The 54,854-nt window shown below is 58.9% G+C and carries 46 protein-coding genes and 9 tRNA genes; 34 read left to right on the top strand and 21 right to left on the bottom strand.

Annotation, left to right across the window (positions count from 1 at the left end):
- The first annotated feature begins 573 nt into the window (after positions 1–573).
- Positions 574–648: transfer RNA gene (locus ABD827_RS01895), tRNA-Arg, on the top strand.
- A gap of 243 nt (positions 649–891) precedes the next feature.
- Positions 892–1,722 (top strand): SDR family oxidoreductase, encoded by an 831-nt coding sequence (locus ABD827_RS01890; RefSeq protein ID WP_344961825.1) that lies wholly within the window; start codon positions 892–894, stop codon positions 1,720–1,722.
- Positions 1,723–1,726: 4 nt separating this feature from the next.
- Here the strand turns inward: ABD827_RS01890 and ABD827_RS01885 are convergent, their stop codons facing one another.
- Entirely contained in the window at positions 1,727–2,062 is a 336-nt protein-coding gene (locus tag ABD827_RS01885; protein ID WP_344961823.1) for a DUF1904 family protein, read from the bottom strand.
- 76 nt (positions 2,063–2,138) lie between these two features.
- Here ABD827_RS01885 and ABD827_RS01880 point away from each other — a divergent pair, with 76 nt between their 5' ends.
- From ABD827_RS01880 to ABD827_RS01860, 5 genes are all read left to right on the top strand, one after another.
- On the top strand, positions 2,139–2,984 hold the full coding sequence (locus ABD827_RS01880; RefSeq protein ID WP_344961821.1) for a TraB/GumN family protein: 846 nt from the start codon (positions 2,139–2,141) through the stop codon (positions 2,982–2,984).
- Between the two features lie 121 nt (positions 2,985–3,105).
- Positions 3,106–3,246, top strand: coding sequence for a DUF3149 domain-containing protein (locus ABD827_RS01875; RefSeq protein ID WP_298722914.1), 141 nt, complete (start codon positions 3,106–3,108; stop codon positions 3,244–3,246).
- 239 nt (positions 3,247–3,485) lie between these two features.
- Entirely contained in the window at positions 3,486–4,961 is a 1,476-nt protein-coding gene (locus ABD827_RS01870) for a carboxypeptidase M32 (protein ID WP_344961817.1), read from the top strand.
- Between the two features lie 62 nt (positions 4,962–5,023).
- Positions 5,024–5,401, top strand: coding sequence for a thiol-disulfide oxidoreductase DCC family protein (locus ABD827_RS01865; RefSeq protein ID WP_344961815.1), 378 nt, complete (start codon positions 5,024–5,026; stop codon positions 5,399–5,401).
- Between the two features lie 121 nt (positions 5,402–5,522).
- Positions 5,523–6,605, top strand: coding sequence for a ketoacyl-ACP synthase III (locus ABD827_RS01860; RefSeq protein WP_344961813.1), 1,083 nt, complete (start codon positions 5,523–5,525; stop codon positions 6,603–6,605).
- Between the two features lie 397 nt (positions 6,606–7,002).
- Here ABD827_RS01860 and ABD827_RS01855 read toward each other — a convergent pair whose 3' ends face one another.
- Complete coding sequence (locus ABD827_RS01855) at positions 7,003–7,479, bottom strand: VC2046/SO_2500 family protein (protein ID WP_344961811.1); 477 nt, start codon at positions 7,477–7,479, stop codon at positions 7,003–7,005.
- Positions 7,480–7,602: 123 nt separating this feature from the next.
- Here ABD827_RS01855 and ABD827_RS01850 point away from each other — a divergent pair.
- Both ABD827_RS01850 and ABD827_RS01845 read left to right on the top strand, forming a co-directional pair.
- Positions 7,603–7,687 (top strand) — tRNA-Tyr (locus tag ABD827_RS01850).
- A 92-nt stretch (positions 7,688–7,779) separates the two neighbouring features.
- Positions 7,780–7,864, top strand: a tRNA-Tyr gene (locus ABD827_RS01845).
- A gap of 178 nt (positions 7,865–8,042) precedes the next feature.
- On the opposite strand, the gene ABD827_RS01840 is transcribed toward ABD827_RS01845, so the two are convergent.
- Together ABD827_RS01840 and ABD827_RS01835 are read right to left on the bottom strand one after the other, a co-directional pair.
- On the bottom strand, positions 8,043–11,138 hold the full coding sequence (locus tag ABD827_RS01840; protein WP_344961809.1) for an efflux RND transporter permease subunit: 3,096 nt from the start codon (positions 11,136–11,138) through the stop codon (positions 8,043–8,045).
- Positions 11,125–12,159, bottom strand: coding sequence for an efflux RND transporter periplasmic adaptor subunit (locus ABD827_RS01835; RefSeq protein ID WP_344961807.1), 1,035 nt, complete (start codon positions 12,157–12,159; stop codon positions 11,125–11,127). Before ABD827_RS01835 ends, ABD827_RS01840 begins: the two co-directional genes overlap by 14 nt.
- A gap of 177 nt (positions 12,160–12,336) precedes the next feature.
- Between ABD827_RS01835 and ABD827_RS01830 the strand changes: the two genes are divergently transcribed.
- On the top strand, positions 12,337–13,098 hold the full coding sequence (locus ABD827_RS01830; protein ID WP_344961805.1) for an SDR family oxidoreductase: 762 nt from the start codon (positions 12,337–12,339) through the stop codon (positions 13,096–13,098).
- Between the two features lie 49 nt (positions 13,099–13,147).
- Positions 13,148–13,954: an exodeoxyribonuclease III gene (gene xthA / locus ABD827_RS01825; RefSeq protein ID WP_344961803.1), complete on the top strand. Its 807-nt coding sequence runs from the start codon at positions 13,148–13,150 to the stop codon at positions 13,952–13,954.
- A 245-nt stretch (positions 13,955–14,199) separates the two neighbouring features.
- Here the strand turns inward: xthA and hda are convergent, their stop codons facing one another.
- The 4 genes from hda to upp form a co-directional block, all read right to left on the bottom strand.
- Positions 14,200–14,922 (bottom strand): DnaA inactivator Hda, encoded by a 723-nt coding sequence (gene hda, locus ABD827_RS01820; protein ID WP_425567952.1) that lies wholly within the window; start codon positions 14,920–14,922, stop codon positions 14,200–14,202.
- A complete protein-coding gene (locus ABD827_RS01815) occupies positions 14,915–15,901 on the bottom strand; it encodes a DUF2066 domain-containing protein (protein ID WP_344961801.1) in 987 nt (328 codons plus the stop codon). The genes hda and ABD827_RS01815 overlap by 8 nt, the downstream gene beginning before the upstream one ends.
- Before the next feature lie 63 nt (positions 15,902–15,964).
- Entirely contained in the window at positions 15,965–17,233 is a 1,269-nt protein-coding gene (locus ABD827_RS01810; RefSeq protein ID WP_298722884.1) for a uracil-xanthine permease family protein, read from the bottom strand.
- 52 nt (positions 17,234–17,285) lie between these two features.
- On the bottom strand, positions 17,286–17,912 hold the full coding sequence (gene upp / locus ABD827_RS01805; protein ID WP_298722881.1) for a uracil phosphoribosyltransferase: 627 nt from the start codon (positions 17,910–17,912) through the stop codon (positions 17,286–17,288).
- A 428-nt stretch (positions 17,913–18,340) separates the two neighbouring features.
- Here upp and purM point away from each other — a divergent pair, with 428 nt between their 5' ends.
- Together purM and purN are read left to right on the top strand one after the other, a co-directional pair.
- Complete coding sequence (gene purM, locus ABD827_RS01800; protein WP_344961796.1) at positions 18,341–19,378, top strand: phosphoribosylformylglycinamidine cyclo-ligase; 1,038 nt, start codon at positions 18,341–18,343, stop codon at positions 19,376–19,378.
- Positions 19,375–20,013, top strand: coding sequence for a phosphoribosylglycinamide formyltransferase (gene purN, locus ABD827_RS01795; protein WP_344961794.1), 639 nt, complete (start codon positions 19,375–19,377; stop codon positions 20,011–20,013). The genes purM and purN overlap by 4 nt, the downstream gene beginning before the upstream one ends.
- A gap of 491 nt (positions 20,014–20,504) precedes the next feature.
- On the opposite strand, the gene ABD827_RS01790 is transcribed toward purN, so the two are convergent.
- Together ABD827_RS01790 and lpcA are read right to left on the bottom strand one after the other, a co-directional pair.
- Positions 20,505–21,293 (bottom strand): class II glutamine amidotransferase, encoded by a 789-nt coding sequence (locus tag ABD827_RS01790; protein ID WP_344961792.1) that lies wholly within the window; start codon positions 21,291–21,293, stop codon positions 20,505–20,507.
- 5 nt (positions 21,294–21,298) lie between these two features.
- A complete protein-coding gene (gene lpcA / locus ABD827_RS01785; RefSeq protein ID WP_344961790.1) occupies positions 21,299–21,880 on the bottom strand; it encodes a D-sedoheptulose 7-phosphate isomerase in 582 nt (193 codons plus the stop codon).
- 236 nt (positions 21,881–22,116) lie between these two features.
- On the opposite strand from lpcA, the gene fadE reads away from it, so the two are divergent.
- The 3 genes from fadE to ABD827_RS01770 all read left to right on the top strand — a co-directional run bounded on the left by fadE (position 22,117) and on the right by ABD827_RS01770 (position 27,523).
- Positions 22,117–24,561 (top strand): acyl-CoA dehydrogenase FadE, encoded by a 2,445-nt coding sequence (gene fadE / locus ABD827_RS01780; protein WP_344961788.1) that lies wholly within the window; start codon positions 22,117–22,119, stop codon positions 24,559–24,561.
- Between the two features lie 76 nt (positions 24,562–24,637).
- A complete protein-coding gene (locus ABD827_RS01775; RefSeq protein ID WP_344961786.1) occupies positions 24,638–26,092 on the top strand; it encodes an AAA family ATPase in 1,455 nt (484 codons plus the stop codon).
- Between the two features lie 3 nt (positions 26,093–26,095).
- Entirely contained in the window at positions 26,096–27,523 is a 1,428-nt protein-coding gene (locus ABD827_RS01770; protein WP_344961784.1) for a vWA domain-containing protein, read from the top strand.
- A gap of 7 nt (positions 27,524–27,530) precedes the next feature.
- Here the strand turns inward: ABD827_RS01770 and ABD827_RS01765 are convergent, their stop codons facing one another.
- Positions 27,531–27,968 carry a GNAT family N-acetyltransferase gene (locus ABD827_RS01765; protein ID WP_344961782.1) on the bottom strand — a complete coding sequence of 146 codons (438 nt, stop codon included), beginning with the start codon at positions 27,966–27,968 and terminating at the stop codon, positions 27,531–27,533.
- Between the two features lie 360 nt (positions 27,969–28,328).
- Between ABD827_RS01765 and ABD827_RS01760 the strand changes: the two genes are divergently transcribed.
- On the top strand, positions 28,329–29,705 hold the full coding sequence (locus ABD827_RS01760) for an NfeD family protein (protein WP_344961780.1): 1,377 nt from the start codon (positions 28,329–28,331) through the stop codon (positions 29,703–29,705).
- Positions 29,702–30,505, top strand: coding sequence for a slipin family protein (locus tag ABD827_RS01755; RefSeq protein ID WP_344961778.1), 804 nt, complete (start codon positions 29,702–29,704; stop codon positions 30,503–30,505). Before ABD827_RS01760 ends, ABD827_RS01755 begins: the two co-directional genes overlap by 4 nt.
- A gap of 589 nt (positions 30,506–31,094) precedes the next feature.
- Here ABD827_RS01755 and kdsA read toward each other — a convergent pair.
- From kdsA to hemA, 5 genes are read right to left on the bottom strand one after another with little or no spacing between them, the layout of a single operon-like run.
- Positions 31,095–31,943, bottom strand: a complete 849-nt coding sequence (kdsA, locus tag ABD827_RS01750; protein WP_344961776.1) for a 3-deoxy-8-phosphooctulonate synthase — start codon at positions 31,941–31,943, stop codon at positions 31,095–31,097.
- 11 nt (positions 31,944–31,954) lie between these two features.
- A complete protein-coding gene (locus ABD827_RS01745; protein WP_344961775.1) occupies positions 31,955–32,767 on the bottom strand; it encodes a SirB1 family protein in 813 nt (270 codons plus the stop codon).
- Positions 32,745–33,602: a peptide chain release factor N(5)-glutamine methyltransferase gene (prmC, locus tag ABD827_RS01740; protein ID WP_344961773.1), complete on the bottom strand. Its 858-nt coding sequence runs from the start codon at positions 33,600–33,602 to the stop codon at positions 32,745–32,747. Before prmC ends, ABD827_RS01745 begins: the two co-directional genes overlap by 23 nt.
- Positions 33,602–34,687: a peptide chain release factor 1 gene (gene prfA, locus ABD827_RS01735; protein ID WP_298722836.1), complete on the bottom strand. Its 1,086-nt coding sequence runs from the start codon at positions 34,685–34,687 to the stop codon at positions 33,602–33,604. Before prfA ends, prmC begins: the two co-directional genes overlap by 1 nt.
- 23 nt (positions 34,688–34,710) lie before the next feature.
- Positions 34,711–35,970, bottom strand: a complete 1,260-nt coding sequence (gene hemA, locus ABD827_RS01730; protein WP_344961771.1) for a glutamyl-tRNA reductase — start codon at positions 35,968–35,970, stop codon at positions 34,711–34,713.
- Between the two features lie 122 nt (positions 35,971–36,092).
- On the opposite strand from hemA, the gene lolB reads away from it, so the two are divergent.
- The 3 genes from lolB (at position 36,093) to ABD827_RS01715 (ending at position 38,745) form a co-directional block, all read left to right on the top strand.
- The gene (lolB, locus tag ABD827_RS01725) at positions 36,093–36,668 is read left to right on the top strand and encodes a lipoprotein insertase outer membrane protein LolB (RefSeq protein WP_344961769.1); all 576 of its coding nucleotides are present in this window, start codon (positions 36,093–36,095) and stop codon (positions 36,666–36,668) included.
- A complete protein-coding gene (gene ispE / locus ABD827_RS01720) occupies positions 36,668–37,537 on the top strand; it encodes a 4-(cytidine 5'-diphospho)-2-C-methyl-D-erythritol kinase (protein WP_344961829.1) in 870 nt (289 codons plus the stop codon). Before lolB ends, ispE begins: the two co-directional genes overlap by 1 nt.
- A gap of 260 nt (positions 37,538–37,797) precedes the next feature.
- A complete protein-coding gene (locus ABD827_RS01715; RefSeq protein WP_298722827.1) occupies positions 37,798–38,745 on the top strand; it encodes a ribose-phosphate pyrophosphokinase in 948 nt (315 codons plus the stop codon).
- Positions 38,746–38,931: 186 nt separating this feature from the next.
- On the opposite strand, the gene ABD827_RS01710 is transcribed toward ABD827_RS01715, so the two are convergent.
- Positions 38,932–39,660: a TSUP family transporter gene (locus ABD827_RS01710; RefSeq protein WP_344961768.1), complete on the bottom strand. Its 729-nt coding sequence runs from the start codon at positions 39,658–39,660 to the stop codon at positions 38,932–38,934.
- Positions 39,661–39,854: 194 nt separating this feature from the next.
- On the opposite strand from ABD827_RS01710, the gene pth reads away from it, so the two are divergent.
- The 8 genes from pth to ABD827_RS01670 all read left to right on the top strand — a co-directional run bounded on the left by pth (position 39,855) and on the right by ABD827_RS01670 (position 42,406).
- Positions 39,855–40,451 carry an aminoacyl-tRNA hydrolase gene (gene pth / locus ABD827_RS01705; protein ID WP_344961766.1) on the top strand — a complete coding sequence of 199 codons (597 nt, stop codon included), beginning with the start codon at positions 39,855–39,857 and terminating at the stop codon, positions 40,449–40,451.
- A gap of 32 nt (positions 40,452–40,483) precedes the next feature.
- The gene (ychF, locus tag ABD827_RS01700; protein ID WP_298722818.1) at positions 40,484–41,575 is read left to right on the top strand and encodes a redox-regulated ATPase YchF; all 1,092 of its coding nucleotides are present in this window, start codon (positions 40,484–40,486) and stop codon (positions 41,573–41,575) included.
- 237 nt (positions 41,576–41,812) lie between these two features.
- Positions 41,813–41,889: transfer RNA gene (locus tag ABD827_RS01695), tRNA-Met, on the top strand.
- A gap of 4 nt (positions 41,890–41,893) precedes the next feature.
- Positions 41,894–41,968, top strand: a tRNA-Gln gene (locus tag ABD827_RS01690).
- Between the two features lie 46 nt (positions 41,969–42,014).
- A tRNA-Gln gene (locus ABD827_RS01685) sits at positions 42,015–42,089 on the top strand.
- A gap of 63 nt (positions 42,090–42,152) precedes the next feature.
- Positions 42,153–42,229: transfer RNA gene (locus tag ABD827_RS01680), tRNA-Met, on the top strand.
- 6 nt (positions 42,230–42,235) lie between these two features.
- Positions 42,236–42,320 (top strand) — tRNA-Leu (locus ABD827_RS01675).
- A gap of 11 nt (positions 42,321–42,331) precedes the next feature.
- Positions 42,332–42,406, top strand: a tRNA-Gln gene (locus ABD827_RS01670).
- Positions 42,407–42,675: 269 nt separating this feature from the next.
- Here ABD827_RS01670 and ABD827_RS01665 read toward each other — a convergent pair.
- Positions 42,676–43,845, bottom strand: coding sequence for an FAD-dependent monooxygenase (locus ABD827_RS01665; protein ID WP_344961760.1), 1,170 nt, complete (start codon positions 43,843–43,845; stop codon positions 42,676–42,678).
- A gap of 183 nt (positions 43,846–44,028) precedes the next feature.
- Here ABD827_RS01665 and miaB point away from each other — a divergent pair, with 183 nt between their 5' ends.
- The 5 genes from miaB to lnt all read left to right on the top strand — a co-directional run bounded on the left by miaB (position 44,029) and on the right by lnt (position 49,483).
- On the top strand, positions 44,029–45,459 hold the full coding sequence (gene miaB, locus ABD827_RS01660) for a tRNA (N6-isopentenyl adenosine(37)-C2)-methylthiotransferase MiaB (RefSeq protein WP_298719107.1): 1,431 nt from the start codon (positions 44,029–44,031) through the stop codon (positions 45,457–45,459).
- A gap of 87 nt (positions 45,460–45,546) precedes the next feature.
- Complete coding sequence (locus ABD827_RS01655; RefSeq protein ID WP_344961757.1) at positions 45,547–46,578, top strand: PhoH family protein; 1,032 nt, start codon at positions 45,547–45,549, stop codon at positions 46,576–46,578.
- Complete coding sequence (gene ybeY, locus ABD827_RS01650) at positions 46,575–47,039, top strand: rRNA maturation RNase YbeY (protein WP_344961754.1); 465 nt, start codon at positions 46,575–46,577, stop codon at positions 47,037–47,039. The genes ABD827_RS01655 and ybeY overlap by 4 nt, the downstream gene beginning before the upstream one ends.
- Before the next feature lie 9 nt (positions 47,040–47,048).
- Complete coding sequence (corC, locus tag ABD827_RS01645) at positions 47,049–47,930, top strand: CNNM family magnesium/cobalt transport protein CorC (protein WP_298719102.1); 882 nt, start codon at positions 47,049–47,051, stop codon at positions 47,928–47,930.
- Positions 47,931–47,932: 2 nt separating this feature from the next.
- Entirely contained in the window at positions 47,933–49,483 is a 1,551-nt protein-coding gene (lnt, locus tag ABD827_RS01640; RefSeq protein ID WP_344961750.1) for an apolipoprotein N-acyltransferase, read from the top strand.
- Between the two features lie 425 nt (positions 49,484–49,908).
- Here the strand turns inward: lnt and ABD827_RS01635 are convergent, their stop codons facing one another.
- From ABD827_RS01635 to ABD827_RS01625, 3 genes are all read right to left on the bottom strand, one after another.
- On the bottom strand, positions 49,909–52,026 hold the full coding sequence (locus ABD827_RS01635) for a site-2 protease family protein (protein ID WP_344961748.1): 2,118 nt from the start codon (positions 52,024–52,026) through the stop codon (positions 49,909–49,911).
- Between the two features lie 4 nt (positions 52,027–52,030).
- Positions 52,031–53,374 carry an efflux RND transporter periplasmic adaptor subunit gene (locus ABD827_RS01630; RefSeq protein ID WP_344961746.1) on the bottom strand — a complete coding sequence of 448 codons (1,344 nt, stop codon included), beginning with the start codon at positions 53,372–53,374 and terminating at the stop codon, positions 52,031–52,033.
- Positions 53,375–53,383: 9 nt separating this feature from the next.
- Positions 53,384–54,854: VCBS domain-containing protein (locus ABD827_RS01625; protein WP_344961744.1), on the bottom strand; the 1,471-nt coding region annotated here is incomplete at its 5' end.

The raw sequence follows: 54,854 nt of genomic DNA, 5'->3' as shown, positions 1-54,854 counted from the left end.
ATTTTTTGTTTCCCAACTACCTGCGAGTGCCCACACAGTTTGCTTGATATATTGTTAAAGAGCGTTGACCTTACTCAGGTCAGGGATAAGCATTCTACGCTTCCCGTTCAATTCGTCAAGCAGTAAATGACTTTCTTTTTTCTGCTTGTGACCGTTGGCGTGTTGCCCCGTGTCAGTGGATGCGCATTATAGGGAACCGCTGATTTTGCGCAAGGGCTTTTTTGACAAAAACAGGCCCTTGATGACCAACAGCCCAAACACCCAGCAAAAACACAACTTAACCACAGATATACCCACAGAATGCATAACTGTTAGCACAGTGCGATTAAAAAACGCCTTGCTGAAGCACCACTATTGTCAGCTTTTGTTTCTTTATCTTACTTTGTTTCAACTATACCGATTATCCACTACATACTCGGCCCACACCTGGCCTGGGTGACATAACCGGCAGGCGCGCTGGCGCGACGAGCTTGTAACTATAGGTAGACCTTGGTTCTGGTCAATTTACACGCACTCAACCCAAAGGTGTCTTGTGCTTTGAACAGGATAAAATGTAGTATTCACCTATTATCCGTCCCCATAGTTAAATGGATATAACAAGGTCCTCCTAAGACTTAGTTGCAGGTTCGATTCCTGCTGGGGACGCCAGTATCTCCGTGATTCTCTTCGTATACTGCTCCATACAGCCCCATCTTTAACATCATCAACGATGTATATTTTCTGAATCTAAACTTAAGCTATTGATTTGATTGTTATTAAATAGCAACCTGTCGTTCCGGATCCAGGAATGAAGGTGCCATGACCCGTCTTGTTCCTTGTTTGTAGCCTCTCCCTGCGTGTAGCCGGGCCCGCCACAAACAGGGTGAGTCTTTCGTTACTCAGGAGTCATTGATGTCCAAAAACATTCTTATCACCGGCTGTTCTTCCGGTATCGGCCATACGGCAGCCCATTTTCTCAAGGAGAAAGGCTTCCGGGTCATCGCCTCGGCCCGGCATTCCGCTGATGTTAACTCGCTAAAACAACAAGGACTGGACGCCGTTCAGCTGGATCTCAATGATGAGGCCAGTATCGAGGCCGCGGTAGAGCAAACGTTACAACTGAGCGATGGTCGTCTTTATGGCCTGTTCAATAATGGTGCTTACGGTCAGCCGGGCGCGCTTGAAGACCTGCCGACCACGGCGCTGCGCGAGCAGTTCAATACCAACCTGTTTGGCACCCATCACCTGACCCGCCTGGTTTTGCCTACCATGCTGGCGGCCGGTGAAGGCCGTATTATTCAAAACAGCTCGGTACTGGGACTGGTCGCCATGCAATATAGAGGTGCCTACAATGCCTCCAAGTTTGCGCTGGAAGGCTATACCGATACTTTGCGCTTGGAACTGACCGGCACAGGCATACATGTCAGCCTGCTGGAACCCAGTCCTATAGAGACTCGTTTTCGCGCCAACGCCGAGGCCGCTTTTTTACGTCATATAGATGTTGAACAGAGCCGTCACCGGCAAGGTTACCGGCAAACCCTTGCCAGGCTGCAACAACCCGGCCCCAGCTCCCGCTTCAGCCTGGAGCCGGATGCCTGCATGGCGCCGCTATTGCATGCACTGACCAGCTCTCGCCCCAGGATTCGCTATCCGGTGACCCGGCCCACCGTGATGATGGGCTGGCTACGCCGTTTGCTCAGTGCTCGTGCGCTGGACAAACTGCTGCTCAAGGCCGGAGGGTAACTATTTAACCGAAGTGGCTGCCGTTTTCATAATACTGGCGGCCTTCAAGCCGGGTAAAAATAACGCAGATATCCTGCTCGGCACCGACCCTGGCCCGCAATGTTGTCGTAATTTCGGCCGCGACCTTGTCCTGTATCTCCAGTGGGCGTTCAAACCAGAGTACTTCCACTATAGGATAACCACTTATTACCTGACCCTTGGCCACAAATTCGGCGGGAATAAATTCCAGGGTAAAATGATCCAGCGGACTGCCAATCATGGGCGATAAGGTGTCGACCAAAGGTTTGCTGATTTGTTTGACCGTTTCACGGGACAGTCCACGAAAACGTAAATGAGGCATGATAGGTTCCTTGTTCTTGTGTGAATAACAACTTCGGCATCATAATCAAAGCCGAAGTACAAAACAGCGAGTGCCGATGAAAATATTATCTTTATTACTACTATGGTTCTGGAGCAGCATCACTCTGGCCGCTCCCGCCCTGTGGTCGGCCACAAAAGCGGGCCAACAGCTGTGGTTATTCGGCTCAATTCATCTTGCCGATAAACGCCTGACCTCACTGCCGGCGCCACTGCTGCACAGCCTGCAGCAAAGCGAGCAGCTGTTTCTGGAAGTCGACCCGGATGCTCTATCGCCGGCCACTCTGGCCCCTTTTATCACCATGTCGCCCGGTGACAGCTGGCATGCTCGGCTGGGCACTCCACTGGCCGATGAACTTGAACAGGCCATCAACGACATGGCATTGTCGCCACTGACATCACTGCCGCCCTGGTTTGCCGCCCTGCAGCTGACTCAGGCTCGGGCCCAGAAACTCGGTTTTACCAGTGAGCAGGGCGTCGATATGCAGATAATGCGTCTGGCCAGACAACGGCAACTTCCTATACGGGGGCTGGAAGCGCCAGATCTGGTGTTCAGCATGCTGGCCTCTCTGCCTGAACGGCAACTGGAAGCAGACTTTGTGCACCATACCCTGAATGAGCTGAACGATTTGCAACCGCACCTTGAGAAACTGCTGGACACCTGGCAAAGCGGAGACGAACAGGCCTTGCTCAGTCTGCTGCGCAACGAGCAGTCGCCCCCGCTGAACCGTTTTATCGAACAGGATTTGCTGCTGTCCCGCAATCGGCTGTGGCTGGAACACCTTAAAAGCCAGGCTCCGCAAAAGGCATTACTGGTGGTGGGCGCCCTGCATCTTTATGGCGAACATGGCCTGCTTCGATTATTGGAGCAAGACGGCTATACACTGAATAAAATGACGGAATGAATAATTAAATTGATAAATGATCTAACCCATTAATGATCCCTCACTTTATTGATCAGGATCAGCACAACCAGAAAACATCTCGCTAAGATGCATTCATAACGCATACGAAAGGAGACGACCCATGTCATTCTGGCTTGATTTAATGTTTGGGAGCGATGTTGGCTTGATGTCCATGCTGGTGATTATTGCAACCACGGTACTGATCTGCTTTTATGCCGGCTACTTTATTTATAAAGTCAGCAAAGCCGGTCCAAACGAGTAATTGAACGAGCTTGGCTCCATATTTAATACCCCGTTTTTAATAACGGCAGGTCTCACCTCCTCCCCGAGGCCTGTCGTTTCCTCTGTCCATTCAACTTAGTCATTCTGCTTCCTGTTTAACTTGATTATACTGCAGCTATTTATCATCTTGCGCTGTCAGAGCTGTTGTCTGCCTCTTTTCCGTTTTTCGGCTTGCCCATACCGGCAGTTCTATCGCGCAACTCATTCAAGGAAGCGCCCATGTCTTATCATGCTCTGAGTCAGCATTTCGAACAGCTCCATCATCTGCAACACCTTGGTGCCATCTGTGGCTGGGATCAGGCCACCATGATGCCGTCCGGCGGCAACGAAGCCCGGGCCGAAGCCCTGGGCACCCTGGCGGTGCTGTGCCATCAACAATTGCAGGATCCGCGGCTGGCCGACTGGTTTGCAGACGCCGAGCAGGAATCGTCGGCTCGGGAGCACAAGGTCAGTCTGGCCGAGATGCGCCGCCAGTGGCGCGATGCCACCCTGTTACCGGCCGATCTGGTGCGCGCCATGTCGCTGGCGGGTTCGCGCTGCGAGCATGCCTGGCGCAGTTTGCGCCCTGCCAACGACTGGGCCGGTTATCTGCCGTTGTTTGAAGAAGTGCTCAACCTGTCTCGCCAGGTCGCCTCGGCCCGGGCCGAGACGCTGGGTCTGTCCCGTTACGACAGCCTGCTGGAGCAATACGAGCCCGGCATGCGCAGCGCCCGGCTCGATACCCTGTTTGGCGGCCTGAAAAGCTGGTTGCCGGAATTGATCACTCAGGTACAGAACAAGCAGCGCAACGAGCCCATGCTGCAACCTCAAGGACCCTTTGCCATAGAACAACAACGGGCACTGGGGCTGGAGGTCATGACGCTGCTCGGCTTTGACTTCAATCATGGCCGGCTCGATGTCAGTGCCCACCCCTTCTGTGGCGGCGTCAGCGAAGATGTACGGCTCACCACCCGCTATAACGAGCAGGATGTGGCTCAGGCGCTGATGGGCATCATTCATGAAACCGGTCATGCCCGCTATGAACAGGGTTTACCTGCCCAATGGCGCCGGTTGCCGGTCGGCCAGGCCAGATCCATGGGGGTGCATGAATCCCAAAGCCTGTTCTTCGAAATGCAACTGGCCCGTCATCCCGCCTTTATCGCCCGACTGACTCCCTTGCTGGAGCGTCACTTCGGTGCCCAACCGGCTTTTGCCCCGGACAACATGGCCAGGCTTTACACTCGGGTCAGCCCCGGTCTGATCAGGGTCGACGCAGACGAAGTAACCTATCCGGCCCACATCATGCTGCGCTACGAAATAGAGCGGGATCTGATAGAAGGCAGAATGGAAGCCAGAGATCTGCCAGAGCGCTGGGATCAGCTGATGCAAACCTACCTGGGGCTGAGCACCAAGGGTAACTACAAGGACGGCTGCCTGCAGGACATTCACTGGACCGACGGCAGCTTCGGCTATTTTCCCAGTTACACCCTGGGTTCCATCTATGCGTCCCAGCAGGCCGCAGCCATGCAGCAACAGCAGAGATCACTGGAACAACTGATCGACAATAACTTGTCTTCTGTATTCGAATGGCTACAACAGCACATCTGGCAACACGCCAGCCTGCTGGAGACCGACACCCTGATTCAACAGGCTTGTGGTCAGTCACTGGATGCCACCGCCTTCAAACACCATCTGCAGCAAAGGTATCTGGGCTAATGCCGACTATGCTTAGCTCAGAGTTCCAGGGACGGAACTTCCTTGTCATGGAGGACGTGGTGATGGATGGAAAAAAGCCGCGCCATCAGCTGGTGGTGTTTTACGATGGCAGTTGCGAGGGCTGCATCAAGGACAGGGCGCGTTATGAACGTTGGGCAGGCAAAGGGGGGGACGATATTTACTGGTTTGATATCACGGGTCGGGAAGAAGTATTGTTGAGTCTGGGGATCAGTCCTTACAAGGCATTACGCGAGCTGCACGTACAAACCGCAGACGGAGAAGTGCGATCCGAGCTGGACGCCTATATTCTGTTGATGCAACGGGTGCCCCGGCTCAAGCCACTGGCCTGGTTGATTGGGCTGCCGCTGGTTCGGCCCTGTCTGTCCTGGATTTATCGTACCTGGGTTCAGCTACGACTGGAACGGCAAGGCCGAGGTTAACGCCACCACCCCGTAAACAACATCGAATACCCAAGCTGACGATATTGCCGGTATATGACGCTTTGAAGTCGCCAGGACAACATCGGCAGCATTCACCTTAATCTCGCAAACAGGGCTTACCATGCGCTACGCCAATATTACCGGTTGGGGGAAATGTCTGCCCCCCGCCGCCCTGAGTAACGACGATCTCGGCACCTTTCTCGACACTTCCGATGAGTGGATTCATAGCCGTACCGGCATTCGCTCGCGTCGCATTGCTCATGTCAGTACCTCGGCTCTGGCCACGGTAGCAGCCAGCCATGCCTTGGCCGCCGCCGATATGGAAGCGAGCCAGCTGGACTGCATTATCATGGCCACCGCCAGCCCGGACAGCATGGTGCCCAGCGCCGCTTCGGCGGTACAACAGTCGCTGGGGGCCGGCCGCGCGGCGGTATTCGACATCAATGCCGCCTGTACCGGCTTTATTTATGGCCTGAGCGTGGGCAGCGCCCTGATCAAGGCCGGCAGCATGCAGCGCGTACTGGTGATCGGCGCCGAACGACTGACCCATTATCTGGACTGGACCAAAAGAGATACCGCGGTACTGTTCGGAGACGGCGCCGGCGCCGTGATACTGGAGGCCAGTAGCCAGCCACTGGGGCTGCTCGCCGACAAGCTGGGCTGTGACGCCGAGGCCAGAGACATTCTTGCCGTACCCAACTCGGGCACCGACCGCCGTCGTTTCGAGCATATCGATGGCCTGTTCGAGGTCAATTTCGAGGGCAAGGAAATATTCAAGCGTGCGGTCAAGGGCATGGGCGATGCGGCCGCTCATGTGCTGGATCAGGCGGGGGTCACCGAGCAGGATATAGATCTGCTGCTGCCCCACCAGGCCAATATTCGCATTATCGAAACGCTGGCCAAAAAAATGGCATTGCCGCCAGAAAAGGTGATGGTGAACATAGCGCAGTACGGCAATACCTCTGCCGCTACCGTGCCCATCGCCCTGTGCGAGGCGCTGGAGCAGGGACGAGTCAAGCCCGGTGCTTTGTTGCTGACCGCCGCCTTTGGTGCCGGCCTGACCTGGGGCGCCGGCGTGATCCGCTGGGGCGATCGCATCACCCCGCTGAACCGCTCCGATGCAACCCTGCCGCCCTGCGAGCAAAGCGCACTGGAACTACTGGCACCGGCCATCATGGGCTGTCGCCAGGCCCACGGCGGCTGATATTCTGCAGTATAAGCAGTAATATCAATCTGGAAAACTAACTGATCTACTTGGCTTCACGGTAAAGGTCGAACGAAGGGTTCACTCCACCGACACGCTGAACCGCATCCCTGCGACGCTCAGCACATGACGTCCTGTCATGTGATGGTCGCTGGAGTAGAATCCTTCATCCTCCCTAATGCTGCGGAGTCGCCTATGAAGCGACCTCCAGACAACTCGATGCTAAGGAGAGGTAACAGAGAGCGGCTCCCGCGACCGTGAAATGCCAGGGATGGCATTTCCGAGCCCCATGGATGGGTTTATGGCGTGTCGTGGGAGGTGACTCTGTTGCCTATCGTGTCCAGTTTTAGAATAGATATTTTTATTTAGATTGGTATAAGAGGTGAGGCTAATCGTCTCAGGCCATCGCCTTGACGGCGTTCAACACCTCCAGCATGCGGCCCGGCTGTACCGGCAGCCGGGGATTCAGATCACTCGACAGCCGCGCCAGGGTGCGCGGGTTCAGGTTGCTGCTGACGTCGGTCGGCAGCAGTTCGTCGCTCGCCCGTAACGGCTCGGCCCGCATCGCCAGCAATAAACGCAAGCTGTCTTGCTGCAGGCCACCGGCCAGGGCCGACAGCTCCGGCGCCCTGGTGCTGTCCTGTTGGTGCGCATAAAGCGGATTTTGCGCCGGCAGTTCGAAATGCTTTCGCCAATCCTGCTGCCCCTGCTCATTTTTTGTCTCTTCGATGCGCGGCAGATCCCGCGCATCTTCGGAAAGCAGCGCCAGCAGCAAACCAAAATCGCTACGACGGCCGTCGATGACCGCCTGGTTAAGGCGATCTCCGAGTTGGCTGTCGTTGACGAGCAGATTGGTATTAAGTTCTGGCAGCATAAAAAGTGCAAATATTAGGCATTTGAATGGTTATCGGCAGCAAGTCCGGTTTTTTTAGTAAAAAATTACCCTTTCGGGGTTCACAAGCTCCCTCTTTTTGGTAATATGCGCCCCACAAAGTGTGGAGGGGTTCCCGAGTGGCCAAAGGGATCAGACTGTAAATCTGACGGCTCAGCCTTCGCTGGTTCGAATCCAGCTCCCTCCACCATCTATTGTTAATCAGTGCCTGGGGCATTGATGTAAGACTTAAAAATTAAAACTGTTTAACGCACTTCATTAAACAGCAACAAGTTAACTCGTGGAGGGGTTCCCGAGTGGCCAAAGGGATCAGACTGTAAATCTGACGGCTCAGCCTTCGCTGGTTCGAATCCAGCTCCCTCCACCATCCTTTAAAAGCCGGTGCTCAGCACCGGCTTTTTTTATGTCTGCTGAAAACACCACTGGAAGCTGGAAGAAAGACTGTAAAAAAACCTGTGGTAGGGTCGAATAAATTCGACCCTAAAAAAAACACCGAGCTCACAAGCCCGGTGCTTTATAGCTTCGCTCTTACCGCTTTCAGCTTTCTATCCTTCAGGCTTTTCCTTCAGCGCCGCTTCCAGCCGTCGTTGCTGATGCTCCGGCGACTGGGTGTGCCGCGCCAGCAACCGGTACATGGCCGGCACGATAAACAGCGTCAGCAAGGTCGCCAGTGCCACGCCGGCAAACACCACTATACCCACCGCCTGCCGACTTTCGGCGCCGGCACCGCTGGCCAGGATCAGCGGAATCGCGCCCGCCACCGTGGTAAAGGCGGTCATCAGAATGGGCCGCAAACGTCGCACCGACGCTTCGATTAACGCCTCGGCAAACGGCTGCCCCCGGTCACGCAGCTGGTTGGCAAACTCCACGATCAGAATGCCGTTTTTGGTCACCAATCCTATCAGCATCACCATGGCTATCTGACTGTAGGCGTTAAGGGTCATACCGGTAAAATACAGCCCCAGCAGGCCACCGAGCAGGCCAAGGGGTACCGTCAGCAGCACGATAAAGGGATGCACAAAGCTCTCGAACTGGGCCGCCAGGATCAGAAACACCACCACCAGCGCCAGCCCGAATACGAAGGCCACATCGCCCTGATTGCTCTTGTACTCCAGCGACTCGCCCTTGTAATCGACAGTGGCATTGTCGGGCAGCTGCTCGCGCACCAGAGCGTCCAGATAATCCAGCGCCTCACCCAGGCTATAGTTGCCGACCAGGTTGGCGCTGAGGGTAATCGCCTTCTTGCGATTGTAATGATTCAGTGACGGCGAAGCCCCCTGCTCGTTCAGGGTGACCAGGTTATCCAGCGACACCAGCTCGCCGCCACCGGCACGCAGATAGATGCCACCCAGATCACTGAGCTGTCTGAAGGCGTCTTGTTGCCCCTTGAGATAGACATCGTACTCTTCCCCCTGGCGGGCATAGGTGGTGATACCCTGGCCGCCGAGCATGACATTGAGACTGTCGGCCACCTCGGTCACCGAAATCCCCAGCTTGGCCGCCCGCTGCTGATCCACTTCCACCAGCAGCTCGGGTTTGGTCTGGGCGTAATCCAGATCCAGATCGCTCAGCCCCGGGTTATCCCGCGCCAGCCGCTGCAACTGTTCGGCCCAGCCATAAAGTTCGTCGTAGTCGGCCCCGCCCAGCACAAACTCCACCGGTGAGCTGGAGCCGCCCCGAATGGACGAGGGCAGTATCGGAATCACCAGCACATCGGCCACGTCCCGGGTCAGGCCGCGAATACGTCCGACGATGGCCTCGGCCGAGGGCTCGCGTTTATCCCAGGCTTCCAGGCTGGCGATGACGATACCGCTGTTCACCCCGCCACCGAAGCCGGGAGTGCGGACCGTCAGGCTGGTGACGGTGCCGTCCTGCTGCAAAGGCGCCAGGCGCGCTTCTACTTCCCCCATGGCCCGGCTCATGCGCTCGAAGCTGGCCCCTTCGGCTCCGCGCACCAGCACGAAGATCACGCCCCGGTCTTCCTTCGGAGTCAGACTCTGCGGTACTTCCCGAAACAACAGGGTAATGAGCCCCAGCGCCAGCACCATGGCCACCGGTGCCCACCAGCGATGACTCAGCTCGCTGCCGAGCAGGCGCCGATAACCCTGTTCCAGACGGGCAAAACCCGCATCGAAACGGCTCGCCAGCCAGCCCGGCTGCTGTTTGGGCTTGAGGATCTTGCTGGCCATTACCGGGGTCAGGGTCAGCGCCACCAGGGATGAAAAAGCCACAGCTCCGGCCAGCAATACCGCAAACTCGGTAAAAATACGGCCTATGATGCCGCCCATGAACACGATGGGCAGAAATACCGATACCAGAGTCAGCGTAGTGGCGATCACCGCAAACCCCACCTCGCGCGCACCGTGGTAGGCCGCCGCCAGCGGTGAGCGTCCCTGCTCCAGGTGATGGTGAATGTTCTCCAGCACCACTATGGCATCGTCCACCACCAGGCCGATGGCCATGATCAGCGCCATCAGGGTAATGAGGTTGACCGAGTAACCCAGCGCATAGGCCAGGATAAAGGCACTGACCAGCGACACCGGCACCGTTACCGCCGGGATCAGGGTGGCGCGCACCTGCCCCAGAAAGATGTAAATCACCAGTATCACCAGCCCCACCGTGATCATCAGGGTCTGATAGACCTCGCTGATGGCGCTGTCGATAAACACCGAACTATCGTAGGTCCAGGTCAACTCGGCCCCCTCGGGCAGGAAGGGCTGCTGGGCAATAATCGCCTGCTTGACCTCGTTCACCACATCCAGGGTATTGGCCTGAGTCTGCTTGACGATGCCCAGCCCCACCACGTTCTGGCCGTTGGAGCGAAACAGGGTATCTTCCGGCTTTTCTCCTTCCCAGATCTCGGCCACGTCACCCAGATAGACTCGAGCCCCCGAGTCGATACGGCGAATGCTCAGGGTCTGAAAGTTTACCGCCTGATCGTAACCACGCTGAATGCGGGCGGCGAAGTTCTGCTGGCTGTTTTCCAGGGTGCCGGCCGGCAACTCCACGTTCTGGGCACGCAGGGCGGCGCGGATATCGGCCACCGTGACCCCGCGCGAGGCCATGGCCACCGGATCGAGCCGCACGTTCATCACCCGCTCCTTACGCCCCCCCACCCAGACCGAGCTGACCCCGTCGAGCAGGCTGAAACGATCGGCCAGCACGTTCTGGGCATAGTCACCGAGTGCCAGTGGCGACATACCGGTGGAGCGCAGCGTGACCCATAAAATGACATCGTTACGCCCCGTGTCCTTGGTGACGATGGGGGCGTCGGCGTCATCGGGCAGGCCGCGGGACGCCCGGGCCACCGCTTCCCGTACATCGCTGGCGGCGTTGTCCAGGTTTCGCGCCGGATCGAATTCGATGGTGATGCTGGAGCGGCCGTCGCTGGTGCTGGAGCTGATAAATTTGACCCCGCTGATGCCCGACAACTCGTCTTCCAGTCGCTTGGTGACCTGCGTCTCCAGCACCCCGGCGCTGGCACCGGTATAATCGGTGCGTACCGTCACCACCGGTGAGGTGGTATCGGGCATTTCCCGAAGCGGCAACTCGAGAAAGGAAATCAGCCCGAATACGCACAACATCAGGCTCAGTACCGTGGCCAGTACCGGGCGGGAAATGGACAGATCAGAGAGCTTCACTCTGTACCTCCACCAGCATGCCGTCCCGTACCTTGACGGTGCCTTCGCTGATCACTTGCTCGCCGAGGGTGAGTCCGTCGGTAATGGTCACCCGCTCCCCCAGATTACGGCCTATGCTCACGTTGCGCCGACTGACCTTACCCTCGTCATCCACCACAAACACATAGCGCTGCTGGCCGGCATAGAGCAGGCTCTGAGCCGGAATTACCGTCAGGGTGTTGTTATCTATCCTCAGTTGCACCCGCATCAGCATGCCCGGCACCAGCAGCCCCTCGCTGTTATCAAACAGCAAGCGAACCCGGGCGTTGAGGGTGTCTTCATCCACGCGGGGGGCAATGACCGCCAGCTCACCGATAAAGGTCTGCTCGCCATAGGCTTCGGTATGCGCGCTCAACTGCTCCCCCACCTTGAGCAGACGAAAATATTTTTCCGGTACCGGCAGATCCAGCTTGAGGCTGCTCACATCAAACAGGTTTGCCACCGGTTCGTTGGCCCCGAGCAGGGCGCCGGGCGCCACATCGCTCAACCCCATCACACCACCAAAAGGGGCCTTGATGGTCAGATAGTCCGCCTGCACGCGAGCCGCCTGCAACTTGGCCTCGGCCATGGCTACCACCGCCTGCTGGCCGTTCAGCTCGGTCTGGGTGACCGCCTTGCGCCGGAACAGGGTCTGAAAGTTGTTAAGCACACGACGGGCGTCCATCAGCACCGCTTCGGCTTCGCGTACCGCCGCCTGTGCGGCTCTGTCATCCAGGCTGAGCAGCACCTGATCCCGAGCGATCATCTGGCCGGGCACGAAGTGCACCCTGGTCACCCGGGCACTGACCTGGGGAGAAATGGCCACCTGCTGACTGGCCTTGAGGGTACCAATCAGTTCAATGCCGGCCGTCACCGGCTGCTCGGTGACCCGTACCGTAGAGACCAGCGGCGCACTGCGGGCCAGTACCGCGCTCGGCGTCATGATCGACAGGCTCAACAGGCAGCTCAACCAGAGACCGGAGTGATGGTGATGACGAAACATGTTTTTATTCCTTTGTGCATATTGGACCTAGTGTACCCGTTTAGTGCGGCCAGACTATGTCAGCTACCGGTAAAGAGGTAACAAAGTGTGACAAAACCCCACTACGCTTAGTCGAGGATGCAACAGGGCTTAATCGAAGACACCACAAGCCGGCAGGAGCCTCGTCAAGGAGACAGTATGAAGCAGGGAAAAATTCTGATCACCGGGGTAGCCCAGGGGCTGGGACTGGGCATGAGCCGCTACTTTCTGCAACACAACTATCAGGTAGTGGGGGTCGATATCGACAAGGATGCCCTCACCCGGCTGGACGACGCCGGATTGCCCGGCCTGCAACTGGTTCACCTGGATGTCAGCGAAGAAACCTCGGTACAGGCGCTGAGTCGACTGATTGAACGTCAGTTCGGGCAGATCGACGGCATCATCAACAACGCCGCCATCAGCCAGCCCCATCATGAGCCACTGGCTCAGCTCCCCCTGTCGCACTGGCAGCGGGTGCTGGCAGTCAACCTTACCGGCCCCATGCTGATCAGCAAGCACGTGGCCCCCCTGCTCAAGCCGGGCGGGTCCATCATCAATATCGCCTCGACCCGGGCTCATCAGTCCGAGCCCGACAGCGAGGCCTATGCCGCCGCCAAGGGCGGACTCATCGCCCTGACGCATGCCATGGCCATCAGCCTGGGGCCGGATGTGCGGGTCAATGTCATCAGCCCGGGCTGGATTGATGTGAGTCGGCTGCAGCCAACCCCCATGGAGCCGGTTCCCAGCCGGCACGATCACGGCCAGCATCCGGCCGGCCGGGTGGGTGATGCCGACGATGTGGCGGCGCTGGCGCGTTTTCTGTTATCCGACGAAGCCAGCTTTATTACCGGTCAGGAATATATTATCGACGGCGGCATGAGCAAACGGATGATCTATCCGGACGGGGCGACTGCCGACTGACCCCGGTTTCTGCTAGCATGGCGGCCTCTTTTTAGCATCAGGCGCCGTAATGAAAGTTGTTTCCTTCAATATCAATGGACTCAGGGCGCGTTTGCATCAGTTGCAGGCGCTTATCGACAAACACCAGCCGGACATCATAGGTCTGCAGGAAATCAAGGTTCACGACGACGCCTTTCCGCTGGCCGCCGTGGAAGCCATGGGCTATCACGTGCACTTTCATGGCCAGAAAGCCCATTACGGCGTGGCCATGCTGAGCAAGCAGGCCCCGCTTGCAATCCAGAAGGGCTTTCCCGGTGATGAAGAAGATGCCCAGCGACGCATGATCATGGGGCGCTTCGCCCGCCCGGACGGAAGCGTGCTGACCGTGTTAAACGGGTATTTCCCTCAGGGCGAAAACCGCAGCCACGAAACCAAGTTTCCGGCCAAGACCCGCTTTTATGCGGATTTGCAACGCTATCTGACCGAACATCACCAGCCGGATGAGGCGGTTATCGTGATGGGAGACGTGAATATTTCCCATACGGATCTGGATATCGGCATCGGCGAACCCAACCGCAAGCGCTGGCTGCGCGAGGGTAAGTGCTCCTTCCTGCCGGAAGAACGGGAGTGGATGAACACGCTGATGGGCTGGGGACTGATCGACACCTGGCGGCTGCAGAATCCGCAGGAAAGCGAGCGTTATTCCTGGTTCGACTACCGCAGCAAGGGCTTCAACGACAATCGCGGCCTGCGTATCGACCTGATCCTCGCCACCCAGCCGCTGATAGAGCAGTTGATCGACACCGGTATCGACTACGAACTGCGCGGCATAGAAAAGCCCTCGGATCACGCCCCCATCTGGGCCACTTTTGGCTGAGGGATACATTGGAGCGGGATGGGGATAAGAGATACTTGCTGATGAGTATCTCTTTCTTCGTAGGGGCGAATTTATTCGACCAGGGTGTGGCCAGGAGCAACGCGGTCGAATGAATTCGACCCTACGGGACGAGCTGGCTTGCGGTTTTGTAGCCGCCGCTTCAGCTGGCGGATCAGACCACGCGAGACCGTCAGGCGATATGCAGTTCTTGCAGACATACCGTTACCTGCAAGTTATCAGTCCCGCTACAGCCCCAGTATTTCCTTGGCGAAGGGAATGCTGAGTTTGCGTTTGGCCTGAAAGGAAGCGTTGTCGAGCAGATCGAGAGCGGCAAGCAGGGTGCTCATATCACGTGACAGCCGGTTAAGCAGAAAGCGGCCCACATCGGTGGGCAGCTTGAAGCCGCGCAACTCGGCTCTCAGCTGCAGGGCGCTGAGCTTGCCTTCGTCATCCAGCGGTTTCAGCTGATAGGCCACGCCCCAATCGAGACGCGAAGCCAGATCCGGCAGTGCCAGCCCCAGGTTGCGCGGCGCGTTGATGGCACTGATCACCAGAGAGCCCGGAGCCCGCTCGCGGCGGCGATTGAAGAAGTTGAACACCGCCCGCTCCCACTCTGCCACCCCGGCAATGGCATCCAGATTATCCAGACACACCAGCGCCAGCAACTCCATGCCGTCCAGTATGCGCGTCGACATGTTCTGATAGCTGTCGAGCGAGATATAGGCCGCCGTCTCCCCCTCGCCATCCAGCTCGGCACAGGCGGCATGCAGCAGATGAGAGCGGCCACTGCCCTGCTGCCCCCAGAAATACAGCAGCTCGTCACCCTGGCCGATGGCCGCATTTTTAAGGGCAGTGATCAGCTGGGCGTTATCGCCCGGATAAAAACTGGCAAAGGTTTCATCATCCGGCAGCTGTACCGCCAGTGCCAACTGGGCTGGCTGGTTATCTTCTTCATCGCCGTTAATCACCTGTGGCTCCCGACCAGCTGAATTCCCGCTCACCGGTCACGGTCAGTCCGCTAATAGTGGTCAACGCCTGCAGCACGGCGGCGCGAGAGCCGGATATGTCCAGTCGATAACGCCCCTGAGAGCCGGCGCTGTCAACCACAAAAACCGACCCCACGCCATCGAGTTGGCGCAACTTGCGCTCCAGCAGTACCGAGTCTGCAAACCGGCGCAGACCGGACACCACTATGGTCAGTTCACCGCCGGCATCCACCTCGGCCAGTAACGGCTGTTCCGGCGCCGGATTGGCAGGCCGGGGCGCCCGTCTCTGTGCATGCCTTTCAACCCAGTAACGATTGAGACGCGCCATCAGTTTGGTCACCGCATCGGTGCCCGACTCCAGTTTGCCTTCGAGCAGCGGCGACGCTTGCTTGGAGCCGAACAGCTGCCAGCGGCCGCCCTCCGTGCCCTGCTCCACTGCCAGCCAGTATTCTGCGCCGTAGCGCCGGCTGGCCTCACGCAGAGCCTGGGCGGCAAACGGCTCGCGGGTGTCCAGCGTCATGTGCTCGTCCAGATCCCACAGTGGCCATAGCAGCGGTATCTGATAGGCATTAGAAGCTCGTCGCCAGGAGCGGTTTGCCTCGCTGCGGGCACGCCCCTCTTTCGATAACCACACCAGCACAGTCGGCCTCGGCGCCAGCGAAAACGGCAACTCGGCGCCTTGCAGCACGGCCAGCAACTCTGCTTCGTTGAACACGGCGTTATAACCGGATCCCGGCGGTTCGGACTGCAGGTAGCGCGACAGTTCGCGACCCACTTCATCCCGTACCCAGGAGTTCTGTGCCTGGCCGCCGGTCAGGCGATCCAGCACCAACTCCACCGCCTGGGTCCGCGCCTCGCTTCGGTTATAGGGGGCCGGGTCCAGATTAACCTCAAACACCGACTGAGCCGACGCGGCAGCCGAACACAGCAACAGCGTCGTCAGCAACAGATTTTTCAACATCAAGTTACCACTTTTGAAAAGCATAAGGCGCATGATAACCACAGACGTTAATGCAAACCAGACTCAATGGGGCTGTGCTCTGGGCAGTACCAGATTCAACAGTATGCCGACGATGCCACACAGGCTGATGCCCTGCAGGCTGAAACCGCCGATACCGAAGGCCATGCCGCCGATGCCGAAGATCAGGATCACCGCCACGATGCACAGGTTGCGTGCCTGCGACAAATCCACCTGATGCTTGATCAGGCTGTTCAGGCCGACGGTCGCGATGGAGCCGAACAGCAGAATCATGATGCCGCCCATCACCGGGGTCGGAATGCTCAGCATCAGGGCGCCGAATTTACCGACAAAGGCCAGCACGATGGCAAAGCCCGCCGCCCAGGTCATGATCACCGGGTTGAAATTCTTGGTCAGCATCACGGCGCCGGTCACCTCGGAATAGGTGGTATTGGGCGGACCACCGAACATAGACGCCCCAACGGTGGCCAGGCCATCACCCAGCAGGGTGCGGTGCAGACCCGGTTTCTTGATGTAATCCTTGCCGGTCACCGAGCTGATGGCCAGCACGTCACCGATATGTTCGATGGCGGGCGCGATGGCGACCGGCAGCATGAACAACACCGCCTGCCAATGCCATTCGGGAGCGACAAAATGCGGCAGAGAGAACCAGGCCGCCTCGCGTACCGGCGTAAAGTCGACCACGCCAAACCACAGCGCCAGGCTGTAGCCCACCGCGATGCCGGCGGTAATGGGCACCAGCCGAAATACCCCTTTGGCCACCGTGGATACCAGCAGGGTGGTCACCAGCGCCGACAGCGACAGCCACAACGCCACATCGTTGGCCATCATTTCGGATGCACCATCACCGCTCTTGCCGATGGCCATGTTCACCGCCATCGGCGCCAGCCCCAGACCGATCACCATGATCACCGGCCCGACGACCACCGGCGGCAACAGGCGAGTCAGCAAAGCGGTACCGCGCCAGCGTACCAGCTGGCTAAGCAGCACATACATGACACCGGCCGCCATCAATCCGCTCATGGTGGCGGGAATGCCCCAGGTTTGCACGCCGTACAGAATGGGGGCGATAAAGGCAAAAGAAGACGCCAGAAAAATCGGTACCTGACGCTTGGTGCACAACTGAAAAATCAGGGTGCCGAAACCGGCGGTAAACAGGGCCACGTTGGGATCCAGGCCGGTGATCAGTGGCATCAGCACCAGGGCGCCAAAGGCCACAAACAGCATCTGGGAGCCGGCCAAAGCCTGGCGCAACGGGGTATTGGCCGCACTCTGGCTGTGGGCCAGAACGTCGGGTTGATTAACTGAACTCATCTTTTATTTACCTTGAACAAACGGAAAAAAACCGGCCTGCGCCGGTTTTGACTTACTTGGTACCAAAAATCTTGTCGCCGGCATCACCGAGGCCGGGAATGATATAACCATTCTTGTCGAGCCGCTCGTCAACAGAGGCGCAATACAGCTCTACGTCCGGGTGAGCGGCTTCCAGCGCCTTGAGGCCTTCGGGGGCAGCCACCAGCACGATCACCTTGAAGTGCTGACAGCCTTTTTCCTTCAGCAAATCGATGGTGGCGATCATGGAGCCGCCGGTAGCCAGCATGGGATCGACGATCAGCGCCATCCGTTCGTCGATATGGCTGACCAGCTTGTTGAAGTAATGTACCGGTTGCAGGGTTTCTTCGTCACGATAAACCCCCACCACGCTGACCCGGGCACCGGGCATATGCTCCAGCACCCCGTCCATCATGCCCAGGCCGGCACGCAGAATCGGTACTACGGTCACTTTCTTGCCCTTGAGCTGATCAACATCGGTCGGGCCGTGCCAACCATTGATGGTGGTTTTCTCGGTTTCAAAATCGGCAGTGGCTTCATAGGTCAGCAGGCTGCCGACTTCCTTTGCCAGTTCACGAAAGCGTTTGGTACTGATATCGGCTTCCCGCATCAGACCCAGCTTGTGTTTCACCAAAGGGTGTTTAACTTCAACAACTTTCATCAACCTATTCTCCCGACGCCCTGACTGTATGCACATGCACAAAAAAACCGCGGGATTTTAGCATAAAATAGCGCCCTGCGGCAGACATTCAGGGTTAATTTTAGCAAAGGATGTCGTCTTCTTCCTGTTTAGCCTTGTTCGGCCCCTTGTTTTAAACTGTGAGTTTTAAACTGTGAGCCTGTCGTTAAAGGTGACGGGCATCTACCGAAGGTCCCCTATCAAGCGCCCGCCGGGCAATATCGAATCATCCACTCACATTCACTGCAAGAACATGGTCTGACAGGCCAACGTCGGTGGCACTGCCTCGCGCATTAAATTAGAATAGCGGCCGAAACAGTGACTAACAGCCGGCAACGGTGCCAACAGCCGCCAACAAGAGCCAACCGGTACCAGATCCGCTCCTAAATAAAATGACAAGGTAACCACTCGTGACGCAGAAAAAACCCCTGAGCTACAAAGATGCCGGTGTAGATATCGATGCCGGTAACGCCCTGGTTGAACGCATCAAAGGCGTCAGCCGTCGCACTCAACGCCCGGAAGTCATGGGTGGACTCGGGGGCTTCGGTGCCCTGTGCCAGCTGCCGACCGGTTACAAGGAACCGGTGCTGGTCGCCGGCACCGACGGCGTCGGCACCAAGCTGCGCCTGGCCATCGATCTCAAGCGTCATCAGGGCGTGGGCATCGATCTGGTCGCCATGTGCGTGAATGATCTGATTGTGCAGGGTGCCGAGCCGCTGTTCTTCCTCGACTACTACGCCACCGGCAAGCTGGACGTCGACACCGCCGCCGACGTGGTTACCGGTATCGGCGAAGGCTGCGAGCTAAGTGGTTGCGCCCTGATCGGTGGTGAAACCGCCGAAATGCCCGGCATGTACGAAGCCGGCGACTACGACCTGGCAGGTTTTTGTGTTGGTGTAGTAGAAAAAAGCGGAATTATCGACGGCACCAAAGTCGGCGCCGGTGATGCGCTGATCGCCTTAGGGTCAAGCGGCCCCCACTCCAACGGTTATTCCCTGATCCGCAAGGTGCTGGAAGTCAGCGAGGCCGATCTGCAACAGCCGCTGGGCGATGGCACCCTGGCCGATGCGCTGATGGCCCCGACCCGCATCTACGTGAAGCCGGTACTGGAGCTTATCAAGAACTTCGACATTCATGCGCTGAGCCACATCACCGGCGGCGGCTTCTGGGAAAACATTCCCCGCGTGCTGCCCAAGGGCGCCAAGGCGGTTATCGATGGCAGCAGCTGGCAGTGGCCGCAGGTGTTCAGCTGGTTGCAGCAGGCCGGTGGTGTGGAAACTCATGAAATGTATCGCACCTTCAACTGTGGTGTGGGCATGGTGATTGCCCTGCCGGCCGACCAGGCCGACGCCGCCGTCAAGTTCATGCAGGACGCGGGCGAGCAAGCCTGGGTTATCGGTCAGATCGACAATGCGGCCGACGGCGAAGAGCAGGTCGAGATCAAATGAAGCGTATCGTCGTCCTGATTTCCGGCAACGGCAGCAATCTGCAGGCGTTGCTGGATCAGTCCGCCGCCGGCCTGCTGGGCGGCGACGTGGTGGCCGTCGTCAGCAACAAGGCCGACGCCTATGGTCTGGAGCGTGCCCGCATGGCGGGCACGGCCACGGCGGTATTGCCCAGCAAGGACTACGCGGAGCGGGACAGCTTTGATGCGGCGTTAATGGCGCAGATCGACAGCTATACCCCCGACCTGGTGGTGCTGGCCGGCTTTATGCGCATCCTCACCCCCGGTTTTGTGCGCCATTATCAGGGACGAATGATCAATATTCATCCTTCCCTGCTGCCCAAATACCAGGGGCTGCATACGCATAAAAGAGCCATTGAAGCCGGTGACAGCGAGCACGGCTGCAGCGTGCACTTTGTTACCGAAGAGCTGGACGGCGGCCCGGTGGCATTGCAGGCAAGGGTACCCATCTTTGCCGGTGATGACGAAGCTGCCGTGGCCGAGCGGGTACAGGTGCAGGAGCACGCTATTTATCCGTTGGTGGTGCGCTGGTTCTGCGACGGTCGCCTGGTGATGCAGCAAGGTAGTGCCTTTTTGGACGGCACCTTGCTGCCCGCTCAGGGGCACGCCGGAGACTAATTTTCTTCTGCTACTGAAAAAGCGCGCTTGTGGTGACACAAGCGCGCTTTTTGTTGTGTGATACCAATCTAAGTAAAAATATGATCTATTTGAAACTGGATACTCGAGGAAACAGAGCCACCTCCCACGACACGCCATGAACCCATCCGTGGGGGCTCGGAAATGCCGTCCATGGCATTTCACGGTCGTGGGAGCCGATCTCTGTTGCCTCTCCTCAAGCACCGAGTTGTCTGCAGGTCGCTCCCACAGGCGACGCCGCAGCATTGGGGCGGATGAAGGGTTCTACTCCAGCGACCATCACATGACAGGATGTCATGTGCTGAGCGTCGCAGGGATGCGGTTCAGCGTGTCGGTGGAGTGAGCCCTTCGTTCGACCTTTACCGTGAAGCCAAGTAGATCAGTTAATTTCCCAGATTGGTATGATGCCGGGTAATTTCGGACAAAGGGCCCGCTCCAGCATCGCCTGTTGGCGCCATCTGCAGGGAACAAGCTCACAAATCGGTAGCGGCGATTCGTTCGCCCAGCAGGAAGAGGTTGAACTCGCCCGGTTGCATCTTGTGCCACTGCTCGTTGTTGGTCAGCGGCTGGGTGGCGATCACGGTCACGATATCGTTGGGGGTGGTTTCTTTCTGAAAGTCGATTTCGACTTCTTCGTCAATCAGCCGGGCCGGGCCGAAGGGGGCGCGACGGGTAATCCAGTGCAGGTTGTTGCTGCAATAGGTCATCAGGTATTCGCCGTCGGTAAGCAGCATGTTGAACACGCCGAGCGCACGCAACTGATCGCACAGGCCGGCCACATAACGGAACATGGCGGCCATGTCCGTGGCATCATGGGGTTTGGTGGGAAACTGGCGCTCCATGGCATCCAGAATCCAGCAAAAGGCGAGTTCGCTGTCGGTTTCACCCACCGGCTTGTGGCGCCCGGTTTCAAGATGGTCGTAACCGCTCAACTGGCCGTTGTGGGCAAAGGTCCAGTACCGGCCCCACAGCTCCCGGGTAAAGGGATGGGTATTTTCCAGCGCGATACCGCCCCGGTTGGCCTGGCGAATATGGCTGACCACAGAGCAGCTCTTGATCGGATACTCCTGCACCAGCCTGGCGATGCGCGACTGGCTGGACGGCTGCGGATCCTTGAAGGTACGCAAGCCCTTGCCTTCGTAAAACACGATACCCCAGCCATCCTTGTGGGGGCCGGTACGGCCGCCCCGCTGCATCAGGCCGGTAAAGCTGAAGCAGATATCGGTGGGTACGTTGGCGCTCATCCCTAGCAATTCACACATATCGCTTACTCTTGCTCCATTTCTTTTTCGACCAATTGAATCAGGATATGAATGATCTTGATGTGCACTTCCTGAATGCGATCCGCATAACCAAAGTGAGGGACGCGAATTTCCACATCCGCCAGACCGGCCATTTTGCCGCCGTCCTTGCCGGTCAGGGCAATGACCTGAATGCCCTTGGCCTTGGCCGCTTCAATGGCCTTGAGAATATTGCCGGAGTTACCGCTGGTAGAGAGGCCGAACAGCACGTCCCCTTCCCGCCCTACCGCTTCCAGATAGCGGGAAAATACGTATTCATAACCGAAGTCGTTGGCAACGCAAGACAAATGGCTGGGATCGGAGATGGCGATGGCCGGATAGCCCGGGCGGTTTTCCCGATAGCGCCCGGTCAGCTCTTCGGCAAAGTGCATGGCATCGCAATGAGAGCCGCCGTTGCCGCAAGACAACACCTTGCCACCGGCCTTGAAGCTGTCGGCCAGCAACTTGGCCGCCTGCTCGATGGCCTGAATGTTGGCATCATCGGCCAGAAAGCGATTCAGCACATCGGCGGCGTCGGTCAGTTCGCTACGGATCAGATCCTGATACATGAAATTGCCTCTCACTCACGATAAAAGGGCATTTTGGCATAAGTCACCCGCAGCGGGAAGCCGGGCGCTCCCAGCCACCGCCTGTTGTGGTGAGAGTGCGGCAGAATCGGGAAGAATAGCGCCCTTTTCTTTAACTTTTTCGCAGCTTGCTTTAAACATTTGTATGAATTACAACTAGGAGCACCCAAACAGGTCAGACCTCACAGCCGCACTGATGCCGGTAAAAGGAGTTATTGATGATTACCCTGCTGCTACTGCTGATTTCCTGGAGCATTCTGGCGTACCGCCGCTCTCGCCTGTCCACAACCACGCTTGTCAGCGCATTGGTACTGGCGATGGGCACCCTGCTGGGCGAGGTTCACTCCAGTCTCTGGCTGATTTTTGCCGTGCTGGCCGCGTTATTTAACCTGACGCCGCTGCGATCCGGCCTGCTCAGCCGCCCGCTGTTCGGCTTGTATAAAGGGCTGATGCCGGAGATGTCTTCCACCGAGCGCGAAGCCATCGAGGCCGGCACCACCTGGTGGGAGGCCGAGCTGTTTCGCGGCAAACCGAACTGGCAAACCCTGCACAACTACCCCAAACCGCAACTCAGTGCCGAAGAGCAGGCTTTTATGGATGGTCCGGTAGAGCAGGTATGCCGCATGACCAACGACTGGGAGGTGACCCACGAACGCGCCGATCTGTCGCCCGAGGTCTGGGATTACCTGAAAAAGCAGGGCTTCTTCGCCATGATCATCGAAAAGCAGTATGGCGGCCTGGCGTTTTCTGCCTACGCCCAGTCCCGCATCCTGCAAAAACTGTGCAGTACCAGCGCCGTGCTGGCTTCAACCGTCGGCGTGCCCAACTCGCTCGGCCCGGGCGAGTTGCTGCAGGAATACGGCACCCGGGAGCAAAAGGATCACTATCTGCCCCGGCTGGCCCGCGGCGAAGAGGTTCCCTGTTTTGCCCTCACCGGCCCGGAAGCCGGCTCGGACGCCGGCGCCATTCCCGATGTGGGCCTGGTGTGCATGGGCGAGTGGCAGGGCGAACAGGTACTGGGCATGCGTCTGACCTGGAACAAACGCTACATTACCCTGGCGCCCATCGCCACCGTGCTCGGGCTGGCGTTCAAGCTGAAAGATCCGCAAGGCTTGCTGGGCGGCGAGACCGATCTCGGCATTACCTGCGCCCTGATCCCCACCACCACTCTCGGCGTAAGAATAGGCCGCCGTCATTTTCCGCTGAACGTGCCCTTTCAGAACGGCCCCACTCAGGGCGAAGATGTGTTCGTGCCCATCGACTTCATCATCGGTGGTCGGCGAATGGCCGGTCAGGGCTGGCGCATGCTGATGGAATGCCTGTCGGTAGGCCGCGGCATCACCCTGCCCTCAACCGGCACCGCCGGTACCCGGGTCTCGGCACTGGCCTCCGGTGCCTACAGCCGTATTCGTCGCCAGTTTCGGCTGCCCATCGGCAAAATGGAAGGCATCGAAGAGCCGCTGGCTCGCCTCGGCGGTAACGCCTACCTGTCCGATGCCGCCAGCATGCTGACCGTAACCGGCATCGATCTGGGCGAAAAGCCTTCGGTGGTGTCGGCCATCGTCAAATATCATCTCACCGACCGCAGTCAGCGCAGCATCATCGACGCCATGGACATTCACGGCGGCAAGGGTATCTGCATGGGGCCCAACAACTACCTGGCCCGCGGCTATCAGGGCGCACCCATCGCCATCACGGTCGAAGGCGCCAACATCCTGACCCGCAGCATGATCATCTACGGCCAGGGAGCCATTCGCTGCCATCCTTACCTGCTGGCGGAGATGCTGTCGGTGCAGGAGCCGGATGCCGGCAAGGCGCTGACGCAATTCGACCAGGCCCTGTTTGGTCATCTCGGCTTTGCCATCGGTAACCTGGTGCGCAGCCTCTGGTTCGGCTTCACCGGGGCGCGCTTCAGCCCGACGCCGGTTTCTGATGACACAGCGCCTTATTACCGCCAGATGAATAGGTTGAGCGCCAACCTGAGCCTGTTGTCGGACCTGGCCATGGCCAGCCTGGGCGGTGAACTCAAGCGCAAGGAACGACTGTCGGCCCGCCTCGGTGACGTGCTGAGTCAGCTGTATCTGGTGTCCGCCACCCTCAAGCGCTTCAACGACGAAGGCCGCCCGGCCGAAGTGTTGCCGCTGGTGCACTGGGCCTGTCAGGATGGCCTGTACCGGGCACAAGTGGCACTGGTGGAGTTGCTCGACAACTTTCCCGCCCCCCTGTTGGGCAAAACCCTCAAATTTCTGCTGATGCCCTATGGGGCCCCGTTCAAACGGCCTTCGGACCGGCTGGATCATCAGGTTGCCCGCGCCCTGCAAACACCGGGACCGGTTCGCCAGCGCATCGGCGACGGGCTTTATCTGGCCGCCGAAGACGGCAACCCGCTGGGCATGCTGGAGCAGGCCTTCACCGACGTCCTCGCCGCCGAGCCGGTATTCGACAAAATCACCCAAATCCTCGGCCGCCGGGCCTTCACCCGGCTGGATCAGCTGGCTAAAGAGGCTCTGAGCGCCGACATCATTGACTCACAAGAAGCCGCCCTGCTGCAGCAGGCGGAAGTCAGCCGCTTGCGCACCATCAACGTCGACGACTTCGAGCCACAGGCGCTGGTGGCCAACAAGGCGCTGTTCAATGACGCCATGCTGAACAAGAGCACTTGATTGATGCTGGTCACCCGAGGCTTTTTGAGTACAATAATGATATACATTTAATACAATTAACTTGCAGGTCTGGCACATGGTCGTAAAACCCCGTATCGCAGCATTAATCAACCATTTGCAGCAAGGGCTGCTGGAACGGGACACCCCAGCCAGGCTGGCGCTGCTGGCGGCATTGTCCGGTGAACACCTGCTGTTGCTGGGCCCGCCCGGTACCGCCAAGAGTGAACTGGCTCGCCGCCTGCACACCCTGGTGGATGACGGCCGTTACTTCGAGCGGCTGCTGACTCGCTTTTCGGTGCCGGAAGAACTGTTCGGCCCGCTGTCCATCAAGGCGCTGGAGCAGGACCGCTACCTGCGCCAGACCAAGGGCTATCTGCCGGAAGCCGCCATCGCCTTTATCGATGAAATATTCAAGGCCAACAGCGCCATCCTCAACAGCCTGCTGACTCTGCTCAACGAACGCCAGTTCGACAACGGCAGCGAACGGGTGCGAGTGCCGCTGGTTTCGGTGATTGCCGCCAGCAACGAGCTGCCCGACGGCGCCGAGCTGAACGCGCTATACGACCGTTTTCTGCTGCGTTTTCAGGTGGCGCCGATACAGGACGACAGCTTTACCGCCCTGCTGACCCTGAATCACAATTATCAAGCACCCTCGCCCGAGCAGTGCCTGAGCCAGGACGATCTGAGTGCCATTCGCGACGGTGCCGAGCAACTGCCGCTGGCCGATGCGCTGATCCGGCTGCTGCACAGCCTGCGTGCCTTTCTGGCCGAGCAGGATATTCCGGTGTCGGATCGACGCTGGCGCAAGGTGGTCAAGCTGCTCAAGGTGTCCGCCTTCTGCAACAACGAGGCCGAAGCCGGCCTGTTCGATGCCTGGCTGTTGCCCCACTGCCTGTGGCAGCAACCGGAACAGTTCGAGCAACTGAACGACTGGCTGCACCGACACATCGCCGCCGATCCGGGTTTCAGCCCCGAACTGATCACCGAGCTGGTCGACAGCTGGCAGCAGCGGCTGGAGCAGGATGCGGATCCGGTGCTGCCGGCATTGAACGAACAGGGCTATCAGCTCTATCTGGACGAGCAGGGCCAACCGGTCACGGAAGCCCGGGGCCAGCGGCCGCGCCGCAATGCCCAGGGCGAGCCACTCTATCGTCAGCCCCGACTGCCGGACGCCAGCTTTACCGCCGATGAAATTCGCAACCTCGGCGGCAGTCTGGACCAATACCAGCCGCTGCTGGAAAGCTATCAGCGCCCCACCGCCCTGCAGCCCAAAGCCTGGCCGGCGGCGCACATCGCCTCGCGTCTGCGCCAGCTCGATGAACGCATCGACGAGCTGACTCATTATCTGGGTTGGCTGGACCGGCAGCTGAACGGCCTGAGCGAGCGCCTGCGCCAGCATCTATGGCTGGAGCAGGATCTGGCTAATCAGGCGACGCGTCAGCTGGAACGCCAGCAACAGCAATTGCAACAGCAACGGGAACGGTTACAACAGCTGCACCGTGACTTTGCCGCCCTGCCGGTCGAGGACTGAGCCGTGAGCGCCCCTCTGCCACCCGGACTGAGCCCACTGGCATCGATTCCGGAACACCTGTTTGCGCTGGTGGTGACCCACCCGCTCGGCAGCCTGCTGCCCAGGGCCACCCAGGTGCAACACATGCTGGAACAACTGGATAAGGGCAAACTGCCACGGCCCGGTAGCTGGCTCAACAGCAGTACCGAACGCCGACTTCGCCAGTTACTGGTGCGATCCGGCGCCCTGGATTACTGCAAGCAAACCCCGGAAGTGACCCAGGCGGTGGTGCAGGACATTCTGCTGGCGCTGGAGCTGGTAGAGCTGAGCTGGCCGGCCACCGCCGGCGGGCTGACGCTGCACGGAACACCGGCCTGCCTGGCGGAAACCCGCGCCCGGGCACGTCATACTCGCACCGAGCTGAACAAGCTGGCCGAACAGTGGCAGCACAGGGTCAGCCTGTGGCAGTCGCTGGATCAGGTGGCGGAAGAGCTGGGCATAGCCCCGGCCATCGGCACCGATCAGAACAGCGGCCAGCTACGCGATCGCGCCTGGTTTGATCTGTTGCGGCTCAGCCAGTGGGTGGCACAAATTCAGCCATTGCAGCGTCTGCTGCAGTTGCTGGGCCAGCAAAGGCCCAATCCGGAGCAAAGCGCCAGCCTGAGCCGGCTGATGCAACAGATGAGTCCGAAGGAGCAAGGTCCGCAGGAGCGAAAAATACCCGGTGTTCCGATGGAAACCCAGGGCATTACCCGCTCCGACAATCTGGCCCGCATGCTGCCGCTGGAAGCGGCCTTCATGGGCCACGAGGTGCTGCACATGCTGTGGCATGCCCGCCGGGCCGAGCAGGGGCTGCTCAGCTATGCGGTGGCCGGGGTCATGCCCATCGACGCCGGCAACGACTGGACGTCTCCCCGCTCCGGCAAGGGTGAAGGTGCCGGTCAGGGTCTGCAACAGGGACCCCTTATTCTGTGTCTGGATACCTCGGCTTCCATGCACGGCATGGCGGAACAGGTCTCGAAAGCGCTGGTGCTCGAAACCCTGCGCCTGGCCAAAAAGCAGAATCGAGGTTGTCTTATCTACCTGTTCGGCGGCGCCGATGAACTGCTGACCCTGGACAATCAAACCCTGACCCTGCCCGAGCTGCTGGACATGCTGCGCGGCTCCTTCAGCGGCGGCACCGACGTCAATACGCCGCTGCAGGCGGCCTTGCAGCGGCTGCAGCAGCAAGGCTGGCAGCAGGCGGATATTCTGCTGGTGAGTGACGGCGAGTTTCAGGTCGACGCCGCCCTGCGCCAGCAGGTAGACCAGGCCAAGGAAAAGCAGGGGGTGCGCCTGTTCGGGTTACAGCTTGGCTATGCCACCGCCCTGCACGCCATGAGCCAGCTATGCGATCCGGTGCATCTGTTCAGCGACTGGAAAAGCCTGGAGCAGGCCGCACGCCTGCAGTAATGGCCGTTTATCCCCGGCGCAGCAACACCTGCCGGGGTTCGCCGGGACCAAAATAGTCCGGCTCCTCAGTTTCAAATTCGAATCCCAGCGAGCGGTAGAGTCCCGCCGCCGGGTTATTCGGGTGTACGGTCAAGCGCTGCTCGCAACAGCCGCGCTGTGCCAGCTCGGCCAGCAATCGTTGCAGCAATGCCTTGCCGATCCCCATGCCACGCTGCCGTTCATCCACCGCCAGCGACAGAATCCAGCCCTGCTCTTTCGCCTCGCCCATGCTGCCCAGGGCATATCCCACAAGCCCCGCTTCGCTTTCCGCTACCAGCAGGGTGCCCGGCCACAGATCAAGCGCCTGACGAATAAAAAAATCAGGATAGCCGTGTTCACCAAAGCCTCCCAGCTCCAGCCGAAAGACCTCTCCCAAATCGGCCTTGGTCGCCGCTCTTATCTTCATTCTCACTCCCGGGCCTGCATGTCGGCCAATACTCGTTACATGGCGGTAAATGGTAAAGCAAAGTCCGCGGTCGGCATAATGCTGACAGACTCTAGAGGCAATACAGCCGCCTCTTCTTCACTTCCGAGTCTCCGGTTGGCTGTGCCAACAGGCAACGCCGGAGCATCAAGGAGGACAAAGGGATCTGCTCCGCCGACCGTTAGCGCCATGGATCGCGCCGTCGAGCCTCCATGGATGGATTCACGGCGGGTCGGAGGAGCGGACCCTTTGTTCGGGATTGAGATCCTGGGGCTGGTCAAATAACAACCGAATCGATGTCATGCACTAAGCTCTAATGAGTATCGAGTGGGAGCAGATAATATGAGCTGGCGTGGGCCGTTATTATTGTTAGTGCTGTTATTGTGGCTAGGGCTGGGAATGCAGGCGTTGGCGCAAGAGCGTTACTGGCAGCTTGACGTCAAGGGCGGCATCGGCCCCGGCACCTCGGACTTTATCGTCACCGAGCTGAATCAGGCACAGACAGAAAAACCCGCCTTCGTACTGCTGAACATGGATACCCCCGGCGGCCTTTACAGCGCCACCCGGGACATCATCACCGCCATACTGGAATCACGCATACCGGTCGTGGTCTATGTGTCACCCGGTGGCGCCCGTGCCGCCTCGGCCGGCACCTATATCCTCTATGCCAGCCATGTGGCCGTCATGGCGCCGGGTACCCATCTGGGCGCGGCCACGCCGGTGCAGATAGGCGGCCCTTCCCTGCCTGGTACGCCGACCGAAAAGGACAAGAGCACAGACAAGAGTGAAGACGAAGACCCGCAGGATACGTCGTCTCCCGGTAGCACCGCCATGGAACGCAAGACCCTGAACGATGCCATCGCCTATATTCGTTCTCTGGCCCAGCTGCGCGGACGCAACGCCGACTGGGCCGAGCTGGCGGTACGCGATGCCGCCACTCTCACCGCCACCGAAGCGCTGGACAAAAATGTCATCGAGCTGATCGCCGACGATATACCGGCCCTGCTGCAGGGCCTTGACGGTCGCACACTGGAGCTACACGGCAGCAGCTATACCTTTGCCAGCTCCGGACTGCAGGGCGAGCAGCGCCAGCCCGACTGGCGCCAGCGCTTTATCATCACCATCAGCAACCCCAATATCGCCTATCTGCTGATGCTGGTCGGCGTCTATGGTCTGCTGCTGGAGTTTTACAGCCCCGGCTTTGGCGTGGCCGGGGTCACCGGCGCCATCTGCCTGATGCTGGCCTTGCTGGCGTTGCAGATGCTGCCGTTCAGTACCGCCGGACTGGCCCTGCTGGGGCTGGGGCTGGCATTGATGGTGGCCGAGGGGCTCTCTCCCAGTTTCGGTATTCTGGGCGGTGGTGGCCTGGTCGCTTTCGTCATCGGATCCGTGCTGCTGTTCGACACTCCGGATCAGGCATTCAGGGTGGCCTGGCCTTTTATCGCCGCCTTTACCCTGTTTTCACTGACCCTGATCCTGGTGGTGGTGCGAATGCTGGTTAAACAACGTCATGCCGCACCGGTGTCGGGCGCAAACGCCATGATCGGGGAACAGGGCATCGCCCTGACCGTCATTGACCCCACCGGCACCGTTATGGTGCAGGGCGAACGCTGGCAGGCCCGCAGCCGGCAACCCGTTGCCGCCCATCAGCCCATCGTGGTGCTGGCGGTAGAAGATCTCACCCTCAACGTCGCTCCGGCGAAGGAGACTCCGTCATGATCATCGATTTTCTCTACTTCCAACTGCTGATAGTGATCCTGGTGGTGATGCTGTTTGCCAGCATGTTTCGAATACTGCGGGAATACGAACGGGGGGTGATCTTCCTGCTGGGGCGTTTTTACAAGATAAAGGGGCCCGGCTTCATCATCCTGATCCCCTTCGTGCAGCAAATGGTGCGCGTCGATCTGCGTATCATTACCATGGACGTGCCGTCGCAGGATCTGATCTCCAGAGACAACGTCACGGTGCGGGTGAATGCCGTGCTCTATTTCCGGGTGCTGGATCCGCAGAAGGCCATCATCAATATCGAAAATTTTCTCGAAGCCACCAGTCAGCTGGCCCAAACCACCATGAGATCGGTACTGGGTCAGCATGAGCTGGACGAGATCCTCTCGGCCCGGGACACCCTCAATGCAGACTTGCAACGTATTCTGGATCAGAGCACCGACAACTGGGGTATCAAGGTCACGGCGGTAGAAATAAAACACGTCGATCTGGACGAGTCGATGATCCGCGCCATCGCCCGCCAGGCCGAGGCAGAGCGGTCTCGTCGGGCCAAGGTGATCCACGCTACCGGTGAGCTGGAAGCCTCCAAGCAGTTGCTGGAAGCCGCCCGCATGCTGGGCCAGCAGCCGGAAGCGATACAATTACGTTATCTGCAGACGTTGACAGAAATTACCAACGACAACAGCAAGATCATCGTGTTTCCGCTGCCGATGGATCTGGGCAAGTTACTGCAGCCCATCATAGAGCCGGCCGCTGCACCGAAAGATCCCCAGTCACCCAGCGAGATCACCTGATTTGCAAGGCTCCATCACCCTTGCTGGCCCCGCTTCTGTGGGGCCAGGTAAGTAATACCAATTTGAATAAACATCTGATCATTTTAACCCCGGGTTCAGAGGCAACACAGCCGCCTCCCACGACACGCAATGAACCCATCCATGGGGGCTCGGAAATGCCGTCCCTGGCATTTCACGGTCGTGGGAGTCGTTCTCTATTGCCTCTTCTCGAGCATCGAGTTGTCTGTAGACGGCGCTAACAGGCAACGCCGGTGCATCAAGGAGGACAAAGGGATCTGCTCAGCCGACCATTCGCGCCACGGATGGCGCGGCTGAGCCTAGAGGGGGCAGCTTGCTGCCGTGACGAAGTGCTTTAGTCTGATCGAACATCCAGTGAATGTTCGCAGTAGGCTAAAGCAGTGAGTGTCACGTCCCACGGCGAGTCGGCGGAGCGGGCCCTTTGTGCGACTTTTATACAAAAGCGGAATAGATCATTTGTTTATTGGGATTGGTATAATTCAGCCTGACAGGATATGGGATAAGGACCCACTAAAAAGCCCGACTCATGGTCGGGCTTTTTAGTTCGAGTATCTTTTAGTTCGAGTATCTTTTAGTTCGAGGTATCCAGCGGCTCGAAGTTTTTCACCAGTTCATCCAGCGCCTTCAGCTGAGCCAGGAAGGGTTCGAGCTTGGCCAGCGGCAGGGCGCTGGGGCCGTCGCACTTGGCATTGGCCGGATCGGGATGCGCTTCCAGGAAGAGTCCGGCCAGGCCCGTCGCCAGACCTGCGCGTGCCAGATCCACTATCTGCTCCCGGCGACCGCCTGAGGCTTCGCCCAGCGGATCGCGGCACTGCAGGGCATGGGTCACGTCGAAGATGATGGGGGCACCACCGGTGGCCTGTTTCATCACGCCGAAGCCCAGCATGTCGACCACCAGGTTGTCATAACCGAAGTTGGCACCCCGTTCGCACAGCATCAGCCGGTCGTTGCCGCATTCGATAAACTTGTCGACGATATTCTTCATCTGCCCCGGGCTCAGGAATTGGGGCTTCTTGATGTTGATCACCCGGCCGGTTCTGGCCATGGCTTCCACCAGATCGGTCTGCCGGGCCAGAAAGGCCGGCAGCTGGATCACGTCCGCCACTTCGGCCACCGGTGCCGCCTGATCGGGCTCGTGCAGGTCGGTAATCACCGGCACCTTGAAGGTGTCTTTCACTTCCTGCAGCAGTTTCATGCCCTCTTCCAGGCCGGGGCCACGAAAGGAATGAATGGAGGAGCGGTTGGCCTTGTCCCAACTGGCCTTGAACACATAGGGAATGCCGAGCTTGTCGGTCACCTTGACGTAATGTTCGCAGGCCCGCATGGCCAGATCACGCGACTCAAGTACGTTGATACCGCCGAACAACACGAAGGGCTGATCGTTGGCAACGGGAATATGATTGATATGAACGGTTTTCATCAAGACTGCTCCTAATGGAGGGTTTTGGGGCCCAGATCCAGGGCCACTATCTGGGCTTTGAGCACATCGGCCACCGGATCTTCCGGGCAGTGCTCGATAAAGAACTCAAAATCATCGGCGGCAAGCTGATCGCAGTCGAGTTGCTCGAACAGAAATCCCCGATCACGCCGTTCAAACGGACAGTCGGGCTTGAGCTTGAGCAACAGCTGGCTGCAGGCCAGGGCCTGGGAAAATTGCTTGTGATGAATAAAGGACGCCTTGGTCACGTTCAGCAGTCGAGTCAGTATGTCCAGCTTTTCGGCGGCCTTGAGATGATTGGGTTTGATGCGGGCCAGATTACCCCGGGCACCACGCAGCAATTGCTCCATTTCATGACGAGACAAGTGACGGCCGGTGAAGGGGTCGATAACCACGCCTTCTTTCTTGAACCAGACACGCACCAGAAAATGCCCCGGAAAGCCGATACCCTCGGCCTTGATCCCGAAACGCTCGCACAGGTGCAGCAACAGAATACCCAGGGTCACCGGAATGCCGCGACGACGGCTCAGCACCCGGTTCATCAGGCAGTTATCGCTGGAGAAAAAACGCTCCCAGTCACCGGCCATGCCCAGAGGGCCATAGAGTGCCGACAGCAGTTGTTGCGCCGTCGGTCGCTCCTGATCTTTCAGCTGCTCGGCCAGCTCCTGCTCCAGCGCAAAGAGGCTGACTTGTGCCTGATCTCGTGCCTTGAGCCCGTAGAGGCTTTCCACCACGTCCAGGGCCAATGTCATCAGACTGCGAGGCTCGTCGCTTGACCAGCCATCACTGATGTTTGTTTTCAGCATTCAGCCTCCCGGGCCACTGTGCCAGTGTTATTCGTTCCTGACCGCCATAATCGCGCAGGGTTTCCACTTGCTGGTAGCCCAGCGCCATAAAGTCGTTGCGCACCAGGGCGCCCTGCTGCCAACCGTGCTCCAGCAGCAACCAGCCACCAGGCTCAAGATGCTCGCGAGACTGGTCAATCAAATAGTGCAGATCCGCCATGCCCTGCTGCTCCGCCACCAGCGCCGACGCCGGCTCGAAACACACATCTCCTGATTGTAAATGAGGATCGGCGGCGTCGATATAGGGCGGATTGGACAGTATCATGTCAAAACAGAGCCCTCCCAGCGGCGCGAACCAGCTGCCCTGACGTACCTCGACATCCAGCTCCAGCCGGGCGGCGTTGCGCCGGGCCAGCGCCGCCGCGTCGGGGTTATATTCCACCGCCAGCACCGTATCGGCGGGACGTTCGCTTTTCAGCGCCAGCGCGATGGCGCCGGTGCCGGTACCCAGATCCACCAGGGTGGCCGGCCGCGCAGGCAAACGGGCCAGGGCCGCTTCGATGATGATTTCGGTGTCGGGTCGAGGGATTAGGGTGGCGGGTGAGACTTCCAGCGCCAGCGACCAGAATTCGCGCTCGCCGGTCAGATAGGCCACCGGCTCACCGCTCTTCCGGCGGGCCAACAGGGCCGCCAGCCGCTCACTCTCGGCCGCCGTCGGCTCGTATTCCGGCCACGCCAGCAGAAAACTGCGCGGCTTCGCCAGTACATGACACAGCAATACGTCCGCATCCACCGCCGGCGACTCGCCCCCCGCCAGTTGCGATCGCAGCCACTGCCGCCATTGCGCCAGGGTCATTACTGCTCCGCCAGCGAGGCCAGCAAATCGGCCTGGTGTTCCTGCAATATCGGCTGGGTCAGCATGTCGAGCTGACCTTCCAGCACTTCGCTCAGCCGGTACAGGGTCAGGTTGATACGATGATCCGACACCCGTCCCTGCGGGTAGTTGTAGGTACGAATGCGGTCGGAACGATCGCCGGTGCCCAGCAGATTGCGACGGGTGTTCTGCTCTTCGGCATGGCGCTTGTCCTGCTCCATCTGCGCCAGCCGCGAGTTCAGTACCGCCATCGCCTTGGCCCGGTTTTTATGCTGCGAACGTTCATCCTGACATTCCACCACCATGCCGGACGGCAGGTGGGTAATACGAATGGCCGAGTCGGTTTTATTGACGTGCTGACCACCGGCGCCGGAGGCCCGAAAGGTGTCGATCTTGAGATCGGCGGGGTTGATGTCGATGGCTTCGGCTTCCGGCACTTCGGGCATCACCGCCACCGTGCAGGCGGAGGTATGAATGCGGCCCTGAGACTCGGTCTCGGGCACCCGTTGCACCCGATGGCCGCCCGACTCGAACTTGAGTTGACCGTAGACGCCGACTCCTTCGATGCGGGCAATCAGCTCCTTGAAACCGCCGTGCTCGCCCTCGTTGGCGCTGATGATTTCCACCCGCCAGCGTTGCTGCTCGGCGTAACGGCTGTACATGCGAAACAGGTCGCCGGCGAAGATGGCAGCCTCGTCGCCGCCGGCACCGGCGCGGATTTCCAGAAAGCAGTTGTTGTCGTCGTTGGGATCCTTCGGCAGCAGCAGTATCTGCAGCTCGACGCTCAGGGCTTCGATGGTGTCCTTGGCGGCGTCGATTTCTTCCTGCGCCATCAGCTTCATCTCGGCGTCGTCTTCCGCCAGCATCTCTTTGCCGGCAGCCAGGTCGGCTTCGGCCTGACGATAACGGCGAAAACAGCCGACCACGTCTTCCAGTTGGGAATATTCACGAGTCAGGGCCCGGTAGCGGTCCTGATTATTGATAACAGAGGCTTCGCCCAGCAGCGCCTGCACCTCTTCGTAACGCTCCTGCAGGCCTTCCAGTTTCTTCAGTATGGATATGTTCATGATGTCTCGCCGCTGTGGCTCAATCAGCGCTGACCAAGCTTCAGGCTCTGGGCCAGCACGGCCAGGATTTCCTGCTCGCCGTCTTTGCCCGCCTGGTTCAGCGCCTGAGTAGGAGTGTGGATCAGTTTGTTGGTAAGCCGACGTGCCAGCCGCTGCATGGTTTGCGCGGCATCTTCGCCGTGAGCCAGCGCCCGTAGGGCATGGTCCAGTTCCTGCTGTTGCATCTGCTCGGCCTGGCTGCGGTAATCGCGAATCAGGTTCACCGACTCGAGCGAGCGGAACCAGGCCATGAATTGATCCCGCTCATCCAGAATGATGAGTTCGGCCTGACCGGCGGCCCGTTTTCGGCTCTCCAGATTCTGCTCGATGATGCCCTGTAAATCGTCCACCGTGTACAGATAGGCGTCGTTAAGCTCATCGACCTCGGGCTCGATATCCCGCGGCACCGCGATGTCGACCAGCAGAATGGGCTGCTGGCGACGTGCCTTGAGCGCCCGTTCTACCATGCCCTTGCCGATGATCGGCAGGGGGCTGGCGGTGGAGCTGATCACGATATCGGCCTTGGGCAGATAGTCGGGAATCTGCTCCAGGGTCATCACCTCGGCACCAAACTCCTGCGCCAGGTTTTGGGCCCGATCCAGGGTACGGTTGGCCACCATCATTTTGGTGACCGACTGTTCCTTGAGATGACGCGCCACCAGTTCGACGGTTTCACCCGCCCCCACCAGCAACACCCGGGTACGGCTGAGATCGGAGAAGATACGCTTGGCCAGGCTGACGGCGGCAAAGGCCACCGACACGGCACTGGCACCAATTTCGGTTTCGGTGCGCACCCGCTTGGCCACGGAAAACGTCTTCTGAAACAACCGTTCCAGCACGCCCTTGAGAGAGCCGACCTGATGCGACTGGCCATAGGCCTGCTTGATCTGACCCAGTATTTGCGGCTCTCCCAATACCAGGGAGTCCAGTCCACAGGAAACCCGCATCAAGTGTCGTGCGGCCTCTTCGCCGCTGTGCTGATACAGACAGGCGGTCAGTTCATCTTCATCCAGCCGATGAAAATGCTGCAGCCAGTGCCGCACCGAATCGCTGTCGCCATCGGGCTCCAGACAGCAGTAAAGCTCGGTGCGGTTACAAGTCGACAGTATCACCACCTCGTTTACGCCTTGGGTATGCATCAGCTCCCGAAGTGCCTTGGGGGCAATTTCAGGTCCGAATGCCACCCGTTCGCGCAGGGCGACGGAAGCTGTCTTGTGATTAATTCCCAGTACCAACAGGTTCATGAGGGTTTTGCGCGGCTCACAGCATCTTTCGAATAGCCGGCTATTGTACGAGAAAGACCGGGGCTTTAAAAGGCGCTGACCTTGCCCTTATACTGACGACAAATTTCATTCCGGGGTTATCCGTGCGTATTTTACTGTTCACCTTTGCTTTGCTGTGGCTGTCGGGCTGTGCCTACCAGGCTCAGCAAGCCCCCGTCGGCTCCTGGCAAGCCCAGAAAACCACCCTGGCTCAATTGCAGCAATGGCAGCTGTCGGCGCGGCTCGGCATTATCACCCCCGATGAACGTGGCAGCCTCAGCCTGTTCTGGCGTCAGAACAGCGATGACTACCGCATGAACCTGACCAATGTGGTCGGCAAACGGGTGTTCGATTTGAGTCGGCGTCAGGGGCTGGTGGTGCTGACCGACAGCGAGGGCCGGCAACATCAGGCCACCGATGCCCGCGAGCTGGTGTTTCGCCTCACCGGTTGGGATCTGCCGGTCGAGCAGTTGTCGTACTGGATAAAGGGCCTGCCGGGGGAAGCGGATCAGGTGGAATATGACGCCGACGGGCGCCCCGAAACCATAGTGGCCCATGGCTGGCGACTGCGTTATCTGGGCTATACCCGGATTGACGGACTCTGGCTGCCCAGCCGGCTCGATCTGAGCCACGACACCACCACCCTGCGTCTGGCCATCAACCAATGGGAGCTGAAATGATGATGGTGCTGCCGGCTCCGGCCAAGCTGAATCTGTTTCTGTACATTACCGGTCGCCGGGATGACGGTTACCACAACCTGCAAACCCTGTTTCAGTTTGTCGACCACGGTGACAGCCTGGGCTTCGAGCCCGCCCCCGACGGCGAGCTGTCGCTGCATCCCGCCCTGCCCGGGGTGGCCGAGGAACAAAATCTGATCATCAAGGCCGCCCGTCTGCTGCAACACCACACCGGCTGCACTCAGGGGGCGCGCATTCACCTGACCAAGCGCCTGCCGATGGGCGGTGGCCTGGGCGGTGGCTCCAGCGATGCCGCCACCACCCTGGTGGCCCTGAACCGGTTATGGCAGCTCGGGTTGCCAACCGAACAACTGGCACAACTGGGGCTGACACTCGGTGCCGATGTGCCGGTATTTATCCGCGGCCAGGCCGCCTTTGCCGAAGGCGTGGGCGACATTCTGACTCCGGCTCACCCGCCAGAGCCCTGGTATCTGGTGCTGCATCCCGAGATTGAAGTGGCCACCGCCGCCGTGTTCAACGACCCGGAACTCACCCGTAACAGCCCGGTATTAAGCCTGCAACAACGGCTGGCGTTACCCTGGCAAAACGATTGTGAACCCCTGGTCAAAAAGCACCACCCCGAGGTTGCCAAGCTCCTTGGCTGGTTGCTAGAATACGCGCCGTCAAGAATGACGGGCACCGGAGCCTGTATTTTCGCCAGTTTTGGCAGCCGGGAAAAGGCAGAACAAACCCTGGCAAAGGCACCGGAAGGCACACGCGGATTTGTCGCGAAAGGCTGCAATTTATCGCCACTTTTCAGTGCATTACAGAAAATGGACGCCGCCACCCCGTCATCAAACACGGCAACCTAGACAACGATTGCAGAAACCGGGGATGGGCCCTGTTTCGCTCTTGGTTTCAAGAGTCAATCGGTTGTTCAGTGACACCTGCAGGACGACAGAGCACAAGGCCCACTTGCCGTCCGGGTTTTTAACCCGACTACCTGCCAGGCGCACGACAGACTAGAATAGAATTCTAAAACAGACTGGATAGCGGATGTTTGTTCCGTGATAACGGGTTCACGGCCCCGTCCAGTCTCGCCACCCATGAAGCAACCCCGAGGTTTTCAACCGTGCCCGACATGAAGCTGTTTGCTGGTAATGCTACGCCGGAACTCGCCCAACGTATCGCCGACCGTCTTTTCATCAAACTGAGTGCTGCCGATGTTGGCCGTTTCAGTGATGGCGAAATCAGCGTTCAAATCAACGAAAATGTACGGGGCGGCGATGTCTTCATCATCCAGTCTACCTGTGCTCCGACCAACGACAACCTGATGGAACTGATCGTGATGGTGGATGCGTTGCGTCGTGCCTCCGCCGGTCGTATCACCGCGGTTATCCCCTACTTCGGTTATGCCCGTCAGGATCGTCGCGTACGTTCCTCTCGTGTGCCGATTACCGCCAAGGTAGTGGCCGACTTCCTGTCCAGCGTGGGTGTTGATCGGGTGTTGACCGTTGACCTGCACGCCGAGCAGATTCAGGGTTTCTTCGATGTGCCGGTAGACAATGTCTTCGGTACCCCGGTGCTGCTGGAAGACATGAAAGCCAAGAACCTGCAGGATGCCGTGGTGGTTTCACCCGATATCGGTGGTGTGGTTCGCGCTCGTGCCGTGGCCAAGCTGCTGGATGAAACCGACATCGCCATCATCGACAAGCGTCGTCCGCGCGCCAACGTGTCCCAGGTGATGCACCTGATCGGTGACGTTGAAGGCCGTGACTGCGTGATCGTCGACGACATGATCGACACCGGTGGTACCCTGTGCAAGGCCGCCGAAGCCCTGAAAGAGCGCGGCGCCAAGCGGGTATTTGCCTACGCCACTCACGCCGTGTTCTCCGGCAATGCCGCCCAGAACATCAAGGATTCCGTGATCGATGAAGTTATCATCACCGACTCGGTTCCGCTGAGCGAAGAGATGAAGGCACTGGACAAGGTCAAGCAATTGTCTCTGTCGCCGATGCTGGCCGAAGCCATTCGTCGCATCAGCAACGAAGAATCCATCTCCGCCATGTTCGAGCAGTAAGCACTGAGCGCCTGAAGCGTTAAGCTGAAAGCCGAAAGTCAAAAAGCCCGCGAATTCGCGGGCTTTTTTGTGCTTGGGAATCGGGAATCGGGAATCGGGAATCGGGAATCGGACATTGTAGGCCCCAATCCCAATTCCCTAATCCCTAATCCCTAATCCCCAATCCCTAATCCCTAATCCCCGCAGTTACCCGTAAAACCGCACAAAGTAATAGCCGCTGAGGCCGATACCAAAGGCCACTATGCCCCAGGCCAGCAGCTTCGGTCTGATCCACACCAGCACCCTGGCCCCCAGCTTGCCACCCAGCAGATACCCCAACGCCAGCAACAAGGCCTCATGCCAGTACACCAGCCCCGAGAACGAATACACCACTATGGTGGCACCGCTGGCCAGCATCGACAAATACAGCTTGATGGCATGCTGCTGCAGATTTGACCCCAAACGTAGCTGGCCGCACAGCGCCATCAGCAAGACACCCAGGCCGCCCCCGAAGAAGCCGCCGTAAAAACTGCCGCCCAGTAACATGGGCCAGGCCCGGCGACGCAACTGCAGCGGCCCCTCGGAGCCGGAGCGGCTCAACAGCTGGCGTCCGTAGAGCACACTCACCCCCAGCAACAGCCAGGGCACCAGATAGTTGAAGTTATCCGCATGAAATTGCACCAGCGTCAAGGCACCCAGGCCGCCGCCCAGCAGACCGATCAGGGTCAGCGCCAGCAGAGGTCCCTGGCTCAACTGGCGGCGAATGCCCCAGAAGGCGCTGACATAACCCGGCCAGGACGCCACGCTGGCGGTAGCCACCGCACCGGTACTGGGCAGCCCCAGCGCCAGCAAGGCCGGCAGGGTGAAAAAAAGACCGCCGCCGGCCAGGGCATTGACCACCCCGGCCAGTAGCGACCAGCCTAATAATTCGAACATGATGTTATTCCGTAGCAGAGGAGTTCTGGGTGTAAAATGAACGATCATACACCCAAATTATGAAAAACAATAACAACAAATATTGTAAACAATGCTGTTCAAACCGCCTATTATGGTGGATTGGTTCGACCGAGGTGGCCATTATTGCCGCTCTTAATTAGAATATGGCGTCATTTTAACGGCCGACTCAGCATATGCACTCTATCGAACTGATTGTCGGGCTCGCTAACCCGGGCCCCGAATACGCCCAGACTCGCCATAATGCCGGCGCCTGGTATGTGGCCGAGCTGGCCCGGATGCACGGCGGCCAACTTAAAGAAGAAGGCAAGTTCTTCGGCTGGACCAGCCGGGTACGCATCCAGGGAAAAGATGTCCGCCTGCTGATCCCGGCCACCTTCATGAACCGTTCGGGCAAGGCGGTGGCTGCCATGGCCAATTTTTACCAGATACCGCCCGAGTCGATTCTGGTGGCCCACGACGAACTGGATCTTCCTCCGGGTAGCGCCCGCTTCAAACAGGGCGGCGGCCACGGCGGTCATAATGGCCTGCGCGATACCATCAGCAGCCTGGGTAACAACAAGGATTTTTACCGTCTGCGCATTGGCATCGGTCACCCGGGGCACAAGTCCCAGGTCGCCGGCTTTGTACTGACCAAGGCACCGGCCGCCGAGCACAGCCTGCTGGAAGCCGCCGTCGACGAGGCCGCTCGCTGCACCGATATTTTATTCAACGATGGCATGAACAAGGCAATGAATCGCCTGCATGCTTTTAACGCCGACTCCACCAAGTAACTCTTTTAGTCATCACTTTCAGGACACTCATCATGGGTTTTAAATGCGGTATCGTGGGCCTGCCCAATGTAGGCAAATCCACCCTGTTCAACGCGCTGACCAAGGCCGGTATCGAAGCCGCCAACTTTCCGTTCTGCACCATAGAGCCGAACACCGGCGTGGTGCCGATGCCGGACAAGCGTCTGGATGCCCTGGCCGAAATCGTCAAGCCTCAGCGCATACTGCCCACCTCCATGGAATTCGTGGACATCGCCGGCCTGGTCGCCGGTGCCTCCAAGGGGGAAGGTCTGGGTAACAAATTCCTGGCCAACATTCGTGAAACCGACGCCATCGGCCACGTGGTGCGCTGCTTCGACGATGACAATATCGTGCACGTATCCGGCAAGGTCTCGCCCAAGGACGATATCGACGTTATCAATATCGAACTGGCACTGGCGGATCTGGACACCTGCGAGCGCGCCATCCATCGTAACGCCAAGAAGGCCAAGGGCGGCGACCAGGATGCCAAATTTGAAGTGGCGGTACTGGAAAAATTGCTGCCGGCACTGGAAGAAGCCAGGGTACTGCGCAGCGTCGAACTGACCAAGGAAGAAAAAGCGGCCATCGACTACCTGAACTTCCTCACCATCAAGCCCACCATGTACATTGCCAACGTCAATGACGACGGCTTCGAGGACAACCCCTACCTGGCTCAGGTAATGGAAATCGCCGCCGCCGAAAACGCCGTCGTGGTACCGGTGTGCGCCGCCATGGAGTCGGAGATTGCCGAACTGGATGCGGAAGAAGCCGCCGAATTCATGGCCGATCTGGGCCTGGAAGAGCCGGGCCTGAACCGGGTGATCCGCGCCGGTTACGAGCTGCTCAACCTGCAGACCTACTTCACCGCCGGGGTGAAGGAAGTACGCGCCTGGACCATCCCCGTGGGTGCCACCGCCCCCCAGGCGGCCGGTAAAATCCACACCGACTTCGAGAAGGGCTTTATTCGCGCCCAAACCATCGCCTATGAAGACTTCATCACCTACAAGGGCGAACAGGGTGCCAAGGAAGCCGGCAAGCAGCGCGCCGAAGGCAAAGACTACATCGTCAAAGACGGCGATGTGATGAACTTCCTGTTCAACGTCTAAATATATTGTCATTCCCTCGCCTGTTGGCGGGGGGTTGGCAAAAAGGCCGGGCTTCATCGCTCGGCCTTTTTTGTTTAAAAAAACACCCACACTGTTTACCCTTGCACCATTCTGGCTGGTTTATGGCCAAACGATTGAGAAGGTCAAACTTTTCGGGAAAAAACGGTTGACGCTTTTGGCCCGGATACGCATAATGCGCCCCGTTCGGTGACGAGACGTCATCAACGAGAAAGCAATGGCTATGTAGCTCAGTTGGTTAGAGCACATCACTCATAATGATGGGGTCGCAGGTTCGAATCCCGCCATAGCCACCATTGCTGGGGTATCGCCAAGCGGTAAGGCAGCGGGTTTTGATCTCGCCATTCCCAGGTTCGAATCCTGGTACCCCAGCCATTTTTAAATGGCTGACAAGTATGTTATAAATGTCGTCCATTGCTGTTGGGGTATCGCCAAGCGGTAAGGCAGCGGGTTTTGATCTCGCCATTCCCAGGTTCGAATCCTGGTACCCCAGCCATTTTCAAGCGATTTCGAATAACTTCGAATAATGCTGAATATCGAGGAAACTCGATGCTGATGTGGCTATGTAGCTCAGTTGGTTAGAGCACATCACTCATAATGATGGGGTCGCAGGTTCGAATCCCGCCATAGCCACCACTCTTAGCGGGAGTGGCGAAATTGGTAGACGCACTAGATTTAGGTTCTAGCGCCGCAAGGTGTGCGAGTTCAAGTCTCGCCTCCCGCACCATTTAAGAAAATTGGGGTATCGCCAAGCGGTAAGGCAGCGGGTTTTGATCTCGCCATTCCCAGGTTCGAATCCTGGTACCCCAGCCATTTAAAAAAGCCAACCTTCGGGTTGGCTTTTTGCTTTTTGATCTCGGCCTTAGTGCCCAGTTTCGGCTCTTGGTACCCCAGTCATTTTAAATAGCAAAAAACCAGCCTCGAGCTGGTTTTTTGCTTTCCGGGATTCGGGATTCGGGATTCGGGATTCGGGATTCGGGATTCGGGATTCGGGATTCGGGATTCGGGATTCGGGCTCAGCATAACGACGCTCGAATCCCCAGTCACCACTCCCCACTCCCTATTCCCTAATCCCCCTTCAGTCAAAGCCCCATGGCGTACTTCATCACCCGGGTTTTCAGCGGGCCGCTGTGCTCGGCGGCTTTCAGCCCCAGGTTGCGCAGCAACTTGAGCGGGAACAGATCGTTGCTGAAGGTGTGATAACACAGGTCCATCGCCGACTGCATCAGCAGGTTATCGGGCCGGCGCCGACGCTGATAACGCTGCAAGCGCTCGGCGGCGGCGATGTCCAGACCTGCCTCCACGCCCTGATGAATCAGCTCGCTCAGCGCCGCCACATCCTTGAAGCCCAGGTTGACCCCCTGCCCCGCCAGCGGGTTGATGGTGTGGGCCGCATCCCCCAGCAACACCACGGCGCCTTTCACATAATCGTTGGCATGGCGGCGGCGCAACGGAAAGTGTCCCTTGCTCAACGCTGTGATGTTGCCCAGCCGGGCCGGAAAGTGAGCCGCTACCTGCTCGGCCAGAGAGGCGTTATCCAGCGCCGCCAGCTCGGCTATACGCGCCTTTTGGTCATACCACACTAGAGAGCCCTGCCGCAGGCCCATCGGCAGAAAGGCCCGCGGACCACTGGGGAAAAACTGCTGCCAGGTGGTGTCCGGCTCCAGCCCGTCACCTTCGATACCAATCAGCATGCAGTGCTGGGCGTAATCCCAGGCGGTGACGCCAATACCGGCCAGCTGACGAGTACGAGACTCGGCGCCGTCGCAGGCCAGCACCAGACGCGCCTGCAACTGCTGTCCTCCTTCCAGGCTCAGCTCGGCACCATTCTCGTTCTGTGTCAGGCCAATCAGCCCGTTCGGGCAGTCGAGCACCACCTTGTGCCACTGGGCCAGCGCCTGCCACAGGCCAAGCTGAATAATCCGATTTTCGACCATGTACCCCAGGTATTCACAGTCCAGCTCGTGCGCCTCGAAACGGGTGCTGAACCCCTGCCATTCACAGGCTTCCAGCCGCTGATACGGCCAGGCACGCATGGCGACGATAGTTTCCCAGGCACCGGCCTGCTGCAGCAGTCGCACCGAGGTGGCACTGATGGCGGACACTCGCAAATCCGGGGCTTGCTCGGGAGAAAAGGCGTCCGGCGTTCTGGCTTCGATCACCCGAATGCTCAGCCCGGTCGGTGCCAGCAAGGCCGCAGCCAATGCCCCGACCATGCCGCCACCGATGATGGCGATATCACAATGTTCCATATGTTAACCTCGTGCTAACCTCGCGATTTTTCAACCATTCTACCGCAAAAAGTACGGTGTTTCGGCGAGAATCTATCCATATTGCCACCGGGCTGCGGCTGGATATTATCTGGTCACTGCCGGCAGAAAAGAGTAGAATCCCCGGTCCTGAAACATGACCCTTGCCGCAATCCAAAGAGAGCCATGAGTAAAAAACTTCATATCAAAACCTGGGGCTGTCAGATGAACGAATACGATTCATCAAAGATGGCCGATCTGCTGGACGCCACTCACGGCTACGAGCTCACCGACGACGCCGAGCAAGCCGATGTGCTGCTGCTCAACACCTGCTCCATTCGCGAAAAGGCGCAAGAGAAGGTGTTTCATCAGCTGGGACGCTGGCGCCCGCTGAAAGTCGCCAATCCCAAGCTGGTGATTGGTGTCGGCGGTTGCGTCGCCTCCCAGGAAGGTGATGCCATTCGCGCCCGGGCTCCCTTTGTCGACATCGTGTTCGGCCCCCAGACCCTGCACCGGCTGCCGGCAATGATCAAATCCGTGCTCGAAGGCAACGGCGCCCAGGTAGACGTGGCCTTTCCGGAAATCGAAAAATTCGACAGCATGCCCGAGCCCCGCGCCGAGGGCGCCACCGCCTTCGTCTCCATCATGGAAGGCTGCTCCAAATACTGTTCTTTCTGCGTGGTGCCCTACACCCGCGGTGAAGAAGTCAGCCGGCCGATGGACGACGTGCTCTACGAAATAGCCCAGCTTGCCGATCAGGGCGTGCGCGAGGTCAACCTGCTGGGCCAGAACGTCAATGCCTACCGGGGCGAGACCCATGACGGCGATATCTGCAGCTTTGCCGAGCTGCTGCGCCTGGTGGCGGCCATCGACGGCATTGACCGCGTGCGCTACACCACCAGTCATCCCATCGAGTTCACCGACGATATCATCGAAGTGTACAAGGATACGCCCGAGCTGGTCAGCTTCCTGCACTTGCCGGTACAAAGCGGCTCCGACCGCATCCTGACCCTGATGAAGCGGCCGCATACCGCACTGGAATACAAGTCCAAGATCCGCAAGCTGCGGCTGGCGCGGCCCGACATCACCATCAGCTCCGACTTCATCATCGGTTTTCCCGGTGAAGACGCCGACGACTTCGAAAAGACCATGAAGCTGATTGAAGATATCGGCTTCGACATGAGCTTCAGCTTTATCTTCAGCGCGCGCCCCGGTACCCCGGCCGCCGATCTGCCGGACGATGTGCCGCTGGACGAGAAAAAAGCGCGACTCTATCGCCTGCAAACCGTCATCAACAATCAGGCTCAGTTGATCAGCCGGCAGATGCTGGGCTCAACCCAGCGTATTCTGGTCGAAGGCCCGTCCAAGCTGGATCCGATGGAGCTGCGTGGTCGTACCGAGAACAACCGCGTGGTCAACTTCACCGGTCCCCACACCCTGATCGGCGGCTTCGCCGACGTGGAAATCACCGAAGTCATGCCCCACAGCCTGCGCGGCACCTTCCTGCGTGGCGAGAATGAAATGGGGCTGCGGGTACAGGTATCGCCCAAGAGCATTCTGGCGCGCCGCCCGGATGGCGTGGCCGACGACGTCGGTGTAGCCACCTTTACACCCTAAAATGCAGGGACTCGGGATTGGGGAATAGGGACTCGATACCCTTATCCCTACTCCCGAATCCCTAATCCCCGATATTTAGGAGTTACCTTGACAGCAAAAGTCACCACCCTGGAACTTGAACTACAGCCGGCCGAAGCTCCGCGTCTGGCCAGCCTGTGCGGGCCCTTCGACGACAACATCAAACAGCTGGAACGCCGCCTGGGAGTGGAAATCAACTACCACAATCAGCACTTTACGCTGGTGGGGCCGGCCAACCTGGTCAAGGTCGGCGGTGAGCTGCTCACGCAACTGTATGTCGATACCCAGTCGGTGCGCGGCCAGGCGGTGCCCGATATCACCCCCGACCAGGTACATCTGGCCATCAAGGGAAGCCGGGTACTCGAGCAAAATGCCGAGCCAGATGAAGGCTACCAGTACGGCAAGGAAGTGGTGATCAAGACCAAGCGCGGCCTGATCAAGCCTCGCACCCCCAACCAGGCCCATTACGTGGCGCATATTCTCAGCCACGACATCACCTTCGGCATCGGCCCCGCCGGTACCGGCAAGACCTATCTGGCGGTAGCGGCGGCGGTGGATGCGCTGGAGCGGCAGGAAGTACGCCGTATTCTGCTGACCCGCCCGGCGGTGGAAGCGGGCGAAAAGCTCGGTTTTCTGCCCGGCGATCTGAGCCAGAAGGTCGACCCCTATTTGCGCCCGCTGTACGATGCCCTGTTCGAGATGCTGGGCTTCGAGCGCGTTGAAAAGCTGATCGAGCGCAACGTGATCGAAGTGGCACCGCTGGCCTATATGCGCGGCCGCACCCTGAACGACGCCTTTATCATTCTCGATGAAAGCCAGAACACCACGGTCGAGCAGATGAAGATGTTCCTGACCCGCATCGGCTTCAACTCCCGGGCGGTGATCACCGGCGACATCACCCAGATCGATCTGCCGCGCAACGCCAAATCCGGCCTGCGCCATGCGATTGAAGTGCTGACCGGCGTCGATGGTCTTTCATTTGACTTCTTCCGCGCCGAAGACGTGGTGCGCCATCCGGTCGTCGCTCGTATCGTGCGTGCCTATGAAGCCTTCGAGGATCAGCACAAGCGTGAACAGCACCCGGACGAGCAGGCATCATGAGCCTGTATCTGGATCTGCAAATCGCCTGTGATGAAGCACCGGGGCTGCCGAATGAGCAGCAACTGGAACGCTGGCTCAAGGCCGCACTGGCCGGAGAGCGCGAAGAAACCGAAATCACGGTGCGGCTGGTCGACGAAGCCGAGAGCCAGGAGCTTAACCGGGATTACCGCGGCAAGGACAAGTCCACCAATGTGCTGTCCTTTCCGTTTGAAGCGCCTCCCGGCATCGAACTGCCGCTGCTGGGCGATTTAGTCATCTGCCGTCAGGTGGTGGAGCGGGAAGCCGCCGAGCAGCACAAGCCGTTGCAGGATCATTGGGCACACATGGTGATACACGGCTGCTTGCATTTGCTTGGTTTCGACCATATTAAGGATGATGAAGCCGAAATCATGGAAGCCAGAGAAATAACCATGCTGGCAGAATTCGGTATTGCCAACCCCTATCAAGACGATGAAGGTTAAACAAGGTCAATGAGCGACGATAATTCGAACTCAGAAAACGGTTCGTCCACCAAGAAAAACTGGTTTGAGAAGCTGGGCCAGCTTTTTCAGGGCGAACCGAAGAATCGTGAAGAACTGGTTGAAGTGATCATGGAAGCGACGCAGCGCGAGCTGATCGACCAGGACACCAAGGACATGATTGAAGGGGTACTGGAGGTCAGCGAGCTGCGGGTACGGGACATCATGATCCCCCGCTCGCAGATGGTGACGGTAGAAAAGTCCCAGCCCGTTTCTTCTTTCCTGCCGATGATCATCGAGTCTACCCACTCCCGTTTTCCGGTGGTCAACGAAGACAAGGACCACATAGAGGGCATACTGCTGGCCAAGGATCTGCTGCAGTACGGCTTTGCCCTTACCGACGAAGCATTCTCCATCGACAAGGTGCTGCGCCCCGCCGTGGTGGTCCCCGAAAGCAAGCGACTCGACAAGCTGCTCAAGGAGTTTCGTCAGCAACGCTACCACATGGCCATTGTGGTCGACGAGTTCGGCGGCGTTTCCGGCCTGGTCACCATCGAAGACATTCTTGAGCTGATCGTCGGCGACATCGAAGACGAATACGATGCCGAAGAAAGCGCCGAAATTCGTCAGATCACGTCGCGGGTCTATGCGGTGGCGGCGCTGACCGATATTGAAGATTTCAACGAGTTCTTCCATACCGACTTCAGCGACGAAGAAGCCGACACCGTCGGTGGCATGGTGATGCACGCTTTCGGTCATCTGCCCGCCAAGGGCGAACAGCTCGAGCTCAACGGCTTCGTGTTCAAGGTGGCCCACGCCGACCGTCGACGTTTGCTGCAGTTACAGGTTAAGATACCGAGCAATCAGGAAACCTCCACTTCGGAAGCCATATAAACGTGCGCCATTATCTACCTGCTCTCGGGGCCCTGCTTAGCGGGGCCCTCGGCGTTTTAGCCTTCAGCCCTTTCGACTACTGGCCTCTGGCGCTGGTGTCGCTGTTCGGTCTTTATGCCGTTACCCAGAACCTTGGCCCCGTGACCGCCGCCAAACGCGGTTTTATCTGGGCCATGGGTCTGTATCTGCCCGGTCTGTGGTGGATTCATAACAGCATGACCATTTTCGGCGGCATTCCCCTGCCGGTCGCCTTTGTGCTGGTCGCCCTGCTGGCCGCCTACCTCAGCCTCTATACCGCCGCCGCCGTCTGGCTGGCACAACGGCTGGTGCCTTCGCCCCGCTGGCGTGCCCTGCTGGTACTGCCGGCGCTGCTGGTGCTGGCCGACTGGCTGCGCGGCTGGGTGCTGACCGGTTTTCCCTGGCTGTGGTTCGGTTACAGCCAGCTGGAAGGCCCGTTGGCCGGCCTCGCCCCCATCATGGGCGTGCAGGGCATCAGCTGGTTGCTGAGCTTTTCGGCGGCGGCCTTGTGGTTGCTGCTGCGCCATCGTCCCACCTGGTGGCCGGGTCTCACCGCCTTGCTGTTATGGGGCCTCGCCTTCGGCGCCGGCTTTGTGCAGTGGGTGACGCCCACCCAGAGCAGCCGCTTCGCACTGGTGCAGGGCAATATCGAACAGTCACTGAAGTGGATTCCGGGGCAGCTGGAGCTGAGTCTGGAGCGCTATATCGGCCTGACCCTGCCCGAGCGGAATGCGGAGGTGGTGATCTGGCCCGAGTCGGCGCTGCCCGCCTCGGAACAACGGCTGGCGCCCTGGCTTGCGCAGGTGGATCAGCTGATGCGCGAACGCGGTCAAAGCCTGATCACCGGCACAGTGTCCCGCCCCGATACCGACGAGGTATATAACGCCGTTATCACCCTGGGCCGCAACGCTATTCCCTACCAGCCCGAGCACAGTAATCGCTATTACAAGCAGCAGTTGGTGCCGGTTGGCGAATTCGTGCCTTTCGGCAGCCTGTTGCGGCCACTGGCCCCCTTCTTCAACCTGCCGATGTCGTCCTTCTCTCGCGGTGCGGCCGGACAGCCGGATCTCAACGCCGGTGACCGTCATCTCAGTGTGGCCATCTGTTATGAAGTGGCCTTTCCCGGGCTGGTACGGAATAACATGAAGCCCGACACCGATTACCTGCTGACCCTGTCCAACGACACCTGGTTTGGTCAATCCATCGGCCCCTGGCAGCATCAGCAGATTGCCCGCATGCGCGCCCTGGAGCTGGGCCGACCGCTGATCCGCGCCACCAACAACGGCGTGACCCTGGTGACCGATGAAAAAGGCCGCATTACCGACAGCCTGCCCCAGTTTGAAGCCGGTGTGCTGCGTACCGAGGTGACCGGCATGAGCGGGCTGACGCCCTATGCCCGCTTCGGCAGCACCCCCTTGGTGGTCTGGCTGTTAGTCAGCGCGACACTGGCGACAACCCTGAGCCGGCGGCAATACAGATGGCGCCAGCAAAAACAGGCCGCGAAAGAAAACCTGCGGGTGAAAGCGAGAAGCTGAAGCTGAGGAATGAAAGAGGGGAAAGGCGATGATTCGGCTTTCCCCTCTTTTTTTATTCTGGTCATACCAATCTAAATAAAAATATGATCAATTTTAAAGCCCGGAACGAGAGGCAACAGAGTCATCTCCCACGACACGCAGTAAACCCGTCCATGGGAGCTCGGAAATGCCCTCCTTGGCATTTCACGGTCGTGGGAGCCGATCTCTGCTGCCTCTCCTTGAACACCGAGTGGTCTGCAGACGGCGCCAACAGGCGACTCTGTAGCATCAAGGAGGACGAAGGGATCTGCTCCACCGACCATCACATGACAAGGATGTGATGTGCTGAGCGTCACAAGGATGTGCTCGAGCGGGTCGGCGGAGCGGGCCCTTTGTCCGGGATTGGTATGACCATCAAAAAGATCTAATGTTTAATGCGATGAGTATTAGAAACCGCTTTCGCGGATCAGAATCGCCAGCACCCTGCGTAACTGATACCACAACCAGCTGCGCGACTCACCCTCGACCCTGACCACACCGGGCAAACGGGCATCGGTGTCGCCGAGCGAGCTGATATCATCCAGTATCATCGATACCCGATAGTGTCCCTCTTCCGGCACCAGGCGATCGTCAACGACGCGGCGCACCGCAATGGGGCCGCCATATTCCGAGCTCAACTCGCCATAAGGCAGAGCAAAGACGGCACCAATATCCACATCACTAACCTGCACCGGCAAAGCGGCCATCCCCGGCCGGTCGGCAATAAAGACGCCCAGGCTCCCCGGCCCGATCAGGTCGAGATATTGCTCCCCGATATATCCTTCTACATCGAACCGGGTCGGCTCAACCACCGACAGCAACGGCATCTCGGTACCTACCCATACGCCGGGGTGCAATGATTCAATTTGCGTAATCCGCCCCGCAAAAGGAGCACGCAGTTGCAGCCGCTCTTGCCGAGCCAGCAGCCCGGCTTTTCGTTCCAGCAGGCGCTGATATTGCTGCTCGGTAATGGCGCGAACGGCCTTTTCCTGTACCGAGCTGCCGCTGCGATCCAGCAACAATCGCGCCAGCTGCAGCTCTTCTTCCACCTGTTGCAGCTCGAAGTTCAACGGCTCCGACTCCAGCCGCACCAGCAACTGACCGGCTTCAACCACATCTCCCTGTTTTACCGCCACCTCCATGATGACGGCCGGCTCGGATACAAACAGACTCTGTTCGGACTGAGCCTTCAGTACCGCCGGTACCGACACCCCTACATGCAGGGGCAACAGACTCCAAATCAGTACCGACGCCACCAGAGCCCAGAATAGCAGTCGTCCGGTTCCCATGGCGCATTCACGTCGACGCTTCCACCACACCTTCACTTCCCTCCAGATTGGCAACACAATGAACCAGCATACTTCTACCGCAAACAACAGTATCCCCAGCACCTTGAAGAACAGGTGATAGACCAGCAGGGCGATGCCCAGAAACAGAAAGAAGCGATACAGCCAGGTAGCCCAGGCATAGGCCACCATTAATCGGGCTCTGCCCCGGGGTTGCGGCTCCGGCAGGGGATCCTTCAATCCCAAGAACAGATCACGCAACCGCCAGCGGCCGAAGGCAAAGGCCCGCTGCTGCAGGTTTTCTATCCCCAGCCAGTCGGAAAAGGCGTAGTAGCCATCGAAGCGCAGAAAGGGACTGATATTGACCAGTACCGAGGTCACCCAACTGGTGGTGGCCACAAAAAAAGCGGCACTGCGCAAGGGGCCATCGGGTAGCAGATTCCACAAAAAGGTCGCCAGCAGCGCCAGATACAGTTCGGTGCGCACCCCGGCGGTCACAATGCGCAGCCTGGCGGCTCGGGATCTGAGCCGCCAGGCATCGGTGGTATCGGTATAGAGCACCGGGAACATCACCAGCAGCGCTACCCCCATGGAAGCAACCCGACAGCCCTGCCGCTTGGCCGCAAAGGCATGGCCCAGCTCGTGGGCACTTTTCACCACCACCAGGGTCACCCCATAGAAAACCAGCCCCTCCAGGCTGAAAAAGTGCAGAAAGGTAGACCAGAAATGGTCCCACTGGCGCACCACCAGCACCAGGCCAAGCCCACCGAGTGACAGCAGCAGATAATGGGTGACCGGTGCAAACAACCAGTTCAGGCGAGGCGTCCAGCGGCTCAGCCAGGGATCCGGGCGAAACAGCGGGATACGGATAAACAGATAGTGATGGATCAGCCAACGCCAGAATCCCAGCAGCTGATCGGCATACTGTTGATGAACCCGGGCCGAGGCCTCGGCCGAGCGGGCCTCGTTAAGATTATTCGACACCACAAAGTCGATAAAGGCCGCCAATTCTTCGGGGCCATAATCATGGCCACGGGTTTTCAGCTCCAGCAGGAAACCTTCCGCCGAGGCGCCCGCCTGCCAGTGGCGGATCAAATAAAGCGCCTCGGCCGACAAGGCAAAATACTTGTTACGCACCGTATCAAACAACAGCCAGCGCGGGGCACCGTCTTCATCGGGGGCGCCGGGTAACAGCCGCAGATTCTGGCGCAAGGGCGGTAATACAACACCGGTTGTCATGGCACTACCAGCCCAGCCATTGACGGGCACTGGTTATCGGCCGGCGGAACAGATAAAAGAACAGACTCACCCGGTTACCGTAGACTTTGGCCGTACCGCGGGTGCCTATTCTCGGCAGCCTGGTGTCGGACTTCTGGCCGTCGAGCCGGGCAATCAAGCGATACGCCATCAGATCATCGGGGGTGCGTTGCGGCTCATAGCTCGCATGCTGGAGATGTGCCGACCAGGCAGACAGAGGATCATTATCAAAGAACACTCTGACCTCGGCCTCCTGCTGCAAGGCGATCGAGTCTTTCACCGCCAGCATGATTTCAAGCTCTACCGCCTTGGGATCGGCCAGCAGCATGATGCGCTCGCCGATGTTCACCGGCCGACCTTTCCATTCGTTGGGGTCACCCAGTACCGCAATGCCGGCCCCTGGCGCGGTCAGCGTGGTTTTGGCCAACCGGGAGTCGGCATAATGCAGCTCGGCCTGGCGTAATCTTACCCGCGATTCAAGCTCGGCCAGGCGTGCTTTCTGGGTGGGGTCCATAAAACCGCTTTGCTGCACGGTTTTCAGCTCGGCCTGGGCCACCAGCAACGCCTGCTGGGCTATCTCGTACTCATTGGCCAGTTCGGTATCTTCAAACTGCACCAAAGGTTCACCCTGCCGGACCCCCTGATTAGGCATGATCTCCAGTTGTTTGACGGCGCCATTGAGCGGGGCGCTGATCACCAGCGGATCCCGGGCAACCACTTCAACCGGCGCCAGGGTGCTGAGCCGCACCGGCGCCCACATCACGGCCAGCAGCAGCATCGCCAGCACCAGCCAGGTTTTTCGCTGGCGCATACGCTGCAGAACGTTTTTGAATGGCAGCCGACGCTGCAGTGCAAACAACGCATGCCCCATGGTACCGGACAGATGCTCCATGACGCCTCGCTCCTGTTCGGTCCAGGGTTCGGAACGAAACAGCAGCAAGACACCGAGTATGTGTCCCTCTTCGGCCACCGCTGGCAGCGGTACCCACAGCAGTTGCTCCGGAGCCATGTCCTGCCAGTCATGCCGCAACGCCTCCGGTACCAGGCCAACATCAAACGCCGACAACTGCCGGGCGTCCTGGCGTTGCGACAGATGCCCGGCAAGACGTTCAGTCCAGGCAACAAACGGTGAGGTGTAGTCCACCGTCGGGATGTCCGACGCTGCCATCACCTGCAGCTGGCGCAAGTCTTCTCCCAGAATCAGCACGCTCTGGGTATAGGGCACACAATGATGGGTTTGATTGACGATGGTATAAAACAGCTGCGCAAGGCTGCTCGCCTTGCGCAATTGTTGTTCCAGCCCCAATAAAGCTGCAACCTGTTGGTTCACATCAACTCCTTAAACCGTGGTCAGCATATTCAACAGCCGGTTGCCATAAGCTTCCATCGTATCCACTTCGCTGACCAGCTGCTCGGACAACGGCACAAAACCGGTATTCGGTAACGCTGTCGGTGTTTGCTCCGACTCGCCCGCCGCTTTATCACGCAGCAAGGCTTCGATGTCCAGCTTGATCTCCAGAATACGCACCTGACCATCGCTACCCACCGCCTGGATCCTGAGTGTCAGGTCTTTTACCTGTCCGGCTGAATTCACGGTGACATTGCCGGTGTTCGGGTCAATCGTGACCCAGTTAGGCAGAACCGAGCCGTCGGCCAGGGAGCCACTGTAGCTCTGGCCCTGCTCGGCTTTGCTGTCGGCAATAGAAATGGACAACTGATCCCTTGATGTGGGGACAATGCTGGACACACTCATGGCGATGGTATCAAAGGCCTGCCGCTGTACCTCGCTGAAGACCACTTCGCCATTATCATTCACATTGACATCAACCGAGGCCCTGACCGTGGTATTACCATCGGTGCCGGTCGTCTGCACCACCAGGACACCGGTTTCCGATAACAAGACGGTGTCGGTTGGTGTTTTGGGCGTGACAAAGCCGGCACCGGTGGTCGAGTCCGAGCCGCCATCCTTGTTGACCAGCCCCTGCGGCAGAGACGACAACTCATTGGTCACCGACGTATTATCCCTCTGGAAAGGCGGCACATCGTTATTGCTTACCGGCTTGGCGTCCGTGGTTTCTTTGGGCGGCGCCAGCACCTCCAGCAGGTATTGACGGGACACTTGAGCGCCGGTCTGATCTACCGCTGTCAGTGTCACCGCAAATTTTCCGGCTTCGGTCGGCTTGCCGGTAATGAGCCCGGTCTCCGGGTTATAACTCAGCCCCTTGGGCAAGCCCTTGATAACAAAATCAAGATCCTCGCCGTTCGCTGTACTGTCCATATCGGTAAAGAGCACTGAAATATCACGCTGGTAGTCTTTACCAAAGTTCCATTGCTCATCGATGTTGGTGGTCAGCGCCACCGGGTTATCGTTCTGGCCCTCGATGGTAATGGTCAGGGTCGCGGTATCGCTTAGCTCACCGGCATCGGTCACGGTATAGCCGAAGGTCTCGCTCAGGGTCTGGCCGCTGGTGCGCAGGGCCTGGACCGCCGCATTATTCTCGTCGATCACGTAGCTGTATGAGCCGTCTGCATTCAGTGTCAGGCGGCCGTACTGGCCCGCCAGCGCAGTGCCGACCGTGCCGACCGTGCCGCCGGTGTCGCCGAACTCGACCGTGGTCACCGCCTTGGTTTCGCCATTGGCCACGCTGTCGACATCGCTGTCGTTAGCCAACACATTGCCGGTCGCATCACTGCCGGCGCTGCCGTTGGCCTCGCCGCCCGCTTCTACCGCGATCGCCGTGTCATCGGTCGCCACCGGGGCATCGTTCTGTCCCTGGAGGGTAATGGTCAGCGTCGCGGTATCGGTAGCA

This window comes from Oceanisphaera sediminis, from assembly GCF_039539745.1.
In the GTDB taxonomy this organism is placed as follows: Bacteria; Pseudomonadota; Gammaproteobacteria; order Enterobacterales; family Aeromonadaceae; genus Oceanimonas; species Oceanimonas sediminis.
Note: the sequence above shows the minus strand (reverse complement) of the source record. Positions and strands in the feature narration are given on the sequence as shown.

What these genes read in the sequence shown, in the direction of transcription:
- upp (WP_298722881.1), bottom strand. Translation starts at nt 17,912, where the DNA reads ATGAAAGTTGTTGAAGTTAAACACCCTTTGGTGAAACACAAGCTGGGT.
- ychF (WP_298722818.1), top strand. Translation starts at nt 40,484, where the DNA reads ATGGGTTTTAAATGCGGTATCGTGGGCCTGCCCAATGTAGGCAAATCC.
- ABD827_RS01880 (WP_344961821.1), top strand. Translation starts at nt 2,139, where the DNA reads ATGAAAATATTATCTTTATTACTACTATGGTTCTGGAGCAGCATCACT.
- ispE (WP_344961829.1), top strand. Translation starts at nt 36,668, where the DNA reads ATGATGGTGCTGCCGGCTCCGGCCAAGCTGAATCTGTTTCTGTACATT.
- ABD827_RS01755 (WP_344961778.1), top strand. Translation starts at nt 29,702, where the DNA reads ATGATCATCGATTTTCTCTACTTCCAACTGCTGATAGTGATCCTGGTG.
- ABD827_RS01710 (WP_344961768.1), bottom strand. Translation starts at nt 39,660, where the DNA reads ATGTTCGAATTATTAGGCTGGTCGCTACTGGCCGGGGTGGTCAATGCC.
- ABD827_RS01635 (WP_344961748.1), bottom strand. Translation starts at nt 52,026, where the DNA reads ATGACAACCGGTGTTGTATTACCGCCCTTGCGCCAGAATCTGCGGCTG.
- hemA (WP_344961771.1), bottom strand. Translation starts at nt 35,970, where the DNA reads ATGAACCTGTTGGTACTGGGAATTAATCACAAGACAGCTTCCGTCGCC.
- xthA (WP_344961803.1), top strand. Translation starts at nt 13,148, where the DNA reads ATGAAAGTTGTTTCCTTCAATATCAATGGACTCAGGGCGCGTTTGCAT.
- fadE (WP_344961788.1), top strand. Translation starts at nt 22,117, where the DNA reads ATGATTACCCTGCTGCTACTGCTGATTTCCTGGAGCATTCTGGCGTAC.
- ABD827_RS01810 (WP_298722884.1), bottom strand. Translation starts at nt 17,233, where the DNA reads ATGAGTTCAGTTAATCAACCCGACGTTCTGGCCCACAGCCAGAGTGCG.
- prmC (WP_344961773.1), bottom strand. Translation starts at nt 33,602, where the DNA reads ATGACCCTGGCGCAATGGCGGCAGTGGCTGCGATCGCAACTGGCGGGG.
- corC (WP_298719102.1), top strand. Translation starts at nt 47,049, where the DNA reads ATGAGCGACGATAATTCGAACTCAGAAAACGGTTCGTCCACCAAGAAA.
- ABD827_RS01835 (WP_344961807.1), bottom strand. Translation starts at nt 12,159, where the DNA reads ATGTTTCGTCATCACCATCACTCCGGTCTCTGGTTGAGCTGCCTGTTG.
- ABD827_RS01875 (WP_298722914.1), top strand. Translation starts at nt 3,106, where the DNA reads ATGTCATTCTGGCTTGATTTAATGTTTGGGAGCGATGTTGGCTTGATG.
- ABD827_RS01855 (WP_344961811.1), bottom strand. Translation starts at nt 7,479, where the DNA reads ATGCTGCCAGAACTTAATACCAATCTGCTCGTCAACGACAGCCAACTC.
- kdsA (WP_344961776.1), bottom strand. Translation starts at nt 31,943, where the DNA reads ATGAAAACCGTTCATATCAATCATATTCCCGTTGCCAACGATCAGCCC.
- ABD827_RS01830 (WP_344961805.1), top strand. Translation starts at nt 12,337, where the DNA reads ATGAAGCAGGGAAAAATTCTGATCACCGGGGTAGCCCAGGGGCTGGGA.
- ABD827_RS01870 (WP_344961817.1), top strand. Translation starts at nt 3,486, where the DNA reads ATGTCTTATCATGCTCTGAGTCAGCATTTCGAACAGCTCCATCATCTG.
- purN (WP_344961794.1), top strand. Translation starts at nt 19,375, where the DNA reads ATGAAGCGTATCGTCGTCCTGATTTCCGGCAACGGCAGCAATCTGCAG.
- ABD827_RS01665 (WP_344961760.1), bottom strand. Translation starts at nt 43,845, where the DNA reads ATGGAACATTGTGATATCGCCATCATCGGTGGCGGCATGGTCGGGGCA.
- ABD827_RS01790 (WP_344961792.1), bottom strand. Translation starts at nt 21,293, where the DNA reads ATGTGTGAATTGCTAGGGATGAGCGCCAACGTACCCACCGATATCTGC.
- ABD827_RS01745 (WP_344961775.1), bottom strand. Translation starts at nt 32,767, where the DNA reads ATGCTGAAAACAAACATCAGTGATGGCTGGTCAAGCGACGAGCCTCGC.
- ABD827_RS01890 (WP_344961825.1), top strand. Translation starts at nt 892, where the DNA reads ATGTCCAAAAACATTCTTATCACCGGCTGTTCTTCCGGTATCGGCCAT.
- prfA (WP_298722836.1), bottom strand. Translation starts at nt 34,687, where the DNA reads ATGAACATATCCATACTGAAGAAACTGGAAGGCCTGCAGGAGCGTTAC.
- ABD827_RS01765 (WP_344961782.1), bottom strand. Translation starts at nt 27,968, where the DNA reads ATGAAGATAAGAGCGGCGACCAAGGCCGATTTGGGAGAGGTCTTTCGG.
- ABD827_RS01865 (WP_344961815.1), top strand. Translation starts at nt 5,024, where the DNA reads ATGGATGGAAAAAAGCCGCGCCATCAGCTGGTGGTGTTTTACGATGGC.
- ABD827_RS01815 (WP_344961801.1), bottom strand. Translation starts at nt 15,901, where the DNA reads ATGTTGAAAAATCTGTTGCTGACGACGCTGTTGCTGTGTTCGGCTGCC.
- ABD827_RS01860 (WP_344961813.1), top strand. Translation starts at nt 5,523, where the DNA reads ATGCGCTACGCCAATATTACCGGTTGGGGGAAATGTCTGCCCCCCGCC.
- ABD827_RS01775 (WP_344961786.1), top strand. Translation starts at nt 24,638, where the DNA reads ATGGTCGTAAAACCCCGTATCGCAGCATTAATCAACCATTTGCAGCAA.
- pth (WP_344961766.1), top strand. Translation starts at nt 39,855, where the DNA reads ATGCACTCTATCGAACTGATTGTCGGGCTCGCTAACCCGGGCCCCGAA.
- lpcA (WP_344961790.1), bottom strand. Translation starts at nt 21,880, where the DNA reads ATGTATCAGGATCTGATCCGTAGCGAACTGACCGACGCCGCCGATGTG.
- ybeY (WP_344961754.1), top strand. Translation starts at nt 46,575, where the DNA reads ATGAGCCTGTATCTGGATCTGCAAATCGCCTGTGATGAAGCACCGGGG.
- ABD827_RS01885 (WP_344961823.1), bottom strand. Translation starts at nt 2,062, where the DNA reads ATGCCTCATTTACGTTTTCGTGGACTGTCCCGTGAAACGGTCAAACAA.
- miaB (WP_298719107.1), top strand. Translation starts at nt 44,029, where the DNA reads ATGAGTAAAAAACTTCATATCAAAACCTGGGGCTGTCAGATGAACGAA.
- ABD827_RS01760 (WP_344961780.1), top strand. Translation starts at nt 28,329, where the DNA reads ATGAGCTGGCGTGGGCCGTTATTATTGTTAGTGCTGTTATTGTGGCTA.